Source organism: Nocardia sp. NPDC051030, assembly GCF_040683015.1.
In the GTDB taxonomy this organism is placed as follows: domain Bacteria; phylum Actinomycetota; class Actinomycetes; order Mycobacteriales; family Mycobacteriaceae; genus Nocardia.
Genome location: NZ_JBFBCD010000005.1, coordinates 685,217 through 727,696, shown reverse-complemented (window position 1 = coordinate 727,696; position 42,480 = coordinate 685,217). Strand labels below are relative to the sequence as shown.

General features: G+C 66.0%; 44 protein-coding genes and 4 tRNA genes (1 of these 48 running past the window's edge). 21 read left to right on the top strand and 27 right to left on the bottom strand.

The features are described 5' to 3' along the window. Positions 1-117: 117 nt before the first annotated feature. A complete protein-coding gene (locus AB0N05_RS20960) occupies positions 118-690 on the bottom strand; it encodes a DUF4190 domain-containing protein (RefSeq protein ID WP_364696421.1) in 573 nt (190 codons plus the stop codon). Between the two features lie 71 nt (positions 691-761). Here AB0N05_RS20960 and AB0N05_RS20955 point away from each other — a divergent pair, with 71 nt between their 5' ends. Continuing rightward, on the top strand, positions 762-1,523 hold the full coding sequence (locus AB0N05_RS20955; RefSeq protein ID WP_364696580.1) for a queuosine precursor transporter: 762 nt from the start codon (positions 762-764) through the stop codon (positions 1,521-1,523). Positions 1,524-1,558: 35 nt separating this feature from the next. Here AB0N05_RS20955 and tgt read toward each other — a convergent pair whose 3' ends face one another. The 5 genes from tgt to AB0N05_RS20930 all read right to left on the bottom strand — a co-directional run bounded on the left by tgt (position 1,559) and on the right by AB0N05_RS20930 (position 7,839). Next, positions 1,559-2,806 carry a tRNA guanosine(34) transglycosylase Tgt gene (gene tgt, locus AB0N05_RS20950; protein ID WP_364696418.1) on the bottom strand — a complete coding sequence of 416 codons (1,248 nt, stop codon included), beginning with the start codon at positions 2,804-2,806 and terminating at the stop codon, positions 1,559-1,561. 85 nt (positions 2,807-2,891) lie between these two features. Beyond that, positions 2,892-4,868 (bottom strand): ABC transporter ATP-binding protein, encoded by a 1,977-nt coding sequence (locus AB0N05_RS20945; RefSeq protein ID WP_364696415.1) that lies wholly within the window; start codon positions 4,866-4,868, stop codon positions 2,892-2,894. Next, positions 4,865-6,598 (bottom strand): ABC transporter ATP-binding protein, encoded by a 1,734-nt coding sequence (locus AB0N05_RS20940; RefSeq protein ID WP_364696411.1) that lies wholly within the window; start codon positions 6,596-6,598, stop codon positions 4,865-4,867. Before AB0N05_RS20940 ends, AB0N05_RS20945 begins: the two co-directional genes overlap by 4 nt. Positions 6,599-6,671: 73 nt before the next feature. Beyond that, positions 6,672-7,202: an Rrf2 family transcriptional regulator gene (locus tag AB0N05_RS20935; protein ID WP_364696408.1), complete on the bottom strand. Its 531-nt coding sequence runs from the start codon at positions 7,200-7,202 to the stop codon at positions 6,672-6,674. Positions 7,203-7,251: 49 nt separating this feature from the next. Continuing rightward, on the bottom strand, positions 7,252-7,839 hold the full coding sequence (locus AB0N05_RS20930) for a TetR/AcrR family transcriptional regulator (RefSeq protein ID WP_364696405.1): 588 nt from the start codon (positions 7,837-7,839) through the stop codon (positions 7,252-7,254). A 200-nt stretch (positions 7,840-8,039) separates the two neighbouring features. On the opposite strand from AB0N05_RS20930, the gene AB0N05_RS20925 reads away from it, so the two are divergent. Further along, complete coding sequence (locus AB0N05_RS20925) at positions 8,040-10,352, top strand: MMPL family transporter (protein ID WP_364696402.1); 2,313 nt, start codon at positions 8,040-8,042, stop codon at positions 10,350-10,352. Between the two features lie 124 nt (positions 10,353-10,476). Beyond that, the gene (locus tag AB0N05_RS20920; RefSeq protein WP_364696399.1) at positions 10,477-11,418 is read left to right on the top strand and encodes an endonuclease/exonuclease/phosphatase family protein; all 942 of its coding nucleotides are present in this window, start codon (positions 10,477-10,479) and stop codon (positions 11,416-11,418) included. 160 nt (positions 11,419-11,578) lie between these two features. Here AB0N05_RS20920 and AB0N05_RS20915 read toward each other — a convergent pair whose 3' ends face one another. Together AB0N05_RS20915 and AB0N05_RS20910 are read right to left on the bottom strand one after the other, a co-directional pair. Further along, positions 11,579-12,052 (bottom strand): hypothetical protein, encoded by a 474-nt coding sequence (locus AB0N05_RS20915; RefSeq protein WP_364696396.1) that lies wholly within the window; start codon positions 12,050-12,052, stop codon positions 11,579-11,581. A gap of 232 nt (positions 12,053-12,284) precedes the next feature. Then, positions 12,285-12,452 (bottom strand): hypothetical protein, encoded by a 168-nt coding sequence (locus AB0N05_RS20910; RefSeq protein WP_364696393.1) that lies wholly within the window; start codon positions 12,450-12,452, stop codon positions 12,285-12,287. A gap of 330 nt (positions 12,453-12,782) precedes the next feature. Here AB0N05_RS20910 and AB0N05_RS20905 point away from each other — a divergent pair, with 330 nt between their 5' ends. Beyond that, positions 12,783-13,079, top strand: coding sequence for a hypothetical protein (locus AB0N05_RS20905; protein ID WP_364696390.1), 297 nt, complete (start codon positions 12,783-12,785; stop codon positions 13,077-13,079). A gap of 19 nt (positions 13,080-13,098) precedes the next feature. Here AB0N05_RS20905 and AB0N05_RS20900 read toward each other — a convergent pair whose 3' ends face one another. The 6 genes from AB0N05_RS20900 to AB0N05_RS20875 all read right to left on the bottom strand — a co-directional run bounded on the left by AB0N05_RS20900 (position 13,099) and on the right by AB0N05_RS20875 (position 16,764). Then, positions 13,099-13,473: a PIN domain-containing protein gene (locus tag AB0N05_RS20900; protein ID WP_364696387.1), complete on the bottom strand. Its 375-nt coding sequence runs from the start codon at positions 13,471-13,473 to the stop codon at positions 13,099-13,101. Continuing rightward, positions 13,470-13,730: a hypothetical protein gene (locus AB0N05_RS20895; protein WP_364696384.1), complete on the bottom strand. Its 261-nt coding sequence runs from the start codon at positions 13,728-13,730 to the stop codon at positions 13,470-13,472. Before AB0N05_RS20895 ends, AB0N05_RS20900 begins: the two co-directional genes overlap by 4 nt. A 193-nt stretch (positions 13,731-13,923) precedes the next feature. After that, positions 13,924-14,011 (bottom strand) — tRNA-Ser (locus AB0N05_RS20890). A 10-nt stretch (positions 14,012-14,021) separates the two neighbouring features. Then, a complete protein-coding gene (locus AB0N05_RS20885; RefSeq protein WP_364696381.1) occupies positions 14,022-15,611 on the bottom strand; it encodes an FAD-dependent monooxygenase in 1,590 nt (529 codons plus the stop codon). An 81-nt stretch (positions 15,612-15,692) separates the two neighbouring features. Further along, positions 15,693-16,145: a nucleoside deaminase gene (locus AB0N05_RS20880; RefSeq protein WP_364696577.1), complete on the bottom strand. Its 453-nt coding sequence runs from the start codon at positions 16,143-16,145 to the stop codon at positions 15,693-15,695. 79 nt (positions 16,146-16,224) lie between these two features. After that, on the bottom strand, positions 16,225-16,764 hold the full coding sequence (locus AB0N05_RS20875; protein ID WP_364696378.1) for a tRNA adenosine deaminase-associated protein: 540 nt from the start codon (positions 16,762-16,764) through the stop codon (positions 16,225-16,227). 58 nt (positions 16,765-16,822) lie between these two features. On the opposite strand from AB0N05_RS20875, the gene AB0N05_RS20870 reads away from it, so the two are divergent. Further along, the gene (locus AB0N05_RS20870) at positions 16,823-17,773 is read left to right on the top strand and encodes a prephenate dehydrogenase (protein ID WP_364696375.1); all 951 of its coding nucleotides are present in this window, start codon (positions 16,823-16,825) and stop codon (positions 17,771-17,773) included. Positions 17,774-17,848: 75 nt separating this feature from the next. Here AB0N05_RS20870 and AB0N05_RS20865 read toward each other — a convergent pair whose 3' ends face one another. Further along, the gene (locus AB0N05_RS20865; protein WP_364696372.1) at positions 17,849-18,448 is read right to left on the bottom strand and encodes a putative glycolipid-binding domain-containing protein; all 600 of its coding nucleotides are present in this window, start codon (positions 18,446-18,448) and stop codon (positions 17,849-17,851) included. A 172-nt stretch (positions 18,449-18,620) separates the two neighbouring features. On the opposite strand from AB0N05_RS20865, the gene dcm reads away from it, so the two are divergent. The 4 genes from dcm (at position 18,621) to AB0N05_RS20845 (ending at position 21,816) form a co-directional block, all read left to right on the top strand. Further along, the gene (gene dcm, locus AB0N05_RS20860; protein WP_364696369.1) at positions 18,621-19,778 is read left to right on the top strand and encodes a DNA (cytosine-5-)-methyltransferase; all 1,158 of its coding nucleotides are present in this window, start codon (positions 18,621-18,623) and stop codon (positions 19,776-19,778) included. A 12-nt stretch (positions 19,779-19,790) separates the two neighbouring features. Next, positions 19,791-20,192 carry a very short patch repair endonuclease gene (locus tag AB0N05_RS20855; protein WP_364696366.1) on the top strand — a complete coding sequence of 134 codons (402 nt, stop codon included), beginning with the start codon at positions 19,791-19,793 and terminating at the stop codon, positions 20,190-20,192. 130 nt (positions 20,193-20,322) lie between these two features. Next, positions 20,323-21,090 (top strand): DUF998 domain-containing protein, encoded by a 768-nt coding sequence (locus AB0N05_RS20850; RefSeq protein ID WP_364696363.1) that lies wholly within the window; start codon positions 20,323-20,325, stop codon positions 21,088-21,090. Positions 21,091-21,099: 9 nt separating this feature from the next. Next, the gene (locus AB0N05_RS20845; protein ID WP_364696360.1) at positions 21,100-21,816 is read left to right on the top strand and encodes a maleylpyruvate isomerase family mycothiol-dependent enzyme; all 717 of its coding nucleotides are present in this window, start codon (positions 21,100-21,102) and stop codon (positions 21,814-21,816) included. Positions 21,817-21,894: 78 nt separating this feature from the next. On the opposite strand, the gene AB0N05_RS20840 is transcribed toward AB0N05_RS20845, so the two are convergent. From AB0N05_RS20840 to AB0N05_RS20830, 3 genes are all read right to left on the bottom strand, one after another. Beyond that, positions 21,895-21,967, bottom strand: a tRNA-Arg gene (locus AB0N05_RS20840). A gap of 57 nt (positions 21,968-22,024) precedes the next feature. Further along, positions 22,025-22,114, bottom strand: a tRNA-Ser gene (locus AB0N05_RS20835). Between the two features lie 115 nt (positions 22,115-22,229). Then, entirely contained in the window at positions 22,230-22,919 is a 690-nt protein-coding gene (locus AB0N05_RS20830) for a dienelactone hydrolase family protein (RefSeq protein ID WP_364696357.1), read from the bottom strand. Positions 22,920-23,118: 199 nt separating this feature from the next. Between AB0N05_RS20830 and hisC the strand changes: the two genes are divergently transcribed. After that, a complete protein-coding gene (gene hisC, locus AB0N05_RS20825) occupies positions 23,119-24,192 on the top strand; it encodes a histidinol-phosphate transaminase (RefSeq protein ID WP_364696354.1) in 1,074 nt (357 codons plus the stop codon). Between the two features lie 83 nt (positions 24,193-24,275). Here the strand turns inward: hisC and AB0N05_RS20820 are convergent, their stop codons facing one another. The 4 genes from AB0N05_RS20820 to AB0N05_RS20805 form a co-directional block, all read right to left on the bottom strand. Beyond that, positions 24,276-25,307, bottom strand: coding sequence for a HoxN/HupN/NixA family nickel/cobalt transporter (locus AB0N05_RS20820; protein WP_364696574.1), 1,032 nt, complete (start codon positions 25,305-25,307; stop codon positions 24,276-24,278). 45 nt (positions 25,308-25,352) lie between these two features. After that, positions 25,353-25,437 (bottom strand) — tRNA-Ser (locus AB0N05_RS20815). Positions 25,438-25,449: 12 nt separating this feature from the next. Further along, on the bottom strand, positions 25,450-25,893 hold the full coding sequence (locus AB0N05_RS20810) for a MarR family transcriptional regulator (protein ID WP_364696571.1): 444 nt from the start codon (positions 25,891-25,893) through the stop codon (positions 25,450-25,452). A 137-nt stretch (positions 25,894-26,030) separates the two neighbouring features. After that, positions 26,031-27,206: an alpha-hydroxy-acid oxidizing protein gene (locus AB0N05_RS20805; protein ID WP_364696351.1), complete on the bottom strand. Its 1,176-nt coding sequence runs from the start codon at positions 27,204-27,206 to the stop codon at positions 26,031-26,033. Between the two features lie 276 nt (positions 27,207-27,482). Between AB0N05_RS20805 and AB0N05_RS20800 the strand changes: the two genes are divergently transcribed. Next, positions 27,483-28,490, top strand: a complete 1,008-nt coding sequence (locus AB0N05_RS20800; protein WP_364696348.1) for an NAD(P)H-quinone oxidoreductase — start codon at positions 27,483-27,485, stop codon at positions 28,488-28,490. On the opposite strand, the gene AB0N05_RS20795 is transcribed toward AB0N05_RS20800, so the two are convergent. Beyond that, the gene (locus AB0N05_RS20795) at positions 28,487-29,692 is read right to left on the bottom strand and encodes a cysteine desulfurase-like protein (protein WP_364696345.1); all 1,206 of its coding nucleotides are present in this window, start codon (positions 29,690-29,692) and stop codon (positions 28,487-28,489) included. The genes AB0N05_RS20800 and AB0N05_RS20795 overlap by 4 nt on opposite strands. Before the next feature lie 179 nt (positions 29,693-29,871). Here AB0N05_RS20795 and AB0N05_RS20790 point away from each other — a divergent pair, with 179 nt between their 5' ends. From AB0N05_RS20790 to AB0N05_RS20760, 7 genes are all read left to right on the top strand, one after another. Continuing rightward, the gene (locus AB0N05_RS20790; protein WP_364696342.1) at positions 29,872-30,447 is read left to right on the top strand and encodes a bacterial proteasome activator family protein; all 576 of its coding nucleotides are present in this window, start codon (positions 29,872-29,874) and stop codon (positions 30,445-30,447) included. Between the two features lie 129 nt (positions 30,448-30,576). Then, a complete protein-coding gene (locus AB0N05_RS20785) occupies positions 30,577-31,410 on the top strand; it encodes an ABC transporter permease (RefSeq protein WP_364696568.1) in 834 nt (277 codons plus the stop codon). 7 nt (positions 31,411-31,417) lie between these two features. Next, positions 31,418-32,233 (top strand): ABC transporter ATP-binding protein, encoded by an 816-nt coding sequence (locus AB0N05_RS20780; protein ID WP_364696339.1) that lies wholly within the window; start codon positions 31,418-31,420, stop codon positions 32,231-32,233. Continuing rightward, the gene (locus AB0N05_RS20775) at positions 32,230-33,153 is read left to right on the top strand and encodes a glycosyltransferase family 2 protein (protein ID WP_364696336.1); all 924 of its coding nucleotides are present in this window, start codon (positions 32,230-32,232) and stop codon (positions 33,151-33,153) included. Before AB0N05_RS20780 ends, AB0N05_RS20775 begins: the two co-directional genes overlap by 4 nt. A gap of 377 nt (positions 33,154-33,530) precedes the next feature. Continuing rightward, positions 33,531-34,520, top strand: a complete 990-nt coding sequence (rsgA, locus tag AB0N05_RS20770; protein ID WP_364696565.1) for a ribosome small subunit-dependent GTPase A — start codon at positions 33,531-33,533, stop codon at positions 34,518-34,520. A gap of 315 nt (positions 34,521-34,835) precedes the next feature. Next, a complete protein-coding gene (locus AB0N05_RS20765) occupies positions 34,836-36,275 on the top strand; it encodes a sensor domain-containing protein (RefSeq protein WP_364696333.1) in 1,440 nt (479 codons plus the stop codon). Beyond that, positions 36,263-36,907 (top strand): response regulator transcription factor, encoded by a 645-nt coding sequence (locus AB0N05_RS20760; protein WP_364696330.1) that lies wholly within the window; start codon positions 36,263-36,265, stop codon positions 36,905-36,907. The genes AB0N05_RS20765 and AB0N05_RS20760 overlap by 13 nt, the downstream gene beginning before the upstream one ends. Positions 36,908-36,911: 4 nt before the next feature. Here AB0N05_RS20760 and AB0N05_RS20755 read toward each other — a convergent pair whose 3' ends face one another. Both AB0N05_RS20755 and AB0N05_RS20750 read right to left on the bottom strand, forming a co-directional pair. Continuing rightward, entirely contained in the window at positions 36,912-38,426 is a 1,515-nt protein-coding gene (locus AB0N05_RS20755) for an alpha/beta hydrolase (RefSeq protein WP_364696327.1), read from the bottom strand. 11 nt (positions 38,427-38,437) lie between these two features. Next, positions 38,438-39,613 carry a serine hydrolase domain-containing protein gene (locus AB0N05_RS20750; RefSeq protein WP_364696324.1) on the bottom strand — a complete coding sequence of 392 codons (1,176 nt, stop codon included), beginning with the start codon at positions 39,611-39,613 and terminating at the stop codon, positions 38,438-38,440. 306 nt (positions 39,614-39,919) lie between these two features. Here AB0N05_RS20750 and AB0N05_RS20745 point away from each other — a divergent pair, with 306 nt between their 5' ends. Beyond that, a complete protein-coding gene (locus AB0N05_RS20745; RefSeq protein WP_364696321.1) occupies positions 39,920-40,768 on the top strand; it encodes an NAD(P)-dependent oxidoreductase in 849 nt (282 codons plus the stop codon). 99 nt (positions 40,769-40,867) lie between these two features. Further along, the gene (locus tag AB0N05_RS20740; RefSeq protein WP_364696318.1) at positions 40,868-41,323 is read left to right on the top strand and encodes a hypothetical protein; all 456 of its coding nucleotides are present in this window, start codon (positions 40,868-40,870) and stop codon (positions 41,321-41,323) included. Between the two features lie 19 nt (positions 41,324-41,342). On the opposite strand, the gene AB0N05_RS20735 is transcribed toward AB0N05_RS20740, so the two are convergent. Together AB0N05_RS20735 and AB0N05_RS20730 are read right to left on the bottom strand one after the other, a co-directional pair. Further along, positions 41,343-41,843 carry a hypothetical protein gene (locus AB0N05_RS20735; RefSeq protein ID WP_364696315.1) on the bottom strand — a complete coding sequence of 167 codons (501 nt, stop codon included), beginning with the start codon at positions 41,841-41,843 and terminating at the stop codon, positions 41,343-41,345. After that, complete coding sequence (locus tag AB0N05_RS20730) at positions 41,840-42,217, bottom strand: hypothetical protein (RefSeq protein ID WP_364696312.1); 378 nt, start codon at positions 42,215-42,217, stop codon at positions 41,840-41,842. The genes AB0N05_RS20735 and AB0N05_RS20730 overlap by 4 nt, the downstream gene beginning before the upstream one ends. A gap of 21 nt (positions 42,218-42,238) precedes the next feature. Between AB0N05_RS20730 and AB0N05_RS20725 the strand changes: the two genes are divergently transcribed. Further along, positions 42,239-42,480 carry the beginning of a TetR/AcrR family transcriptional regulator gene (locus AB0N05_RS20725; RefSeq protein ID WP_364696309.1) on the top strand. Its footprint extends 340 nt past the window's final position, so only the first 242 of its 582 coding nucleotides appear in the window; it begins with the start codon at positions 42,239-42,241; its stop codon lies off the right edge, out of view.

Genomic DNA, 42,480 nt, shown 5'->3' with positions numbered 1-42,480 from the left:
GGGCGCCACCCCCTAAAACACGGCCCACCCCTATTCCCCGCAAACACCCCCCGCAAAAAAAACCCGGGGGGGGTGCCCCCCCCCCCTCCGCCCCCCCCGCCGTCGTTCGTGGCTCGCCTAGCGGCTCGGCGAGCTGGCGATGCCGACGAAGAAGAGCGCCAGGCACACCACGCCGATGGCCAGCCCGGCCGCACCGACCCAGATCCCGCCCAGCGCCAGCCCGCGCCCCTGCTGCCCGGAGGTCTTGATCTGATTCACCGCCACCACACCGAGAATCAGGCCCACGAGCGAACCGACCGGCAGGAACAGGCAGAAGAACAGCATGGGCAACCCGGCGATCGACACGATCAGCGAGCCGATCGCCATGCCATTGGTGCCCAGCGGAGGCTGCTGATACCCGTAGGGCTGATAGCCCGGATACCCATACCCCGGTGTCGGCCCCTGCGCGGGCGGATACCCACCGGCGGCCGGAGGCGGATAGGCGGCCGCCGGATTCGCCTGCGGCGGCGTGTAATTCGGATATTGCTGCTGCGGCGGCGGAGTCATCTCCGGCTGTGAATAATTCGGTGCGGAGGAATAGCCGGCCGGCGGGGGCGTCGGCTGCTGCGGCACCGAGGGCGAAGCCTCAGGCGACACGCCCTCACCGCCGTACTGCTTCCACCACTCGTCGGACCCGCCGGGATTCGTCATTCGCTCAGCCTAGGCCACCCCACCAGCCCATAACCATCCGTCGCGGCAGGGATACTTGCCGCGTGAGCGATATGAAAACGGTCGATTCAGACCGATCTGGACACCCCGCGCCCAAGCATGCGGCATTCGCACAGGCGGCGGGGGGCTACTACACACCGGTCGTGGCACTGTTCACGGCGACACTGATCATCTCGAATATCTGCGCCACCAAGGGCGTCCAATTCTTCAGCGGCAGCGAGCTGAAACTGGGGCCGATCGAGATCCTCCCGATCACCACCGACGGCGCCTGGTTCCTGTTCCCGCTGGCCTACATCATCGGCGACGTGCTGAGCGAGGTGTACGGCTTCAAGGCCGCGCGACGCGCCATCTACATGGGCTTCGGCATTCTGCTGCTCATGACCGGCTGCTTCGCCATCGCCATCGGGCTGCCCGCGGCCACGTTCTACGACAACCAGGAAGCCTTCCACACCGTGCTCGGCTCCACGCCGCAGCTGGTCGCGGCGGGTCTCTGCGGCTATTTCGTCGGCGAGATGCTGAATTCCGCCGCCCTGGTGGCGATCAAGGAACGCACCAAGGAGAAGCACCTGTGGGCGCGGCTGATCGGGTCGACCGTGGTCGGCGAGTTCGGCGACACGCTCATCTTCTGCTCCATCGCGGCGACCGCCATCGGCATCGACTCGTGGGGACAGTTCATCAACTACGTGATCGTCGGCTTCGTCTGGAAGACCATGGCCGAGGTCATCGTGCTGCCCATCACCTATCGGGTGATCGCCTTCCTGAAGAAGCACGAACCCAGTTACGCGCCTTTGGAAGTGCCCGCGATCGAGAGCTGAGTCACTCGGTTCGAAAGCAGCAGCCGCGGTCGCGTCTACAGGCCAGGCGCCTTGACGCGACCGCGCCACTGGCCCAGGAATTCGGTCTTGTAATCGCCGAAATACCCGCCGTCGATGCTCTCCCGAATGCGATCCACCAGGCGCACCGTGAAGCGCTCATTGTGGATGGTGCACAGGGTGGAGGCCAGCATCTCCTTCGCCTTGAACAGGTGATGCAGGTACGCGCGGGTGTAATGCGCGCAGGTGTAGCAGTCGCAGGTGTCGTCGATGGGCGTGAAATCGCGCTTGAAGCGCGCGGTATTGATATTGAATCGGCCCTCGTCGACATAGATGGCCGCATTGCGCGCCACGCGTGAGGGATTCACGCAGTCGAAGGTGTCCGCGCCGTTCTCCACCGCGGTGAAGACATCCTCGGGCTCGCTGATGCCGAGCATATGCCGCGGCTTGTGCTCGGGCAGCTCGTCACAGCACCAGCCGACAATGGTGCCGAGATTGTGCTTCTCCAGCGCGCCGCCGATGCCGTAACCGTCGAATTCCGTTCCGGCGGTACCGCGTAGGGCTTCCAGATCGCGACATGCCTTGCGGCGCAGGTCTTCATACTGCGCGCCCTGAATGACGCCGAACAATGCCTGATACGGGCGGTGTGAACGCGCATCGGTCAAGCGCTCGTGCTCGTCGAGGCAGCGCTGCGCCCAACGACGCGTGCGTTCCAGCGATTCCTCTTGGTAGCCACGGGTATTCATGAGCGTGGTCAGCTCGTCGAAGGCGAACATGATGTCCGCGCCCAGCTGATGCTGGATGCCCATGGACACCTCGGGGGTGAAGCGGTGCTTCGAGCCGTCCAGGTGTGAGCGGAAGGTGACGCCGTCATCGTCGACGTGTGCGAGGCGTTCCTTGCCCTTGGCGATCACATCGTCGTTCTGCACGCCGACGGACTCCATGGCCAGGACCTTCTTGAAGCCCACGCCCAGTGACATGACCTGGAAGCCGCCGCTGTCGGTGAAGGTCGGGCCGGGCCAGTTCATGAACTTGGACAGGCCGCCGCCCTCGTCCACGACATCGGACCCGGGCTGTAGATACAGGTGATAGGCATTGGCCAGCAGCGCCTGTGAGCCGAGTTCCTTCATGGTCTCCGGCAGGACCGCCTTGACCGTGGCCTTGGTACCGACCGGGATGAACGCCGGGGTGGCGATATCGCCGTGCGGCGTGCTGATCAGGCCGGATCGGCCATGCTGACCATCCAGCCGGGTACCGACCTTGAAAGCGAACTCGGAAGCAGACACCCGTCCATCCTCGCAGCCGGGACCAGATCACAAAGGTCCGGCCCACACCGTGAGGTGCGGGCCGGACAATTCGTGCGTGGTGCCGTTAGTTCTTGCCGAGCGAGACGGTCTCGTCCTCGTCGAACTCGATCCCTTCGCCCTCACCGTCGGTGATGGCGGCGGCGAACTGCGCGTTGTAGAGGCGGAAGTACGGGCCGCGGGCGGCGAGCAGGCGTTCGTGGGTGCCCTGCTCGACGATCTTGCCCTTCTCCATCACCACGATCGTGTCGGCATCGCGAATCGTCGAAAGCCGGTGCGCGATCACGAAACTCGTGCGATCCCGGCGCAGCGCGGCCATGGCGTGCTGCACCAGCAGTTCGGTGCGGGTGTCGACCGAACTGGTGGCCTCGTCGAGGATGAGGATGGACGGCCGCGACAGGAACGCGCGCGCGATCGTGATGAGCTGCTTCTCACCGGCGCTGACGCCGGAGCCCTCCTCATCGATGACCGTGTCGTAGCCGTGCGGCAGCGCGTGCACGAAGCGATCCACGAACGCGGCGCGGGCCGCCTCGAGGATCTCCTCCTCGGTGGCATCGGTCCGGCCGTAGGCGATGTTCTCGCGAATCGTGCCGCCGAACAGCCAGGTGTCCTGCAACACCATGCCCATGCGCGAACGTAGATGATCGCGGGTGATGCGGGTGATGTCGACGCCGTCGATGGTGATGGCGCCGGAATCCACCTCGTAGAACCGCATGAGCAGATTCACCAGCGTGGTCTTGCCCGCGCCGGTCGGGCCGACGATCGCCACCACATGCCCGGGCTCGGCGACCAGCGACAACTCGTCGATGATCGGGGTCTCCGGCTCGTAGCGGAAGGACACCTTCTCGAAGGCGACCCGGCCGCGATCCACCGGCCGCGAATCCTCGACCTCGGGATCGGCCACCTGCTCCTCGGCATCGAGGATCTCGAAGATCCGTTCCGCCGATGCCACGCCCGACTGCAGCATGTTGATCATGGAGCCGATCTGGGTGAGCGGCTGCGTGAATCCGCGTGAGTACTGGATGAACGCCTGCACCTCACCCAGCGACAACTGACCCGACGCCACCCGCAGGCCGCCGACCACGGCGATCAGCACATAGTTCAGGTTTCCGAGGAACATGATGGCGGGCATGATCAGCCCGGAGATGAACTGCGACTTGAACGAGGCCTCATACAGCTTGTCGTTGGTCTCGTCGAACTTCTCGCCGACCTCGCGGACCCGGCCGAACGCACTGACCACCTCGTGGCCGGTGAAGGCCTCTTCGATCTGGGCGTTCGCATCGCCGGTGAGCTTCCACTGGGCCACGAAGTGCGGCTTGGAGCGCTTCGCGATCTGCGCGGTCACCACGACCGCCAGCGGCACGGTGAGCAGCGCGATCAGGGCCAGCACCCACGAAATCCAGAACATCATGCCGAGGATGCCGATGACCGACAGCACCGAGACGATCATCTGACTCATGGTCTGTTGCAGGGATTGCGCCATATTGTCGACGTCATTGGTGACGCGGGAGAGCACGTCACCGCGCGGCATGGAGTCGAAGTAGCTCAGCGGCAGGCGATGCAGCTTGTCCTCGATCTCGCCGCGCATCCGCCTGACCAGACGGTTCAGGACGATATTGAGCAGATACGCCTGGAACCAGCCGAATACCGACGAACCGACGTAGACGGCGAGCACCCAAGCCAGCACGTGGCCGACCGCTGTGAAGTCCACGCCCACACCGGGAATCACGTTCATGCTGGCGAGCATGTCGGCGAAGTTGCTGTCCTTCTGGCGGAGCGCCTCGACCGCCTGCTCCTTGGTGGTGCCGGGCCCGAAGGTCTCACCCAGCTGCTTGCCGACCACGCCGTCGAAGATGAGGTTGGTGGCATTACCAAGGATGTGCGGGCCCAGGGTATTGAGCACCACCGACGCCGTAGCCAGCGCGAAAACGATGGAGATATAGAACTTTTCGGGTGCCAGTCGGCGCAGCAGGCGCTTCATCGACGGGCCGAAGTACTTGGCTTTCGCGTCGGGCGCGCCGGGATTCACGGCTCCGGGCCTCATCGGACCTCCTCCGCGCTGAACTGCGACTCCACGATCTCCTTGTATTCGGGACAATCCCGCATGAGTTGTTCGTGGGTACCGATTCCCGCCATCGCGCCGTCCTCCAGCACCACGATCTGATCGGCATCGCGGATGGTCGAAATACGTTGTGCGACAGTGATGACCGCCGCATTGCCGGTCACCGGCTTCAGGGCGTCCCGCACCCGCACGTCGGTGGCGACGTCCAGGGCGGAGAAGCAGTCGTCGAACAAGTAGATGCGGGGCTTTCGGACGAGCGCGCGGGCAATCGCCAGGCGCTGCCGCTGACCGCCCGACACCGTCGTACCGCCTTGTGCGACAGGGGTTTCCAGCTGCCGCCCCATCTCGCGGACGAAGTCGGCGGCCTGCGCGATTTCCAGGGCCTCCCAGAGCTCCTCGTCCGTGGCGTCCGGATTGCCGTAGCGCAGGTTGGAGGCGACGGTTCCGGAGAACAGGTAGCCCTTCTGCGGAACCAAGCCGATGTTATTGCGCAGCGCCTCCAGTTCGATGTGCCGCACATCGGTGCCGCCCACATAGACCGCGCCGTCGGTGACATCGATGAGCCGGGGGATCAGATTGATCAGCGTGGTCTTGCCCGCGCCCGTCGCACCCACGATGGCGGTGGTGGTGCCCGGCTCGACCCGGAACCGAATCGCCCGCAGCACAGCCTTTTCCGCACCAGGGAACTTGAATTCGGCGAAGGCGAAATCCACCGAACCCGCGTCGGACTTGAAGTCCTGAGGCAGGCGCGGCGGCTGCACCGAGGAGTCGGTGTCCAGCACATCGCCGATGCGCTCAGCGGAGACCGCGGCGCGCGGGGCCAGTATGGCCAGGAAGGAGGCCATCATGACCGCCGTCAGGATCTGCATGATGTAGGACAGCATGGCGGTGAGCGAGCCGATCTGCATGGTCCCGTTGTCGACGGCATGGCCGCCGAACCAGATCACGCCCACCGCGGTCAGATTGGAGATCAGCATGACCAGCGGGAACATCATCGCCATATAGCGGCCGACGAACAGCGACTGCTCGGTCAGCTCCGAATTGGCGACGCCGAAACGCCAGGTCTCCTGCCGTTCGCGCACGAACGCGCGCACCACCCGGATACCGGTGATCTGTTCGCGCAGAACACGATTCACCCCGTCGAGCTTGGTTTGCATGCGCCGGAAGCCCGGCACCATGCGGGTGATGATGTAGGCCATCGACAGGCCCAGCGCCGGCACCGCGATGAGCAGCAGCCAGGACAGGCCGAGATTCTCGCGCAGCGCCATGATGATGCCGCCGACACACATGATCGGGGCCATCACCAGGATGGTCGCGCTCATCAGCATCAGCATCTGCACCTGCTGCACGTCATTGGTATTGCGGGTGATCAGCGACGGTGCGCCGAATACGCCGACCTCGCGGGCGGAGAAGGTGCCGACCCGGTGCAGCAGCGCGGCACGCATATCGCGGCCCGCGCTCATGGCGGCCTGCGCGCCCAGATAGACGGAAGAACCTTGGGCGATGACCTGGACGCCGGTGACCGCGAGCATCAGCAGGCCGGTGCTCCAGATGTAGCCGATATCGCCCTTCGTGACGCCGTCATCGATGATGTCGGCATTCAGACTCGGCAGGTAGAGCATCGCGATGACCGAGATCAGCTGAAGCACGACCACGCCCACCAGCTGGGTGCGGTAGGGCGCCAGGAAGGTGCGGAGTAGTCGAATCAACATGATGCCTCGCAGGCTACCGCCTACCTGTGACGCACGGCGTGATGATTTTCAGTTATAAGAACACCGTCAGATGTCAGGGCTGATCTAGATCGTCCCACTCGGTGCTGGCGATTTCCTCATCCCGCGCACCCGGGCGCTCGACCGGGCGAGGCTTGCGATTCCAGGCGTGCGGGTCGTGCAGGAGCTCGTCCAGGAAGGGCGGGAGCAGGTCATTGGCGATATCGGCGACCGTGACGCGTTCCAGGACCGCGCGGATGTTCACGCGCAGGCCGATCCACACGCGCTGCAGGGGTTCGGCCGCTCCGGAGTAGGTGACGTCCTCCGGCCGCTGGCCGCGCACCGAGGCGAGCGGGCCCTCCACGGCGCGGATGACATCGGCGATGCTGATGTCTGCGGCGGGGCGGGCCAGGCGGTAACCGCCGTCGGGGCCGCGTCGGCTGGTCACCAATTTGCCGCGGCGCAGATCCGCGACGACGGATTCGAGCACCTTCGGCGGAATGTCCTGCGCGGCGACGATCGCATCGGCCTTCACCGAATTCGATTGCGCCTTGGCGATTTCGACGAGCGTGCGCACCGCGTAGTCGACCTTCGCGGTGATGTGCACGGGGGGCTCCTGATCTTGTCTGCGAATTCGGTATTCGGAAAAACGAACTTTAGCGGGCGGGCTCGAGCACGCTCAGTGCCGCGTCCAGCAGTACGCGCTCGATGAGTTCCTCGCTGGCGTCGGGGACGCTCTCCTTCGACATGAGCGCCGCACCGAGCACTTGCATGGCGGCGGCGGCGCGCAGGGTCGTCTCCTCGTCCGCGCCGGGACCGGCCAGCCACTGGCACATGCGGCGGTGCATTTCCATCATGTCCGGGTAGCGATTGCCGAGGGCGTTGACGATGGCGACGGTGTCGCGCATGCACAAGACGCCAATTGTGCGGTGGCTGAGCATCGAATGCACATGTTCTGTCAGTACTTCGCGCACCGATTGCGGGGAATGCGGGATTTCGTCGAGCTTCTCGACGAGTGCGCGGTGATCATCGAACATCGGCTCGATGATGGCTATGAGCAGATCCACTTTCGAGGCGTAGTGATAGTAGAGGGACGCTTTTGTGATTCCGACCGCATCTGCGACCTCGCGGAGGCTGCTCTGTTCGAAACCTTTGGTGGAGAAAAGCTGTACGGCGGCATCACGAATCGCGTCCTTGGTGCTTCTACCTGCGACAACAGTTCCTGATCCAGCTCGGGCAGCCATTGCCTCATCCTCTCACCCTCAATCGTCGTGCGAGCAACGCCGCTAGAGTCGAGGTTGTTCCTCCGCTTACGGCTGGATAGAGTCTACCTACCGCACGGTAGGCAGAAAATTCGTGAAGGCGGGGAGCGTTCTCAGAACTCCCGCGGCAGTGCTGTCTACGCGCTCACACCCTGACAGAAACCACCGCCAGGAGAACCGTCGTGTCCGTATATCTCTACCGGTGGGGCAAATTCGCCTTCCGCCGGAAATGGATCGTCCTACCCGCGTGGCTGGTCTTGTTCCTCATCCTCGGCGGCCTGGGCGCACAGCTCAAGCAGCCCATGAGCAATGACTTCAGCATGCCCGAGCTGCCCTCCGCCCGCGCCAATGACATCCTCGACAAGCATTTCCCGGGCGCTTCCAGCGCGTTCAAGTTCGAGGCCGTCACCGGCACCTATGTGATCAAAGCGCCCGAGGGGCAGAAGCTCACCGCCCCGGCCAATCGCGCCGCGGTCGACGCGCTGATCACCAAGATCAATGACCTCGGCATCGTCGCCAAGAACGCCGACAAGCCGCTGACCAACCCGGTCACCACCGCGGAGAAGATGGGCTGCCTCGGCGCCGATCGCGATGTCTCCGCTTGCACCGCCGCGCCTTTGAACGTGCTGGGCAAGACCGACACGGACGCGGTCGCGCTGCTGAGCGTGCCGTTCACCATCGCGAAGTTCAACGACATCAAGGCCGACGATCGCAAAGCCGCGTACGACGTGGCGAATGATGCCCGCAATGCCGGGCTGACCGTCGAGCTGAGCGGTTCTATCGCCATGGAGCAGTCGCAGCCGAGCGGTAAGTCCGAGATGATCGGCATGGCTGTGGCCTTGGTCGTCATGATGGTCGCGTTCGGTGCGATCGTCGCGGCCTTCGTGCCGATCGTGACCGCCATCATCGGCCTGGGCGCGGCCACTTCGGTGATCTTCCTGGGTACCTCGGTGATCGAGGTACCGAGCTTCACCACCTTCCTCGCGTCCATGATCGGCATCGCGCTGTCCATCGACTACGCGCTGTTCATCGTGTCTCGGTACAAACATGAACTGGCAGTACAGGATTCGCCCGAGGAAGCCGCGGGTGTCGCGCTCGGCACCGCCGGTTCCGCCGTGGTGTTCGCCGGTCTGACCGTGATCATCGCGCTGGGTGGGCTGTCCATCGTCGGCGTCGAGTTCATGACGTTCATGGGTCTGGGTGGCGCGATCGCTGCCGTCTTCGCCGTGCTCACCGCCATTACTTTGATGCCCGCGATCATGGGTGCGTTCGGGCGCTTCCTGTTCAAGCCGAAGCTGCCGCTGGTCGCCCAGTACGACCCGGAAGACGAGAAGTCGGTTACCAATGGCACCCGCTTCGCCCGTGTCATCGGCAAGTGGCCCGCGGTGACGCTGGGACTCAGCGTGGTCGTGCTCGGTCTGCTCGCCGCCCCCGCCGCCGGGCTCAACCTGGGCCTGCCCGGTGACGACAGCCTGCCCAAGACCTCCACGGTCCGTAAGGCTTACGAGCTGCGCACCGAAGGCTTCGGTGAGGGCAGCAATGGCACGCTGATGGTCGTCGCCGACCTGGCCAATGTCCCGGCGAATCAGCGCGAGGCCGCGGCCAATGAGCTGCGCACCACGCTGGAGCACTACGACGGCATGCTGTACGTGACCGCGCCGGAGTTCAGCCAGGACAAGATGGGCGCGATGCTCAGCGCCGTGCCCAAGTCGGGTCCGAACAATCAGGCCACCAAGGATCTGGTGAGTGCCGCTCGCGATGCCGAAGGAAAGCTGAAGTCCACATACGGCATGGAATACGGCATCACCGGCACCACCGCCATCTACGCGGACGTGGACCATGTACTGCTCAGCAAGATCGTCCCGTATCTGGCGATCGTGGCAGGTGCGGCCTTCGTCCTGCTGATCCTGGTGTTCCGCTCGATCCTGGTCCCGCTCACCGCGGCGCTCGGCTTCCTGCTGTCCATCGCGGCCACGTTCGGCGCGACGGTGCTGATCTTCCAGCAGGGCAAGCTGGGCTTGATCGAAGACCCGCACCCATTGGTCAGCTTCCTGCCGATCATGTTGATCGGCTTGGTATTCGGTCTGGCCATGGACTACCAGGTCTTCCTGGTGACCCGCATGCGCGAGGAATTCGTGAACGGCAAGTCGCCGAAGGAAGCGATGATCGAGGGCTACCACCACGGTGCCCGCGTCGTAGCCTCCGCCGCGATCATCATGATCTCGGTCTTCGGCTCCTTCATCCTCGAATCCGACGCCACCGCAAAGTCCTTCGGCTTCGCCCTGGCCGCCGGTGTCCTCCTGGATGCGTTCATCGTCCGCATGATCCTCATCCCGTCCCTGCTCGTCCTCATGGGCAAGTGGGCCTGGTGGATCCCGGCCTGGCTGGACCGCATCCTCCCCGACATCGACGTCGAGGGCACCAAGCTGCGCGAACTCCAGCAGCGCGGGCGCGAAACCGTCGTCATGGAAAAGGAACCGGCCCCGGTCGGCTGATTCCAGCACCGCGACAACAGCGTGCCTCCAACCGTTCCGGTTGGAGGCACGCTTTTTCATATCCTGTCGCAAGCACCGCTCCCGACTGTGCTTGTCTAGCAGGGTGGTGTCCAAGATCGTCCGAGTGTCCGCAACCGTGGCCGGGTGTGCCGCCACACTGCTGGGCGCAACCGGCATTGCCCTCCACTTCAGCCGTTCCGACTGGCGGGGTTTCGTCGTACTCGCCGCCGTCGCGCCATATCTGATGAGCGCCGCCACCCTCGGCGTGGTGCTACTGGCCATCGCCCGTCAGCGAATAGGCATGGCGATCGCAGCCTGCGTGGTAGTCGCCGGGGTATGGACCCAAGCACCCCTCTACATCGGTGACCACTCAACCGAGACCGGCCCCACCATCACCGTGATGCAAGCGAACCTCCTATTCGACGGCGCAGACCCCCAAGCCTTCGTCGACACGATCCGCACCCACAACGTCGACCTACTCACCGTCAACGAACTAACCCCCAAAGCCATCGAGGCCCTCACCACCGCAGGCCTGAACGCCCTACTCCCCCACAGCTATCTCTCCCCCGGCCGCACCGCAACCGGCACCGGCATCTGGAGCCGCCACCCCCTATCCGACCAAGTCGAACACGACGGCTACGTCCTCAACCAACTCTCCGCCACCGCCACCATCCCCGGCGCAGGCCCCCTCACCATCCACGCCTTCCACCCCGTCCCCCCGATCTACGGCACCGCCACCTGGTCCAACGAACTATCCCGCCTGAATCGAATCCTCCAGCAAGACAACCCCTCCCGCCCCTCAATAGTCGGCGGCGACTTCAACGCCACCTACGACCACACCCAATTCCGAGCCTTCCTCTCCGCCCGCTTCCACGACGCCACCGAACAATCCGGCTCCGGCAACCTGCCCACCTACCCCACCGACAAGTGGTGGCCCGCCATAGTCGGCCTAGACCACATCCTCACCGCCAACGCCCACGCAACATCCGTCCAAACCCTCGAAACCCCCGGCTCAGATCACCGAGCCCTAATCGCCAAAATCCAACTCCCCGCCATACAGACCTAGCGGAGATACGGCTGAACCAGGCCCTTTCGGGGCAGAAATCGTTGCCCGATATGGCTCGGATTCAGTTGTTGGAAGGTTCTCGACTCATGGATTTACTACATCAGCGAAGCCGAAAGCATGTATTCATCGGGGATGTGATGGGCGGCGGCAGTGCTGTGGATCAACCAGCGTAGAACTCGGCGGCGGGCATCACCTGGTGTGGCATATCCGTCGTCGTGGTGATGCTGACGCGGCCGACTCCGGTGAAGAAAGTGGCACGGCCGATGGTGCCGGAGTTCGCGGGGAGGGCGAAACCCCAGCCGCCACTGAGCGGAACGTCCACGGAGCCGGAGTCTCCGGTGTCGAGGTTGGTCCAGTGTGCGGTGACGGTCACCGTGCAGGGGGTGTAGATGAAGGCGCGGTGCTGGAAGCCGTACCAAATGCCGACTGTGCCCAGCGGACCGAGATCGGGGCGGCTCTGCACGTTGCCGTTGATCTCGGCAGGGATGGGAAAGTCACGGCAAGCGGTGGGTGTGTTCACCAGCTGAGCGCCGTAGGGTCCGGCCGCGCTCGCGGTTGTGCCGGACGAAAGCAGTACAGCGGCAACGCACGCTCCGATGATCGGCATCCGAACGAGCATGTTGCGGTGTCGCATGGTGTCTCCTAGGGATTGACGGGGAGACGCAGTCGATCTGAGTGCCGTCGTATTCGGGTCTCCGTTCGGAGTCGTGGATCGCACATCCCAACGGCAACGTCACGAACCCAGAAACATCGCGTCGCGCGTCCGCACGGTACACCGAACCGGGGCGCGCCCACAGAATTGTGGGCCCCCGATCAGAGGCCCTTGTTGGGGATCGGTTCGGAAAGCGAGCGGGATCGCCGCAGCTCTACGGCATTTCCGTAGCGGTCACCGCGACCGGTTCGATATCGACAATCGCGTACCGATCAAGTTCGGTCCGTACGGCACGGTCCTCGAGTTCGGGGGTCTCGCCGTAGATGGGGAAGCCATCCTCACCGATCGGGACGATTCCGTTCTCGCCATGTAGAAACCCCATCGGGCCACCCTCCTCAGGTCCACGAAACCTTGCGCATGCTCGCGAATACGCGGCGCGGGACCGACAAACTCGCCCACTTTGCCAAGTGGGCGGACGTCAAGCTCTGATTCGGCCCACGGCGGATCGATTGAGCTCCGCCGCGACGGCAAACCGTGACCACGAACGGCCAGCGCTCACCAGGGCTCGCGGCGGGTACTTAGGAAGCGCGCTCACCTGGTGGCGGAGAGATTTCACCCTCCGTGACACGCTTGATCGAGATAGATTTTCGGACATTGAAGGGGCTGCACCAAATGGGGTGGGGGCTTTGACTTTTGGGGCTAGCATTTCGAGATGATCGCTCGTATTTGGCGCGGGGTGATCCGCGCGGCTGATCTGGACGAGTATGTGGCCTACATCGAGGACACCGGGATCAAGGAGTACAAGCAGACTCCGGGGAATCAGGGGGCTTGGATGCTTACCCGGTTGGATGGCGATCGGGCCGAGATCCTCACACTGAGTTTTTGGGAGTCCTATGCGGCTATAGAGGGGTTTGCGGGGGCTGATCTCGACAAGGCTGTCTACTATCCCGAGGACGATCGGTTTCTGCTGGAGCGGCCTGACAAGGTCCTACATTATGAAATCGCCTGAGCTGGCTGATGGGCGGTTGTCATACCGTGTACAGGCGGATGGCTGGGTCGAGGGTGGTCAGGTCGTCGGGGTCGGAGGTGACGACCAGGGTTGCTCGGAGTGCCCGGGCAAGCACGATCACGTGAGCGTCCACCACATCGGCGGTGCCGCGGGTAGCGAGCAGTGCGCCGACCGCGTAGGCGTGGGCTTCGGTGAGGTCGGCCACTCGGACTGCGTTGGCTTTGAGTAGCTGCGACACCGCATGCTGGCGTGGGCTGTTACGCCATATTTGTGCGAAAACCGTTGCTGGGATGATGATTTCATACTTGCGTTCCAGGACACGGCGGATGAATGCGGTGGCGGCTGCGTTGCGTTTCTCGAGGCCGATCAGCGCGCCGGAGTCGAGCACGATCACGCAGCACCACCGAGATGTTCAGCTGCGGCAGCCTTTTCGGCCGCATCGAGTACCGCGTCGGCCTCGGCCAGGTCGACCTCTGTGACGCCCGCCTCGGCCGAGAGTTCGGCCATGATTTCGGCCGCGGCAGCCCAGTCGGGTTCACGCTTGGCCAGGTCGGTGAAATAGGCGGAGACCGAGGAGGCGAGTCCGGCTTTTACCGCGCGATTGGCCTTGTCGGCGATCTCGTCGGGGACGCTGATCGTGATCTTTGCCATGAGCACAGCATACGCCGCAGGTATGACTCGGTCATACCTCATTGGGTCCAGGCATCCCGCCGCCACATACTTGCCACACGCGCTGTGCATACACACTATTCGAGATCGATCGCGATGTGGATGGCTTCCGACCGAGCGGCCTCAGCGAAAACAAAAGCCCCGCACCGGGTTTCCCTGGTGCGGGGCTTTTCAGCGGTGGCGGAGGGATTTGAACCCTCGGAGGGGGGTTACCCCTCACACGCTTTCGAGGCGTGCTCCTTAGGCCGCTCGGACACGCCACCGGTGGTGACTTTACCGGACGATGCGGCGGAATCTGAAATCGAGGGGGCGGGCTGGGTAGCGGGCGGTTATGTGGCCGTCGGGGCGGACCAGGAGGGCCTCGTGGGAGTGGAGGGAGAGGGTGGTGGCTTGGGTTGGGGTGAGGGGCTCGACGTGGAGGGGCCAGGCGGGGAGGGGGTGATGGTTCCAGTGGGTGGGGTCTGGGGTGAGGAGGGTGAACCATTCGCCGAGGGTGTCGAGGGTGGAATGGGTGGGAGTCAGCCAGAGGTGGGGGAGGCGGTGGCCAGGCTCGGGGATGGGCAGGTAGTCGGTGCCGGGTTGCTCGGCTGCGGCATCGGTGGCGGGCTGCTCGGCTGCGCCATCGGGATTTGGGGAGGTGGGGGCGGATTCGGGGGCGGTGAGGATGGCGCGGGAGGTGTAGGTGACGCCTAGGACCAGGCCTAGTTGGGCGAAGTAGCGGTCGGTCCAAGGGAGTTCGAGGGGGGTGGGGGGTGAGGTGGTGTTTTGGAGTTGGGTGCGGCGGTTGGTTTGGACTTGGAGGCTTAGTTGGGTGTTGGCCACTGCTTGGTGGAGGGTGCGCTGGGCTACGGGGTGGCGTTCGGAGTCGTAGGTCTCCAGGAGGGTTGGGCCGGCCCAACCTTGGAGGATTCCGGCCAGTTTCCAGCAGAGGTTGTGGACGTCGGCCAGGCCTGTGTTCATGCCTAGGCCGCCCATGATGGGGATGGCGTGGGCGGCGTCGCCTGCCAGGAGGATTCGGCCGTGTTGGAAGTGTTCGGCCACAGCGGCATTCATTACCCAGTGTTGGACTCGTAGGACTTCGGGTTTTACGTCGCTGTGGGGGCCTAGGGCATGGGTGACGAGGGCGGACCAGTCGGTGTGGGCACGGTCTTCGGGGGTGGGGCCGAACCAGGCCCAACCGCCTTCGGGGTAGAGGGGGAGGAAGGTGCCGTGCGCGGTGAGGTAGACACCGGCGGGCTGGTCGGCGCTCCAGCGGCGGAGGTCGGCATCGAAGACCACGGTCGTGACGGCCGCCAGGGCTCCGGGGCCGGTGGTGCCGATATCGAGTAGGCGGCGGACGGTGGAGTTCGCGCCGTCGGCGGCGAGGACATAGCGGGCGCGGACACGGGCTTGGTTGCCGGTGCGGCGGTCGGCCAGTACGGCCATGACGCTGTCGGCTGCTTCGGTCAGGCCGACGAGTTCGACGCCGAAGCGCAGCTCGGAGTCCGCGGCGGCGAGCAGGGTGGGTTCGAGGCGATCCTGTGAGGTGACCACGCCGATCACGGGACTCTCGGGGATCGGCGCTTCCACTCCGACCATTCCCGCGGTGGCGAAGTCGCTGCCCTGCAAGGTGTCTCGGAAGCGAATGCGACCGTACCTCGGCGCGAACGCGCGGGCCTGGATCTCGGCGGCCAGGCCGAGCTGGCGGAAGATCTCCATGGAGCGCACATTGATCAGCCGGGAACGCGGGAAAGGGGATAGCTCCACGTGTTTCTCGATCAACAGGGTGCGTACGCCCCAGCGTTCGAGTAGTGCTCGCGCGGTGAGCCCGACCGGCCCGCCCCCGACGATCAGAACCTCCACCTCGGCATCTGCGACAGGCATGTCGGGCCTCCCACCCCTCGGTCACGCCCAGTGTGTTTCTGCACACAGTGTCCCAGGGGATTGCCGACGCGCCCAGCGGTTTTACGAGCGCTGGCCCCGCGACCGTTGCGAGTGGAAGAACTCGTCCAGCAGTGCGGCGCATTCGGATTCGAGGACGCCGCCGCGCACCTGCGGCCGGTGATTGAGACGTCGATCACGGACCACGTCCCAGAGTGACCCCACCGCACCGGTTTTCGGCTCCCACGCCCCGAAGACGAGTTTGCCGATGCGGGACAGGACCAGCGCCCCGGCGCACATGGTGCACGGTTCGAGGGTGACGGCGAGGGTGCAGTCCTCGAGTCGCCAGCCATCGCCGACGACCTGCGCGGCCGCGCGCAGGGCCAGTACTTCGGCATGCGCGGTCGGGTCGCCGAGCGCCTCACGGGCATTGGCGGCGCGGGCGAGTTCTCGACCGTCGGCGTCGAAGACGACCGCGCCCACGGGGACGTCACGTCCGTCGGCGGACGCGGCGGCCTCGATGGCGGCGCGGATCATCGCCTCGTCGGAATGCAGAGCGCTGCCGCCGAACCGGGGGTTCGGGGCAGCGCGGGGGTGTGAAGGGGGGGTCATCCGCTCAGCGCGGGAGCTTGTCCAAAGCCTCCGACAATTCGTCCGCGAAGCCGAGGCTGCGGGCGATCATGCCGAGCTGTTCGTCCGGGTAGAGGTCGGTTTCGGCGAGGATGACGCTGAGGACCGGTTCGGGGAGGCCGAGGTCGGACAGGACGCCGAGGTCGCCTTCCTCCCAAGGTTCGATGTCGTCGAGCTCATCCGGATCGATATCCGGGATCTCGACGTTCAACTCCTCCAGCACGTCGGCGGCGATGTCGTAGTCGATAGCGGCGGTCGCATCCGAGAGCAAGATGCGGCTGCCGGTCGGGCCGGGGCGCAGGATGACGAAGAATTCGTCGTCGATGTCGAGCAGGCCGAACACCGCGCCCGCAACTCGCAAAGCCCGCAACTCATCCTCCGCCGCGGACAGACTGTTCAGTGCCGCCGCGCTGAGCGGGGTCACCTTCCAGTTGGCTTCTTCGCGGACAACCGCCACTGCGAACCCTTCCACGTCGTCGAACTCGTCCGACGTCGCCCTGTTCGTGCTCGAGCGCTGTGCTGCCATGGGCGCAACGGTAGTCCGCTTCGGGGGAAATGTTGAAGTCGTATGCGAATCTGATCGCATGACGGGCCATCCGAAAGCTGCTGTGTGTGTCCTCGGCACCGGTTTGATCGGCGGATCGGTGCTGCGCGCCGCCGCCGCGGCCGGGTATCAGGCGTGGGGGTTCAATCGGTCGGAGTCGGGGGCGCAGGCCGCGCGCGCCGATGGATACGACGTGGTCAGCGATGCGGAGGCGGCGCTGCGCCGGGCCGCCGAACGGGATGCGCTGATCGTGGTCGGCGTACCCATGCCCGCCCTGGACACCGTGCTCTCGGATGTGAAGTCCTTCGCGCCGGACTGCGTGCTCACCGATGTGGTCAGCGTCAAGGCGCCGGTGGCCGCGGCCGTGCACCGGCATGAGCTGTCCGCGCATTTCGTGGGCGGGCACCCGATGGCGGGGACCAGCGAATCCGGCTGGGCCGCATCCAGTCCCGATCTGTTCAAGAATGCCGTCTGGGCGCTGAGCGTGGACGCCGGAGTGAAGGCCGACCCGTGGACGCGGGTGGCGCGGCTGGCATTGGACTGCGGGTCCATGGTGGTGCCGGTGCTGGCCGAGGAGCATGACCGCGCGGTTGCCCGCATCTCGCATCTGCCGCATGTGCTGGCCGAGGCCCTGGCCATCGAGGGCGCGGCCGGTGGCAAGCTGGCGCTGGGCCTGGCGGCGGGCTCCTTCCGGGATGGCACCCGGGTGGCGGCCACCGCCCCCGACCTGGTGCGCGCCATTTGTGAGCCGAATGCCGCCGCCCTGCTCGAGGTGCTCGACGACACGCTGCGGGTCCTGACCGCGGCCCGGGACAGCTTGCGCGACACCGATTCCCTCGCCGATCTCACCCGGGCCGGTCACGACGGCCGCACCGACTATGAGGACACCCGCCCCTGGGCGATCACCGGAATCCGCCCCGGCGACCACGATTGGCTCGCGAAGCTCGCCGAGGCGGGCCGCCGCGGCGGCGTCCTCGAGTCGCTCGACTGATCGAAGCTGCATGCGTTGTCGACAGTTGCAGGGGTTGTAAGGCCTGCAACTGTCGAGACGGCCTGCAAGTTCGGGTCAGATGCGCTCGGCGAGGCCGGGGTAGTCGAGGAGGAAGCCGTCCTCGTCGACTTTGACGGTGGCGCTGGAGACCGGGGAGAGGACGTGGATGCCGTCGGCTCCGCTGCTGTAGGTGAGGCTGGCTTCCTGGACGTGGAGGTCGGGGAGGCGGACGTAGACCACCGGGACCTGGACGTCCTCGCTGGCGTGGCCCAGGCCGTAGCGGCGGATCGGCAGGGTGTTGAAGAACGGGCTCAGCACCACGTCGACGTCCAGTGCGCCGCCGAAGGTCGAGCGCACATGATTGCCACCGGCGTCGATGAGCCAGTAGTTCTCCTCGTCACGGGCGATGGAGGCGTGCCGTTCCCCGGTGGCGAGGGTGCTGCGCAGTGAGAGTCGCCGGGTCACCCCGTTCTCATCGGTGACCAGGTCGTAGGAGGCGCTGAAGGCGGGGTGATCCTCGCATTCACCGGCGATGATGCGGCCGGCCGCGCGAATCCGATTGCCGCTGAGTACCACCCGTGCCGATTCCATGCGTGAGCCGTTGTGCGCGCGCCAGGTCAGTATCGACGGCCATTTGGGCGTCGGCTTCGAGTCCTCACTCCCGCTGTCGGTCACCCCTATCACCGTAGTGCCACATTCGCCGGTGACCCCGCTCGGCGCGATGTGAACCACACAGCGGGCGACCGGTATGGAAACGCCAACAGGGTGCCGGTGGGCGGTGGGGGTGCCGCGACTCGAGTAACGTCTTCGGAGGCATTGTGGGGACCTCGGCGTGAAAGGGACTGTTGTGACGAGCGCGCGGATGGTCGGCCTGTTCGCCGGCATCGGCGGACTGGAGCTCGGGCTGGCCGGACACGGGTGGCGCAGTGAACTGCTGTGCGAGATCGACGCGGGGGCGCAGGGCGTCCTGGCCGCTCATTTCCCCGATGTGCCACTGGTTTCCGATGTGACCAAGCTGCGCTCACTACCCGAGGGCACCGAGCTGGTGGCGGCCGGATTCCCCTGCCAGGACTTGTCGCAGGCGGGACGCACGGCCGGAATCACCGGTGCCCGTTCAGGTTTGGTGGACGAGGTGTTCCGCCTGGTCAAACGCAAACGCGGCCCGCGCTGGCTGCTGATCGAGAACGTGCCGTTCATGCTGCAACTGGGTGGCGGGGCCGCCATGCGGCACATCACCGAAGCCCTCACCGAGCTCGGCTACACCTGGGCCTACCGGGTGGTGGACGCCCGGGCGTTCGGACTGCCGCAGCGCCGCGAGCGAGTCCTCATGCTGGCCTCCCGCACCGAGGATCCGCGGCCGATCCTGTTCGGCGCGGACGCGGGCCCGCGCGATGTGGGCGATCCCGCGCACGATCCGTGCGGCTTCTACTGGACCGAGGGCACCCGCGGCCTGGGCTGGGCGGTGAACGCGGTCCCGACGCTGAAAGGCGGTTCGGCCCTGGGCATCGCGAGCCCGCCCGCGGTGCGCCTGCCGTCGGGCGAGATCGTCACCCCGGGCATCACCGATGTCGAACGCCTGCAGGGCTTCGACCGCGATTGGACCTTGCCCGCCCTGGACATTCCGGGCGTGCGCCGGGGTCATCGCTGGAAGCTGGTCGGCAATGCGGTGAGCGTGCGCATGGCGTCGTGGATCGGGTCGCGGCTGGCCGATCCGGCCGGTGAGGCCTTCCCCGACGGCGAACCGCTCACCCGCCGCAGCTGGCCCACGGCCGCCTGGGGTCATCGCGGGACGGTCGAGCGGATCCCGGTGTCCACCTGGCCCGTTCATGCCCCTTATGAGGACCTGCGCTGGTTCCTCGACGATTCGCGCCTGCTCTCGGCCCGTGCCACCGCCGGATTCCTGCGCCGCACCCGCATGGGTTCGCTCCGATTCCCACCCGGATTCATCGAGGACATGGAGAACCACCTCGACCGGATGGGAGGATTTCCGCGCGAGGCGGCATGACGGGAGCGTGATGTGAAGCCGGTGACGGATGCGGTGACGAGCGCCCGCATGTCGCGGCAGCGGCGAGTGGGAACGAAACCGGAAATCGCGCTGCGCCGGGAATTGCACCGGCGGGGAAAGCGGTTCTTCGTCGATAGGGCTCCCCTGCCGGGTTTGCGGCGGCGGGCCGACATCGTGTTCCCGCGTCGGAAGGTGGCTGTGTACGTGGATGGGTGTTTCTGGCACAGCTGCCCCGAGCACGCGACCTTCCCGAAGAACAATGCCGAGTTCTGGTCGGCGAAGCTGGCGGGAAATGTGGCGCGGGATCGGGATACCGATGAGCGTTTGCGCGCGGCCGGGTGGACGGTGGTGCGGGTCTGGGAGCACGAGGGCGCGGATTCGGCGGCCGACCTGGTCCTGCGGGCCGTGACGTGATGGGTGCGAGCGGCCCGGTGCGCGGATGGGCGACAATGGACCCATCACCGGACCATCCGACCAGTCCGGAAAGATCGAACTGCGGGCAGGGCAGCGAGAGCGAGTTGAGCCAGCGAAAGCGAGCACGGCGATGATGCCAACCGAGCAGAAACAGGCGACAGCGGCCCCCGAGGAGTCACCTCCCACGCCGCGGTGGCGACGCATCCTGCGCTGGGTCATCGCCATCCTGATCGGGCTCGCCGGTGTCGGCTACTCGTCCTGGGTGCTGGAGTTCTTCCTCCCCATCACCAGCGATCCCACCAATACGTTCCTCAGTCAGCTCGCCGAGAAGGGCGCACCCTTCCGCTGGGTGTTCAGCACCGGCGACACCGTCTCGGGCTCCATGCTGCTGGCGGCCGGACTGGGCGGGCTGCTGCTGTTCTCGCGCCGCCGCTACTCCACCATCGGCTGGATCGCCCTGGCCTGCTTCGGCGCGTCCACCATCGCGGACGCGCAATGGCCGATCCAGCCGGAGGACCCGAACTCGCCGAAGCGCTATGTCGACACCGGGCTGTTCCCGCAGCTGCATCAGATTCACGCGCTGACCAGCTCGCTGGCGGTGTTCTCCATCTACATCGCGATGATCGCGTTCAGCGTGGCGGCGTTCAAGTACAAGCGCTGGCCGATCCTGCGGCACACCGGCCTCTGGGTGCTGATCGTCGGTTCCGCCGTGACGGCGTGGATGCTGATCGCCGACAACCTACCGGGCAATTACGGTCTGGGGATCGCCCAGCGCATCCAGGTGGGGGCCATGTCGCTGTGGCTCATTGTGCTGGCGGTGCAAATCGTTGTGGCGGAACGCGATTCCTTTGTGAAGCCAACAGCAATCAGCAAGCCGCAGCCACCCTCCGATGGGTAGGGTCGGGGCGTGACCAGCGACGCACCGGAACTCACCGAAATATCGACTCGGCTCGACACTGTCGCCGCCGCGACCACCCGCCTGCTCGATGCCGTCGGCGCACTGCGCGACGCCGATCTGGTGGATCCGTCGCTACTACCCGGCTGGACGCGCGGCCATGTGCTGGCGCACCTGTCCCGCAATGCCGACAGCCTGGTGAACCTGCTGTTGTGGGCCCGCACCGGCATCGAAACCCCGCAGTACGCAAGCGATTTCCTGCGCGAGGCCGATATCGAGGCCGGTGCGCCGCGGCCGCTGCGTGAACAGCTGGAGGATCTGACCGCCGCCTCCGAGCGCTGGCTGGCCCTGGCCCGGGTGATGCCCGCGGATCGCTGGCAGACCACCGTCCGCAATCGCAAGGGCGGGGAGATGCCCGCCACCCGTGTGGTGTGGATGCGCCTGCTGGAGGTCGAGATCCATCATGTGGACCTCGATGTCGGGTACACCCCCGCTGAGTGGTCTGCGGACTTCGTGGGCGGGTTGCTTCCCCAGTCCGTGGCGGAGGTGAAGCCTGCCGAGGGTTCGGGGTTCACCGTCGTCGCGACCGATACGGGCTATTCGGGCACGGTCGGCACTTCCTCGACGACCATCACGGGTACGGCCGCCGACTTGGCCGCCTGGCTCATCGGGCGCTCCCCCGGCACCGGCCTGTCCGGCGAGCTGCCGGACCTGTCCGCCTGGAAGTGAGAAGCCTCATACCCGAATAGATTCGGGCGACTGAACGAAAAAAGGTCCCGCACCGAGCTGGTGCGGGACCTTTTATTGTGCGCCCGAAGGGATTCGAACCCCTAACCTTCTGATCCGTAGTCAGATGCTCTATCCGTTGAGCTACGGGCGCATGGCTATTCATTTTGTACCCGGCGAGCCGGGGTCTTGCAGCCCGGCGAACCGGGCTTGGCGGAGGCGAGAGGATTTGAACCTCCGGTCCCCGTGAAGGGACAACTCATTAGCAGTGAGTCCCATTCGGCCGCTCTGGCACGCCTCCTGGAGCCTTCTCTTACGAGGGCGCCGGTCCTTTCGAACCGCCGGGACGAAAGATTACACATCGCCCGACCAAGACGCCAAATCGGCTGGTCAGACCCCCTGCGGGGGCAAGATCATCAGCGTAAGTGGCTGTCGAACCATTCGAAGATTCGGGTCTGCGCGTCGATGACGGCGTCGTCGTCGTGCGCGGCGGGGTCGAAGCCCGGGTGGTCGGGGCGGTGATGCAGGCCCGGATAGGTGACCACCAGGGTGGCGACATCGGCGCGGGCGGCGGCATCGCGCAGGCGGTCCACCTCCTCGGGCGGGGTGAGCGGGTCGTCCGCGCCGAACAGGGCGAGCCAGGGGGCCTGCAGGCCGGGAGTGGCATGGACCAGGGGGTCGGCGTGCGGATGCAGTGCCGTGTCGATGCCGGGTGCGGCGACGCTGACGGCCGCGCCGACACGGCGATGGGCGGCGACCAGGGCGGCGGCGGTGCCCGCGGAGTCGAAGCCGAGGACGCCGATGCAGTCGCGGAACACCCCGTGCTCGGTGAGCCAGTCGAAGCAGGCGTCGAAATCGTCGAACAGGTCGGCACCGAAGACACGGTCGGGGATGGTGCCGTTGTCGCGATGGAAGAGGTCGGGAGCCAGGACGGTCCAGCCGTCCGCGGCCAGCGACCGCATGAGTTCCAGCAATGGCTCAGTGAATTCGCGTGATTCGTGCAACACCACGATGCCGCCGCGCGCATGACCATCCGGTTCGATCACGGTGAGGGGGACTCCGGTCGTGTCCTGCACAGGCGCCAGATCTCGATAAATGCCTGCCATGGAGCCAGCGTAGTTGTACTAGGTAAATTTGGGATAAAGCTTCTCCGGGAGCCATTCGGCACGAAGATTTTCCGGCTCGATACCGGACCGACCGATCGTGCACGGTCTAACCCAGCAAACCCCGTCTTGGTGCGAACGGCCAACGCGGTTCGTGCGAACCACCAACATGGGCGGTACGGGCGCCACATAGGGTGGAGGGGTGAGCGCGCACATTCGCCCGGACCTCGATGCCATTCCGGCTTACGTGGCCGGCCGCACCCAAGCCGGAGTGGTCAAGCTGGCCAGCAATGAGACCACCTTTCCGCCGCTGCCCTCGGTCGCCAAGGCCATCGCGGAGGCCGCGGAGCTGGTGAACCGATATCCGGACAACGCGGCGGTCGAATTGCGTACGGCCATCGCGGAATTCCACGGTGTCGAGGTCGAGAATGTCGCCGCCGGGTGTGGCAGCGTGGCGATCTGCCAGGAGCTGGTGCAGATCACCTGCCTCGCCCCCACCGATGAGGTGCTGTTCGCGTGGCGCTCGTTCGAGGCGTATCCGATCGTCACCCGGGTCGCGGGCGCCAAGGCCGTGACCGTGCCGCTGGACGGTGAGTACGCGCATGATCTGGACGCGCTCGCGGCGGCGGTGACGCCGAATACCCGAGTCGTGTTCGTCTGCAACCCGAACAATCCGACCGGTACCGCGCACGGCCGGGCCGCGATCGAACGCTTCCTCGACAGCGTGCCCACCGACGTACTGGTGGTGCTGGACGAGGCGTACTTCGAATACATGCGCCTCGAGGACCAGCCGAACGGCGTGGAACTCGGCCGCACCCGCCCGAATGTGCTTGTGCTGCGCACCTTCTCGAAGGCGTACGGTCTGGCGGGCCTGCGCGTCGGCTACGCGGTCGGCGACCCGGCGGTGATCACCGCGCTCATGAAGGTGCACATCCCGTTCAGCGTGAACCGGGTCGCGCAGGCCGCCGCCATCGCCTCCCTGGAGGCCCGGCACGAACTGCTGGAGCGCACGGACGCCGTTGTCGCCGAACGTGATCGCATGCGCGCCGCCTTGCTCGAGGCCGGTTACCGCGTCCCGCCGAGCGAAACCAACTTCATCTGGCTGCCCCTGGGCGACCGCAGCGGCGAATACGGTGAAGCCAGCGCCGAAGCCGGTGTCCTGGTCCGCCCGTACGGCGCCGACGGCGTCCGCATCACCGCGGGCGCCCCGCACGAGAACGACCTCTTCCTCCGGTTCGCCACCGACCCCGCGACCGTCGCACGTTTCCTGGGCTGACCCTCTCCCGGCTGCCGCACCGACTCTCGTCATATCGGCGCGGTCGGCCGGGATTCGGCAGTGCCCCGGTGGATTCCGGCCGATCAGTCGGCGGCGAGGTCGGCTTCCCAGCGGGCTTCCACACCGGTGTACCGCCACACCGCGAGGGCGACGGCCCAGGTGAACACGAACAGTCCCACGATGATGAAGCCGAGATCGCCCAGGTCCAGATTGCCGATCCAGGCCACGAATCCGGTGGTGACATCCAGCTTTTCGACGAATATGGAGATGATCTCCTGCACGCCGATGAGTAGTGCCACGGCCACCGACAGCCCGGTGATCACCAGGTTGTAGTAGATCTTGCGGACCGGCCGCGCGAACGCCCAGTCGTAGGCGTAGCTCATGAACGAGCCATCCAGGGAGTCGAACAGCGCCATACCGGCCGAGAACAGCACGGGCAGTACGAGAATCGAGTACCAGGGCAGTCCGGTGGCGGCGGCCCCGCCCGCGATCACCATTAGCCCGACCTCGGTGACGGTATCGAAGCCGAGCCCGAACAGCAGGCCGACCGGATACATCTGCCAGGGCTTGCGGACCAGCTTCACCACCGGTCCGAGCACCCGGTTGAGCAGGCCGCGATCATCGAGGGCGCGTTCCAGTTCGGCTTCGTCGAAATCCCCGGCGCGCATGCGCCGGAACACTTTCCAGATACCGACCAGCGCCGCGAGATTCAGCAGGCCGATGGCGATGAGGAAGGTGCCGGACACGCTGGTGCCCCACAGTCCGGTCCACTTGTGCAGCGCCGAGCCCTCGTCCTCGAGGGGTCCGGCCAGTGCCCGCACGCCGAGGGCGAGCAGGGCGACCATGACGAACACAATGGTGGAATGCCCCAGCGCGAACCAGAATCCGACCGTGTGGGTCTTGGCTCTGCCGTTCTCCGCCACCAGTTTCCGGGTGGTGTTGTCGATGGCGGCAATGTGATCGGCGTCGAAGGCGTGCCGCATGCCGAGGGTGTAGGCGGTGACGCCGAGCCCGACGCCGAATACCGCGCCCTGCACCACGTGATGGCCGGGCACCACGAACAACAGGAGGGTGCCCCAGCCGAGGATGTGCAATGCCAGGACCGCGAGGCCCATCCCGATCCAACCGCGCACGAAACACCCTCATCGTTCGGTCTTTTGCGGAAGCAGAGGGATTTGAACCCCCGGTCGCTTTCGCGACGCTCGCTTTCAAGGCGAGTGCATTCGGCCGCTCTGCCATGCTTCCAGGCGTTCGATGTTAACAGTCCTGATCGAGCTCCGAGGAAGGCCTCGAACCGGCACGCTGATCGGCGGCCAGGTTCACCAGGTCCAGGGCGGTCGCGACGGCGGCGAGCTGCTGCGGGGTGAGCAGGTCCACGAAGTAGCGGCGGACCGCGGCGACATGGCCGGGGGCGGCGGCGCGCAGGCGGCGCATGCCCTCATCAGTGAGCTGGGCGAGCACGCCGCGGCCGTCGTCCTCGCAGGCGACGCGGCGCACCATGCGCTCGTTCTCCATGCGCCGGATCTGATGGGTGAGGCGGCTGCGGGAGGAGAGCACGCCGTCGGCGAGATCGCTCATGCGCAGGGAGCGGCCGGGGGCCTCGGAGAGTTTGACGAGAATGCGGTAGTCGGCGAAGGAGAGATCACTGTCGCGCTGGAGTTGCCGATTGAGATCGGCCATCAGGCGCTGCGAGCCGTCCATGTAGGCCCGCCAGGCGCGCTGCTGTTCCGGGGTGAGCCACCTCGGTTCGGCCGTGACACGGCCCCCGGTTTCGACAGCCACGGGCTTAGTGTATCCGCCCGGTTGCTGCCCGAAACCCGGCGAGCCGTGCGCCCGCTTCACCGATAGGAGGAGAGCATGGTGCGGCTCAGGTCGCCGAGTGTGGTGCAGCCCGAAAGTCCCATGGCCGCATCGAAATCCGCGAGCAGGCAGCGCAGCGCGTGCCGGACGCCGTCGCGGCCCGCCAGGCCGAGCCCGTAGGCCCAGGGGCGGCCGTAGAGGACGGCCTTCGCGCCCAGTGAGAGCGCGATCATGACATCCGCGCCGGAGCGGATGCCGGAGTCGAAGAGCACGTCCGCGCGATCACCGACGGTGGCCACGATGGTGGGCAGCGCGTCCAGGGCGGCGACCGCGCCGTCCACCTGGCGGCCGCCGTGATTGCTGACGATGACCGCGTCCGCTCCCGCGTCCACACACTGCCGGGCGTCATCGGGATGCAGCACGCCCTTCACTGCGATGGGCAGTTCGGTCCAGTCCCGCAAACGGTGGATGTCGGCGGGCCGCAGGCCGTGATTGCCGAACAGGCCGATCCAGGTGAGGATGGCCGCGCGCATGGCGTCCTCGCCCTCCTCCGGCGCGGCGGTGAGCTTGGCCCGGAAGACCGGATCGGACAGGTAGTTGGCAATTCCCTTGCCCTGCAGGAACGGCAGGTGCCCGAGCGCCAGATCGCGGGGCCGCCAGCCCATGGCGGGCGTGTCCACGGTGACGACAATGGCTGCCGCACCGGACTTTTCGGCGCGCTCCACGAAGGAGCGGGCCAGCTCCATATCGTTGGGCCAGTACAGCTGATACCACCAGTTACCGGCCGCCTCGCCCACCTCCTCGATGGTGGAGGAGGCGGCGGTGGAGAGCACCATGCCGATGCCGAGTTCCCGGGTCACGTCCGCGACCACAGTCTCGCCGCGCTCGTGCAGCAGGCCGAGGACGCCGATCGGCGCGGTCAGAATCGGCGCGGCCAGGCGGGTTCCGAGCACCTCGATCGAAAGATCCCGCGCGCCAGGGGCGCTCGCGCCGCGCAGCATGCGCGGCAGCAGCCGGTATTTCTCGAAAGCGGTAAGATTGGCGGCCGCCGTGCGCTCCGCGGAGGAGCTGCCCGCCACATAATCGAAGGCCGCCGGTTCCAGAACTTCACGGGCCCGCGCTTCCAGTCCCGCGGCCGTGATCGGCAGTGCGGGAACCTGGCCGGCGAGGCCGCCGAGATAGATCTCGTTCTGGAAATCGACGAAACTACTCATTCCCCGAACGCTAGTACTTGCGGCCCGGACGGGGGTTCGTTTCAGCGGCGGCGAACGCGAACCAGTGCGCGCGGCGATTCCTCGGCCACGAATCCGGAAATCGCCATTGCCGTGAGGACGGTCAGGGCGGCGATGGTGGTCAGTACGGTGGCGATCATGGAATCTCCTTGTCTGATGCCTTGATTCCACTGTGCCGGGGAAAGCTGACAGGATGCTGTGCCCCGACCCAGGACGGCCTGACAGTAATCGCTGAGCGGCCGTCGTACGCTCGGTTTCATGTATGCGGTGACGCTGGACGGTTTCGGTGGGCCCGAGGTCATGACGTGGGCGCAGGTCGAGGACCTGCCCGCGCCCGGCCCGGGTGAGGTGTCTATCCAGGTGACGGCCGCGGGAGTGAACCGCGCCGACCTGCTGCAACGGCAGGGGTTCTATCCGCCGCCGCCCGGCGCGAGCGAGCTGCTCGGGCTGGAATGCTCCGGCGTGATCGCGGAAGTCGGCCCGGGAGTGCAGGATTGGAATAAGGGCGACCGAGTGTGCGCGCTGCTGCCCGGCGGCGGATACGCCGAGACCGTGGTGGCCCCCGTGACCCGATTGCTGCCGGTGCCCGACGGCCTGGATTTGGCGGCGGCCGCGGCATTACCGGAGGTGGCGGCCACCGTCTGGTCGAATCTGGTGATGACGGCCGGACTGCATTCGGGGCAGTTGCTCCTCATTCACGGGGGCGGCAGCGGAATCGGCACGCATGCGATTCAGGTGGCGGTGAGCCTGGGCGCGCGCGTGGCGGTGACCGCGGGTTCGCAGTTCAAGCTGGATCGTTGCAAGGAATTGGGTGCGACGATTCTGATCAATTACCGCGAGGAGGATTTCGTCGCCGCGCTGAAGTCCACGGTGTCCACTCGCGACGGATCGGGCGCGGACATCATTCTCGACAATATGGGCGCGAAGTACCTGGCCCGGAATGTCGATGCCCTCGCCCTCGACGGTCATCTGGTGGTGATCGGCATGCAGGGCGGTCCGGTCGGGGAATTGAATCTCGGTGCGCTGCTTGGCAAGCGCGGCAATATCCACGCCACCGGACTGCGCTTCCGCCCGGAAACCGGGCGGAGCAGCAAGGCCGAGATCATTGCCGAGGTGCGGCGGCAGCTGTGGCCGCTGGTCGCCGACGGCACCGTGGTGCCGGTGGTGTCGGCGGAGTTGCCGGTGACCGAGGCCGCCGAAGCCCATCGATTACTGGACTCCGACGAAACGGTCGGCAAGGTGGTCCTGCGAATTCGCGAAGACTAGGTGTCGAGCGCGGTGAGCGCGCGGCCGAGCTGGTCGATCTCGAATTTCGTTGTGTAGGGGGCCAACCCGATCGTGACCGCGCCGCCCTCGTCATTGACACCCAGGGCGTCGAGCAGGCGGCTGCCGCCGTGCGAACCGCTCAGGGTGCCGATGCGGGCGTCCGCGAGCTTGGCCGACACCTTCTCCGCCTGCATGCCGGAGATGGTGAAGCTCACCGTCGGAATGCGGGTGGAGGCGCGGCCGATGACGGTCAGGTTCGGGATGGTGTCCAGGACCGTCATCAGATGCTCGAAGAGCTGATCGTGGTAGTCCTGCAGCGACGTGATCGAGACCTCTAGGCGTTCGCGGCGGGTGCCGGTGGCGCGCTCGTCGAGTGCGGCCAGATAGTCGATCGACGTGGTCAGGCCCGCGAGCAGCGCGTACTGGTGGCCGCCGACCTCCAGCCGCTCGGCCCCCTTGGCATAGGGGTTGAGCGACATGGACGGAATGCGGTCCAGGAACGCCGGATCGCGGAAGACGAGCGCGCCGATCTGCGGTCCGCCCCACGCGGGTGCGCTGAGCGCGATCACATCGGCATTGAGTTCGTCGATATCGATGAGCGCGTAGGGGGCCGCGCCGAAGCAGTCCGCGACCAGCAAACCGCCGACCTCGTGCACGCGGTCGGCGGCGACGCGCACGGCGGGCGCGGAACCGACGATCGGGGACGCGGCGGTGAGTGCCACCAGGCGCGCGGTGGGACCGATGAGCTCCTCGAACTGCCAGGCCGGCATTTCGCAGGTCTCGATCTCCACTTCGGCCCAGCGCACATGTGCGCCATAGCGATTCGCGATGCGCAGCCATGGCGCGACATTGGCTTCGTCATCCAGACGCGACAGCACGATCCCGGTGCCCAGACCCAGGCGGGAGCTCAGTGATTCGGCGAGCCAGGCCAGCAGGACCGCGCGATCCGGACCGAGCACCACGCCCGCCGGATCGCCGCCGACCAGATCCGCGATCGCCTCACGGGCGGCCTCGAGGATGGCGGCGCTGCGCTTGGCGGCGGCATGCCGATTGGTGTGTGTGAAGGCGGAGGTCCGGAAACCTGTTGAGACGGCTCGTGATACCGAATCCGGGACCAACATGCCCGCTTGCGGGTCGAGGTGGATCCAGCCGTCGCCCAGGGACGGTATGAGGCCCCGAACCCTTGCGACGTCGTAAGTCATGGTGGCCACTCTAAAGGGAGAGGGCTAGTCAGGGTAACGGTAGGCGGGGTTTCCCCGGTCGACCTCCACTTCCATTAGGACACGGAGGCGAGCCACCTTTCGGACACGGAGGCGAGGCACTTCGGACACGGGGGCCGGGCCGCTCGGCACGCTCGGCCGCGTCACGGAATGATGGGGGTATGACGCAATCGGACGGTGCACCGGAATCCATTGTCGTAATCGGTCCCGAGGGCAAACCGCTGCTCATTCCGGCAGCGGCGCAGATCGGCGGGGATCCCGTCGCGCTCACCGGACAGGTTGTCGGCGAGGACAATTCCGACGTAACCGGCGAAAAGGAAGAATCGCTGGCAGATATGGTCGAACAACCCGCCAAGGTCATGCGCATCGGCACCATGATCAAACAACTGCTCGAAGAGGTCCGGCACGCGCCGCTCGACGATGCCAGCCGCACTCGCCTGCGCGAGATCCACCGCACTTCCATCCTCGAACTCGAACAGGGCCTCGCTCCCGAACTCCGCGAAGAGCTCGAGCGACTGGCACTGCCGTTCAGCGAGGACACCATCCCCTCCGACGCGGAACTGCGCATCGCACAAGCCCAACTCGTCGGCTGGCTGGAAGGTCTCTTCCACGGAATCCAGACCGCCCTGTTCGCTCAGCAGATGGCCGCCCGCGCCCAACTGGAGCAAATGCGCCAGCTCCCGCCCGGCGCAACCCACGCGGACCCGCGCCAACAGGGCGGCGGGCAATACCTCTGACGCAAAGAAGGCGCGGTCCACGGCAGGTTCCCGACGCAAAGTTTCGGCTATTAGATAGGGTCGGGTGCTGTGCCTGCTGCTGCCCCTCCCGACTCGGCCACGGCCGAAGCGCGCCCGGATGACGCTCCGGTGCCGCTAGTGTCGGATTCCCAGTCCTTCGGCCGCGCCTTCAAGGATTTCCGCGACGGATTCTCCCAGCGTGAGCTGTGGCTTTCGCTGGGGTGGCAGGACATCAAGCAGCGGTATCGGCGATCGGTGCTGGGTCCGTTCTGGATCACACTCGCCACCGGTATTCAGGCGGCGGCCATGGGTGTGCTCTACGCCGCACTGTTCCATCAGCCGCTGCACACCTACCTGCCGTATGTGACCGTCGGCCTCATTGTCTGGAATGTGATCAATGCCAGCATTCTCGAGGGCTCCGATGTGTTCATCGCCAACGAGGGGCTGATCAAACAGCTCCCGTCGGCCTTGAGCGTGCACGTCTATCGACTGGTGTGGCGGCAGTTCCTGTTCTTCGCACACAACCTCGTCATCTATCTGGTGATGCTGGTGGGCTTCGGTGTGTGGCGAGACCTGAACTGGTCGAGCCTGCTCGCGCTGCCCGCCATGCTGCTGCTGTTCGCGAACGCCATGTGGGTCTCGATCGCCTTCGGCATCTTCAGTACTCGCTACCGCGATATCGCGCCGATCCTGGGCAGCATGACGCTCATGCTGTTCGTGCTCACGCCGGTCATGTGGAGCACGCAGGCGCTGCACGATCAGGGCGGTTCCACCAGCGACCGGGCGAAACTGGCGGAGCTCGTGCCCACCTACCACTATCTGGAGATCGTGCGCGCGCCGCTGCTCGGCGAGCCGACGCAGCTGCGCTCCTGGATCGTGGTGCTGACCATCACCGTGATCGGCTGGGTGGCCGCGATCCTGGCCATGAAGAAGTTCCGTTCGCGCGTTCCATACTGGGTGTAGAGGCGATATGACCGAGCATGTGAGTATCGAAACCCAGAACGCGTGGGTGGAGTTCCCGATCTTCGACGCGAAATCGCGGTCGCTGAAGAAGGCCTTCATGGGCAAGGCGGGCGGCTCGATCGGGCGCAATCAGTCCGATGTAGTGGTCGTCGAGGCGCTGCGCGAAATCAACCTGTCGTTGAAGGAAGGCGACCGCATCGGGCTGGTCGGTCACAATGGCGCGGGCAAATCGACACTGCTGCGGCTGCTTTCGGGCATCTACGAGCCCACCCGCGGCAGTGCGCGGATTCGCGGACGCGTCGCGCCGGTGTTCGATCTCGGTGTCGGTATGGATCCCGAGGTGTCCGGGTACGACAACATCATCATTCGCGGACTGTTCCTCGGACAGACCCGCAAGCAGATGATGTCCAAAATCGATGAGATCGCCGACTTCACCGAATTGGGCGACTATCTCGAGATGCCGCTGCGCACCTACTCCACCGGTATGCGGGTGCGCCTGGCTATGGGCGTGGTGACCTCCATCGATCCGGAGATCCTGCTGCTCGATGAGGGTATCGGCGCGGTGGACGCGGAATTCATGAAGAAGGCGCGAGTCCGCTTGCAGGAACTGGTATCCCGGTCCGGCATTCTGGTCTTCGCCAGCCACTCCAATGAATTCCTGGCCCAGCTCTGCGATTCCGCCATGTGGATCGATCACGGCCAGGTACGCCTGCACGGCGGCATCGAAGAAGTGGTGCGCGCATACGAAGGCCCGGATGCGGGCGATCACGTGGCTCAGGTGCTGCGGGATTTGGAACGTGAATCGGAACGGAATCCTGCATGACTGAACAGATGGTCCCGCACTTCGGCGACGATGCGCGCATCGTCGCCATCGTGGTTACTCACAAACGCCGCGAAATGCTCGCGGAATCGTTGAAGGTGCTGTGTAGCCAGTCGCGGCCGATCGACCATCTGATCGTGGTGGACAATGCCAATGAGGCCGAGGTGGGCGAGCTGGTCCGCCAGCAGCCCATCGAAACCACCTATCTCGGTTCGGAACACAATCTCGGCGGCGCGGGCGGTTTCGCGCTCGGCATGCTGCACGCGCTCACCATGGGCGCGGACTGGGTGTGGCTGGCCGATGACGACGGCCGCCCCGAAGGCCCGGAAGTGCTTGCCACCCTGTTCGATTGCGCGCAGCGGCACCAGCTGGTCGAGGTGTCCCCCGTGGTCGCCGATATCGATGATCCGGACCGTCTGGCCTTCCCGCTGCGCCGCGGCGTGGTGTGGCGGCGACTGCGCTCCGAACTCGGCGACGAGGATTTCCTACCCGGCATCGCCTCGCTCTTCAATGGCGCGCTGGTCTCCGCCGAAGCCGTCGACGTGATCGGCGTGCCCGACCTGCGCCTGTTCGTGCGCGGCGACGAGGTCGAGGTGCACCGCCGCCTGGTGCGCTCCGGGCTGCCCTTCGGCACCTGCCTGCAGACCGCCTACCTGCACCCCAATGGCTCCGAAGAGTTCAAGCCGATTCTCGGCGGGCGCATGCACACGCAGTACCCGGACGATCCGGTGAAGCGGTACTTCACCTACCGCAATCGCGGCTACCTCATGTCCCAGCCCGGTATGCGGAAGCTGTTGCCGCAGGAACTGGCCCGTTTCGGCTGGTTCTTCCTGATCCAGCAGAAGGATCCCGCGGGCCTGATGGAGTGGCTGCGCCTACAGCGGCTCGGCCGCCGCGAACAGTTCCACAAGCCGAAGTCCTGACGGCCGAAAACGCCTGGTCGGACGGGTTTCAATAAATACGTTGCGAAGACTCGGGCGGCCTGACAAGGTTGTGCCGTCTTGTTCGGTGACGCAGTCGCTTCGGTGACTGCCTGAGGGAGTGAAGGAGGTGGATTACGTGAGGACGACAGTGCGGATTGTCGTGCCCCGGCGAGGGTCTATGCAGACCACTCATGCCGCGCATGTATCCATCTCGAATTCCCTGCGCTGAGTCCCTATTCGGGCTCGGCCCGAAAAAGGACAAACGAATGTCTTCGGTCGATTTCGACCTGCTCGTTCCCTACGGCTGGACTCCGGCCATCGCAGCGGATTACCTGCCGCTGCTGGGTGAATCGCTGATTCCCGCTCGCGTGCTCCGCATGGATCGCAGCGAATGCGATGTCGCCGCACCGCTCCCCACCGCCGACTACCAGAGCCGATTGACGGCCGCGGTCGTCCGTGCGCGCCTGCCGCGTTCGGATTCCGATATCAGCGGCCTGTGCACCGGTGACTGGGTGGCGCTGGACGGCAATCGCGAAGTGCGGCAACTACTGCCGCGCCGCACCGCCATTGTGCGGGCGGCCGTCTCCGGTCACTCCGACTCCCGGGCTCGTTCGGCCGATCAGGTGCTGGCCGCGAATGTGGACACCGTGCTGGTGTGCGTGCCGGGCGACAATGTGGACCTCGGGCGCATCGAACGCATGCTGGCGCTGGCCTGGGAATCCGGCGCGAACCCGGTCGTCGTGGTGACGAAAGCCGATCTGGCGGAGGATCTTTCGCTGGACGAGGTTCGCGCGGCAGCGCCGGGGGCGACCGTGCTCGCCATCAGCGCCTCCACCGGGCTCGGCATGGAGGTGCTCACCGCCGTCCTGGACGGCACGGTCGCCTTGATCGGCCCGTCGGGTGCGGGCAAGTCCACCCTCGCCAATGCGCTGCTCGGCTCGGACGTGTTCGCCACCAATGCCGTTCGCGAGGGCGACAAGCGGGGGCGACACACCACCGTGCATCGGGAACTGCGGGCGCTGCCCGGCGGCGGCACCCTCATCGACACTCCGGGACTGCGTTCCGTGGGATTGTGGGATGCCGCCGAGGGCATCGGCCGCACCTTCAGCGATATCGAATCCCTTTCCGCCGAATGCCGTTTCGGCGACTGCTCGCACACCGGTGAGCCGGGCTGCGCGGTGCTGGCCGCCATCAAATCGGGGGTGCTCCCGCAGCGCCGCCTGGACAGCTACCGCAAGCTGACCCGCGAGAACGAATGGATGGCCTCCCGCACCGACCACCGCCTACGCGCCGAGCGAGAACGTGCGTTCAAGGGCATGATCAAGGAGCAGCGCCGCGGCTACAAGGAGCGTGGCCGCCGCCGATGAACTCTCGATGACCGCCGTCCGCGGCGGCCCGAGTATCGAGAACGGAAGCAGGGGTGACCAGTCCGGCGGCCACCCCTGCTTTCCGCTATCGCGCCCACGAACACGCGGGTTGCGGGCCGGGGCCTGATGCGGCCGGGGCAGCCATGCGGCAACTGCCAGTGCCGCTTACCGTCCTGCCCCGTTCCCGCCCGGCCTGCCGGACCCGCACAGCGGCGGATAGTGTCGATCACGTGCAGTGTTTCGAATCGAGCGCCGGGATCGCCCACCCATGACCGCCACCCGGCAAGGTCCAGCGCCTGGCGCTGTGTGGAGCCGGTGACCGTGCTGCGGTGGATCGGGCGGCGGCTGCGGCAATTGCCTGCTGCGGTCGGGTATCTGGCGGTCGGGGGCGTGACCGCGGCGCTGTCGATGCTGGCGCTGGTCGCGCTGTTCGTGGTCGGCGGATTGAGTTTGGGAGTGGTAGGGATACCGGCCATACCCGAGACGATCCGGCTGCTGCGACCGCTGCTCGGGCTCGAGCGACAGCGTGCGGGGGCGCGGCTCGGCGAGCCGATCGCGGGGGCCTATCAGCCGTTGAGCGGGCCTTTGACACGACAGCTGGGGACGGTTTTCCGGGATCCTGCGAATCTGCGGGATATCGGATGGCTGATCCTGCACGCGGTGGTGGGGATTCCGCTGGGTTTGTTCGCGGTGGCGCTCCCGCTCAGTGTCCTCATACAGGTGAGCGGGGCGTTCTTCTGGCAGGAGCTGCCGCCGGGCTCGATCGACAATTACGGCTTCGTGGTCGATTCCTGGACGACGGCGCGGCTCAGCGGGCTCATTTCGATTCCGCTCGCCATGCTGACCTTGCAGCTGCCGGTGATCGCGCGATGGCAGGCCCTCACGGCGCGCACCATGCTCGGGCCGTCGGAGGGTGCGCTGGCGGTGCGGGTGGCCGAACTGACCGCCACCCGGGCGGCGGCATTGGATGCGCACGGGGCGGAACTGCGGCGCATCGAGCGGGATCTGCATGATGGGGCGCAGGCGCGGATCGCGGCGGTGATCATGCAGCTCGGGCTGGCCGACCAACTGCGGGACCGGGATCCGGCGCAGGCGGACACGCTGGTACGGAAGGCGCAGGGCACCGCCGAGGCCGCGCTGGCGGAGCTGCGGGACGTCGTGCGCAGCGTGTATCCGCCGGTGCTCGCGGATCGCGGACTGGCCAGCGCCGTGTCGGCCTTGGCCGCGCGTTCCCCGATCCCGTGCACGCTCGACGTCGAATGGCTCGGCCCGGGCCGCCGTTCCGGCCGGAGCGAAGGGCCCGGCACGAGCACGCAGCCCGAAGAGGGGCGACGTTTCGGTATGAGCGAAGAGCCCGGCGCTGACGCTCAGCCCGACGAGGGGCGACGTTTCGGTACGAGCGAAGAGGCCCGCGCAACGGAGCAGCCCGGCGATGGTCGGCGTGCGGCTGTACCCGGGAGCATCGGGCGGCGGCCTGCGGCGGTTGAGGCGGCGGCCTACTTCGTCGTCGCGGAGGCGCTGACCAATGCGACCAAACATTCTGGGGCCGAACATGTCTCGGTCACGCTGGGTGGGAGCGATGAGCGATTGATCGTGGAGGTGCGGGACGATGGGGCGGGCGCGGCCATGGAGACCGAGGGCGGGGGGCTGGCGGGGATTCGGCGGCGGGCCGAGGCCCTCGACGGGCGCATGGTGCTGAGCAGTCCGGACGGTGGACCTACTGTGGTGCGCGTGGAGTTGCCATGCGGGTCGTGATCGCCGAGGACGATGCCCTTCTGCGGGAGGGGCTGGTATTGCTGTTGTCGACCGCTGGGATCGAGGTGGTGGCGGCCGTCGACAATGCCGATGATTTCTTGAAGGTCGTGACTGCCGACAGGCCCGATGTCGTGGTGGTGGATGTGCGCATGCCGCCGACCTTCACCGACGACGGGCTGCGAGCCGCGGTGCAGGCCCGCAAGATTCATCCCGGGCTGCCGGTGCTGGTGCTCTCAGGCTGGGTCGAGGACAGTTATGCCGCCGAGCTACTCGGGGATGGGGCCGGGGGTGTCGGATACCTGCTCAAGGAGCGGGTCGGCAAGGTGGATCGGTTCCTGGACACCCTGCGCAGGGTGGCCGACGGCGGTACCGCCATGGATCCCGAGGTGATCTCGCAACTACTCGTGCGGCGGAAAGCCGACGACCCGCTCGCGGCGCTGACGGCGCGCGAACGGGAAGTCCTGGAGCTGATGGCCGAGGGGCTCGACAATGGCACCATTGCCGAGCGCCTCGTGGTCACCGAAGGCGCTGTGCTCAAACACATTCGGAGTATTTTCGCCAAGCTGGGCCTGGCCGCCGATGACGCCGGTCATCGGCGGGTGCTGGCCGTGCTCGCCTACTTGAACGCCTGAGCCACTAGGACTCCGGGTCCTTCTGGCAGTTGAAATCGGCGGCGGGCAGGCTGCCATCGAGGAAGTACTTGTTCACGGCATCCCATACGCAGGCATTGGGGAAGCGCCCGAAGATGGCGTGGATGGCCACATCCTGGAGCGTGACCATGCGCGACGCCTTCAAGGCCCGGTGCATGCCCTGCGCGTTCGCGTAGGTGGTGCGGGTGTCGCCGGTGGACTGCACGATCAGCGCGGGCACCGAATTGTCGACCACGGTAGGCGGTTCGGCGGGCTGCTGTGTCCAGAACGTGCAGGGTGTGACGTTATTGACGAACGCGCCGAACACCGGCTCGGTGGCCCGGGCCGCCTCGATATTGCGCCAGTACCAATCGGTTTCGCGGGGGGCGGCGACATCGCCGCACATGATCGCCATCTGCGGTGACAGGTCCCGCGGCTGGGCCTTCAGCGACATGGACAGGTTCGCCACCAGTTTCGGATCGGGATCCACCGTTTTGCCGTCCGCCGCGTCGGCCAGCTGCCGCATCTGCTTCGCCACCGATGCGTACTCCCTGGGATCGTCCAACCCGCTGAACAGGACTACCGGGAAGCTGTGATCGTCGATCTCGAAGTCCGCGAATCGAATCGGCTGCGCGGCCGACCGACGGATCAGGTCGAGAATGGAGGTGCGGACCTGATCCCGAGTTGTGCCGAAGTGATATTCGCCGTCACGCTCGGCCGCCCACTGCGCCCAGTTCTCGAAAACGGCCTCATTGGCCGGACCCATGTCCCGCATCATGTCGACCGACCCGTAGCGGGCCGGATCGACCGCGCTGTCCAGCACCATGCGGTCACTGCGCTGCGGGAACATCTGCATATAGACCGAGCCCAGATAGGTGCCGTACGAGGTACCGAAGAAGCTGGTCTTCTCCTCCCCGAGGACGGCGCGGATGACATCCATATCGCGGGCGGTATTGCGAGAGGTGATGTACGGCAGCCGATCACCCTCGGCATCGGCGCACCGCTGCGCCAGATCCTTCTGCGTGGCAACCGATTCGGCGAAGCTCGCGGCATCGATACCCGCCGATTGCAGGCCGAAGCCGATGGGCCAGTGGCAGTTCACCGCGCTGGAGCGGCCGACACCGCGCGGGTCCATGCCGATCAGGTCGTAGCGGGCGCGGACCTCCGGGGTCATGGCGGCACTGACGCCCAGCATGAAATCGAGGCCCTCACCGCCGGGACCGCCGGAATTGGACAGCATGATGCCGTGGCGCTGCGCCTTGTCGGTGGCGGCGATGCGGGAGATGGCGACCGTGATGGTCTTCCCCTCGGGCTCTTGGTAATTCAGCGGAACGGTGACGTCGGCGCACTGCGCGCCCGCCTTGTCCAGCTCCTCGACCTCGCAGGACTTCCAATTCAACGGCTGGCTGTAGAACCGGTCCAGGGTCGGTTCGCTCTTGGTCTCCTCGCTCGATTCCGAGCATCCGGTGATTCCGGCGAGGGCGGCGATCACGGCCGCGACGGCTATCGTCTTGGTACGCATGTGTTTTCCCCTCATTCACATACTGCTGCGTCGAATGCCTTGACCACGATCTCGGCGGTGGCGTCATCGGTCGGCAGCTGATTCACACTGATGGTGACGGCCCTGCCGTCGGCGGTGACGCCATTGCGGGTCTCGAAGCCGGGAATGCTGCCACCGTGGCCCCACACCTCCTTGCCGCACGAGACGGGCAGGTGGATCAGGCCCAATCCGTAACCGGCTCCGGGCATCCGGTCGAACGGCACGGTCTTCTTCATCTGTTCCAATTGCGCGGCGGGCAGCAGTTTCCCGGTCAGCAGGGCGGTGAAGAAGCGGTTGATATCCGCGGCGGTGCTCACCATCGCGCCCGCCGTATCACCCCAGGAGGGGTCTTGATCGGTGAAATCGACACGCTTGCCATCGGTTTCCTGATACCCCCGCGGATGCGGGCCGCGAATTCCGGTCTCACCCCGGTCCGGGAAGTAGGTTTCTCGCAGGCCGAGCGGTTCGATGATGCGGCCGCCGATCTCGGCGGCGGTGGAACGGCCGGTCACCCGCTCGATGAGCATGCCGAGCAGGATGTAATTGGTATTGGTGTAGACGGACTTCGCGCCCGGCTCGAACTGCGGCGGCATGGACATGGCTATCGCGACCAGCTCGGCCGGTTCGTAGTGACGCCAGCGCACCGCATCGGTATTCACTTCCAGCTGCGGCGTATTCGCGGCGGCGCGGAGTTCCGGGTTGCCGCCGCCGAGGTATTCGGGCAGGCCGGAGGTGTGCTGGAGCAACTGCCGCACGGTGACGCGATTGCCGTCATTGCCATTGCCCTGCACCACGCCCGGGAGGTAGCGCTCCACGGGGGCGTCGAGCTCGACCTTGCCCTCGGCGACGAGTTGCAGCAGCACGGTGGAGACGAAAGTCTTGGTATTGCTGCCGATTCGGACGCGGGCGTCGTCGGTGATCGGTGCGCCGGTGGCGAGATCGCCCACGCCCGCCGTCACGGTGCGCTGTCCGTTCGCGTCTGTGATCACCGCTTGTACGCCCGGAAAACCGCTGTGCACCACATCGTTCAGGGCCGTGGTGAGCGACGAACCCGGGCTGCCGGGTTCCGAGGCGGAGCTGTCGTTCGTGCATGCCGCCGCGGCGAGCACGGCCACTATCCCGAGACCCGCCGTCACGGTTCGGCCGCGGTACCGCCGGAATGAGCTCATGTGAAGGAGTTCCTCCTGTTCAGGCCGGTGATCTCCGGCTGCACACGAGCCTAGGAACCCGGACCCGCTATTTCGATGACGCTCGCACCCGAGTCGCGGGTATCGGAGGCGGCCGTGGCCGGGGTAGCGCTGGCACTACCAAGTGGCGACACGCAGGTGACAAGCTATGCAACTTGTTGCATAGCTTTGATTTCTCGCCTAGTGTCCGAATCGAAGGTCTTTCGCCCCGGGGATTCGCGCAGACGCGGATGATCGAAGGCGGGGCGAAGCAGGATGCCGGGTCATTCGAAGAAACAGGAGCTGACCATGACGGAAGCACTGAAGCCGCTGGCGGGCCGGACCATGATCATGTCGGGCGGTAGCCGCGGCATCGGGCTGGAGATCGCGAAGCGGGCGGCGGCGGACGGGGCGAACATCACCCTCATCGCCAAGACCGATACCCCGCATCCGAAACTGCCCGGGACTATCCACACCGCGGCCGCGGAACTGGAGCAGGCCGGTGGCACGGTGCTGAAGTACCTCGGCGATATTCGCGACGACGAGGCTGTCGCGCAGGCGGTGCAGCAGACGATTCAGCAGTTCGGCGGGATCGACATGGTGGTGAACAATGCCTCCGCCATCGATATCTCGCCCACCGAGCTGCTGCCGATGAAGAAGTACGACCTCATGCAGGACATCAACTGCCGCGGCAGTTTCCTGCTGTCCAAGCTGAGCATTCCGGCGCTCAAGGAGTCCGCGCAGGCGGGCCGCAATCCGCATATCCTCACGCTGTCGCCGCCGCTCAATCTGGATCCGAAGTGGGCGGGCATGGCGCTGGGCTACACCATCGCCAAGTACGGAATGTCGCTCACCACACTGGGTTTGGCGGAGGAGCTGCGCAAGTACGGCATCGGCGTGAATTCGCTGTGGCCGCGCACCACCATCGCCACCGCGGCGGTGCGAAATCTGCTCGGCGGCGACGAGATGATGTCCACCTCGCGCACCCCCGATATCTACGCCGATTCCGCCTACCTGGTGCTCACCTCACCGGCCAAGGACACCACCGGCAACTTCTTCATCGACGATGAAGTGCTTGCGGCGCATGGGATCACGGATCTCGAGAAGTATCGCGTGGTGCCCGGCGATGGCGAGCTGACCACCGATTTGTTCCTCTGACAATCTTTTTCGCTAGCTAATGAAACGTTTCGCAATCGGATTCCGGTAGACCAACCGTCCACCACGGACGTTCGGGGGATGACGGATTGGGATTCATTCATGAAGCATCGGTACATCTTCGGCGGCACCCTCGCCGCCACAGTGGTCGCCGCCGCCCTCGGTCTCAGCGCACCGGCGGCGTCCGCGCAGGAACTGGCCTCGGGAGTCTCGTGCCACGAGCTCTCTTGCACCAACGACACCGATGACACGTACCGCGTGGAATCCAAGGTGACCTGCTCGGCCGTCAAGGTCTTTCCCATGGACGAGACGGTTTCGGTGACCACCTACGTCGCACCACACGCGAGCGCACGCCTGTCCGTCTCCTGCCCTTCCGGGCGGGAGATGGGCAAGTGGGAAGACCAACCGGACAGGATCAAGTCCGACGGCACCCGGGAACACCAGCCTTCGGTATGGAAAGAAGGCGACCTGGTCCCTCGCTTTGTCGCCAGGATCGAACACCTCAGCGCGGTGGTCGACAATGACCCGAAGCTCGTGCGGACAGGCTCCGCGGGCTGAGGTCGGGTTGTCGCCGCGGTCATCGGATCGCGGCGACGGCTTCCTGTTCGGCCAGATCCCGCAGGGTCAGTAGCTGTTTGCGCATCATGACGAAATTGACGAGGAGCACCGGAGCGAACAACCACGCCGGGCCGCGGAAGCGGACGCGGACATGCAATCTGCTGCCCTCGCGGTCCGGGCGGACGGCGTAGGTGACGGCCGCACCCCTGGTACGCAGCGTGATCTGCTCGCCGGGGGTGAAGTCGAGGAGGCCGAACAGTCGCATGAAGCGTTGCCCCACAGCGAGTTCGGTGAGCCGGGGATCGCGGTGCCGGGGACTGCGGCGGCCGAAATTGTCCAGCAGGTCATAGCTGTACGGGGCGGCGCGCAGCTGACACAGCCAGGCGTAGACGACGTCCGGGGGCGCGGCCACCGAGATGGCCCGGTCGCAGACCGTGACGGTGCCGGAAAACTCACTGTCACACGGCAGTTCGGCCCACAGTTCGGCCACACGCACGCCCCACGCCTGTCCGAGGATCATGACCGCTCCGCCGTTACGGCTATGCGGCGCAACATTTCCCGCACCACCAAGCGGTGGCCGCCGCTGCCGATCACCAGGGCGCGATAGATGCGCCCGTGGATGCCGGGGAAGACGCCGCGGGATTCGGCGGTAAGCCGGGTGTGACCGGGATAGGCCTCCTCGAGGGTGAAAACGAGTGAGTACCGGGAGAAGGGATGCTGTCCCTTCGTGGCCAATCGTTTCGGCGGGTCGGCCTCGTCGAGCACGAATCCGCTCGGAAGTGTGCTGAGATCTTCAGGGTTCTCGCAGGTCGTGCGCAGGAGGGCCGCCCATGCCCGCGCGCGATCGGTCTTGATTATCCTGGAATGCTGATCGATATAGGGCAAACGCTCCATATAGAAGGACTGTACTAGTTCATGGCTCCTCCCCGGAAGCACGACACCGACGTGATCCTCGACGCAGCCCGCACCCTGGTGCTGCGCGACGGCCCCCGCGCGGCGGGCGTCGCCGCCATCGCCGAGGCCAGCGGCGCACCCGTCGGCACGCTCTACCACCGCTTCGGCAATCGCAATGGCGTACTGACCGCGGCCTGGATCCGTGCCCTCGAACGCTTCCAGTCCGGCGTCCTCGCCGCCGCCGAGACCGAGGACCCCCTGGA

What these genes read in the sequence shown, in the direction of transcription:
- AB0N05_RS20810 (WP_364696571.1), bottom strand. Translation starts at nt 25,893, where the DNA reads ATGGACGGCTCGCAGCGCCTGATGGCCGATCTCAATCGGCAACTCCAG.
- AB0N05_RS20895 (WP_364696384.1), bottom strand. Translation starts at nt 13,730, where the DNA reads ATGGCAAAGATCACGATCAGCGTCCCCGACGAGATCGCCGACAAGGCC.
- AB0N05_RS20735 (WP_364696315.1), bottom strand. Translation starts at nt 41,843, where the DNA reads ATGATCCTCGGACAGGCGTGGGGCGTGCGTGTGGCCGAACTGTGGGCC.
- rsgA (WP_364696565.1), top strand. Translation starts at nt 33,531, where the DNA reads ATGGATCGCAGCGAATGCGATGTCGCCGCACCGCTCCCCACCGCCGAC.
- AB0N05_RS20930 (WP_364696405.1), bottom strand. Translation starts at nt 7,839, where the DNA reads ATGGCTGCCCGAGCTGGATCAGGAACTGTTGTCGCAGGTAGAAGCACC.
- AB0N05_RS20880 (WP_364696577.1), bottom strand. Translation starts at nt 16,145, where the DNA reads ATGATCCGCGCCGCCATCGAGGCCGCCGCGTCCGCCGACGGACGTGAC.
- AB0N05_RS20945 (WP_364696415.1), bottom strand. Translation starts at nt 4,868, where the DNA reads ATGAGGCCCGGAGCCGTGAATCCCGGCGCGCCCGACGCGAAAGCCAAG.
- AB0N05_RS20800 (WP_364696348.1), top strand. Translation starts at nt 27,483, where the DNA reads ATGTATGCGGTGACGCTGGACGGTTTCGGTGGGCCCGAGGTCATGACG.
- AB0N05_RS20775 (WP_364696336.1), top strand. Translation starts at nt 32,230, where the DNA reads ATGACTGAACAGATGGTCCCGCACTTCGGCGACGATGCGCGCATCGTC.
- AB0N05_RS20805 (WP_364696351.1), bottom strand. Translation starts at nt 27,206, where the DNA reads ATGAGTAGTTTCGTCGATTTCCAGAACGAGATCTATCTCGGCGGCCTC.
- AB0N05_RS20740 (WP_364696318.1), top strand. Translation starts at nt 40,868, where the DNA reads ATGAAGCATCGGTACATCTTCGGCGGCACCCTCGCCGCCACAGTGGTC.
- AB0N05_RS20760 (WP_364696330.1), top strand. Translation starts at nt 36,263, where the DNA reads ATGCGGGTCGTGATCGCCGAGGACGATGCCCTTCTGCGGGAGGGGCTG.
- AB0N05_RS20910 (WP_364696393.1), bottom strand. Translation starts at nt 12,452, where the DNA reads ATGGGGTTTCTACATGGCGAGAACGGAATCGTCCCGATCGGTGAGGAT.
- AB0N05_RS20830 (WP_364696357.1), bottom strand. Translation starts at nt 22,919, where the DNA reads ATGGCAGGCATTTATCGAGATCTGGCGCCTGTGCAGGACACGACCGGA.
- AB0N05_RS20885 (WP_364696381.1), bottom strand. Translation starts at nt 15,611, where the DNA reads ATGCCTGTCGCAGATGCCGAGGTGGAGGTTCTGATCGTCGGGGGCGGG.
- AB0N05_RS20850 (WP_364696363.1), top strand. Translation starts at nt 20,323, where the DNA reads ATGATGCCAACCGAGCAGAAACAGGCGACAGCGGCCCCCGAGGAGTCA.
- AB0N05_RS20905 (WP_364696390.1), top strand. Translation starts at nt 12,783, where the DNA reads ATGATCGCTCGTATTTGGCGCGGGGTGATCCGCGCGGCTGATCTGGAC.
- AB0N05_RS20755 (WP_364696327.1), bottom strand. Translation starts at nt 38,426, where the DNA reads ATGCGTACCAAGACGATAGCCGTCGCGGCCGTGATCGCCGCCCTCGCC.
- AB0N05_RS20730 (WP_364696312.1), bottom strand. Translation starts at nt 42,217, where the DNA reads ATGGAGCGTTTGCCCTATATCGATCAGCATTCCAGGATAATCAAGACC.
- AB0N05_RS20940 (WP_364696411.1), bottom strand. Translation starts at nt 6,598, where the DNA reads ATGTTGATTCGACTACTCCGCACCTTCCTGGCGCCCTACCGCACCCAG.
- AB0N05_RS20780 (WP_364696339.1), top strand. Translation starts at nt 31,418, where the DNA reads ATGACCGAGCATGTGAGTATCGAAACCCAGAACGCGTGGGTGGAGTTC.
- AB0N05_RS20795 (WP_364696345.1), bottom strand. Translation starts at nt 29,692, where the DNA reads ATGACTTACGACGTCGCAAGGGTTCGGGGCCTCATACCGTCCCTGGGC.
- AB0N05_RS20870 (WP_364696375.1), top strand. Translation starts at nt 16,823, where the DNA reads ATGACGGGCCATCCGAAAGCTGCTGTGTGTGTCCTCGGCACCGGTTTG.
- AB0N05_RS20875 (WP_364696378.1), bottom strand. Translation starts at nt 16,764, where the DNA reads ATGGCAGCACAGCGCTCGAGCACGAACAGGGCGACGTCGGACGAGTTC.
- AB0N05_RS20960 (WP_364696421.1), bottom strand. Translation starts at nt 690, where the DNA reads ATGACGAATCCCGGCGGGTCCGACGAGTGGTGGAAGCAGTACGGCGGT.
- AB0N05_RS20955 (WP_364696580.1), top strand. Translation starts at nt 762, where the DNA reads ATGAAAACGGTCGATTCAGACCGATCTGGACACCCCGCGCCCAAGCAT.
- AB0N05_RS20820 (WP_364696574.1), bottom strand. Translation starts at nt 25,307, where the DNA reads ATGGGCCTCGCGGTCCTGGCATTGCACATCCTCGGCTGGGGCACCCTC.
- AB0N05_RS20750 (WP_364696324.1), bottom strand. Translation starts at nt 39,613, where the DNA reads ATGAGCTCATTCCGGCGGTACCGCGGCCGAACCGTGACGGCGGGTCTC.
- AB0N05_RS20790 (WP_364696342.1), top strand. Translation starts at nt 29,872, where the DNA reads ATGACGCAATCGGACGGTGCACCGGAATCCATTGTCGTAATCGGTCCC.
- AB0N05_RS20745 (WP_364696321.1), top strand. Translation starts at nt 39,920, where the DNA reads ATGACGGAAGCACTGAAGCCGCTGGCGGGCCGGACCATGATCATGTCG.
- AB0N05_RS20915 (WP_364696396.1), bottom strand. Translation starts at nt 12,052, where the DNA reads ATGCGACACCGCAACATGCTCGTTCGGATGCCGATCATCGGAGCGTGC.